Source organism: Paenibacillus sp. P5_B5, from assembly GCF_056400365.1.
Genome location: NZ_JBFULK010000021.1, coordinates 1 through 57,671, shown reverse-complemented (window position 1 = coordinate 57,671; position 57,671 = coordinate 1). Strand labels below are relative to the sequence as shown.

At 41.4% G+C, this 57,671-nt stretch carries 53 protein-coding genes, 12 tRNA genes, 1 rRNA gene, 2 pseudogenes and 1 other annotated feature; of the genes and pseudogenes, 17 read left to right on the top strand and 51 right to left on the bottom strand.

What is annotated here, in order from left to right; translation table 11 throughout:
* Positions 1-32: 32 nt before the first annotated feature.
* The 11 genes from AC1DOK_RS21685 to AC1DOK_RS21635 all read right to left on the bottom strand — a co-directional run bounded on the left by AC1DOK_RS21685 (position 33) and on the right by AC1DOK_RS21635 (position 13,960).
* The gene (locus AC1DOK_RS21685) at positions 33-5,069 is read right to left on the bottom strand and encodes a DUF5724 domain-containing protein (protein WP_477556385.1); all 5,037 of its coding nucleotides are present in this window, start codon (positions 5,067-5,069) and stop codon (positions 33-35) included.
* 15 nt (positions 5,070-5,084) lie between these two features.
* Entirely contained in the window at positions 5,085-5,507 is a 423-nt protein-coding gene (locus tag AC1DOK_RS21680; protein ID WP_477556384.1) for a hypothetical protein, read from the bottom strand.
* Positions 5,508-5,769: 262 nt separating this feature from the next.
* Positions 5,770-6,612 (bottom strand): DUF2785 domain-containing protein, encoded by an 843-nt coding sequence (locus AC1DOK_RS21675; RefSeq protein ID WP_477556383.1) that lies wholly within the window; start codon positions 6,610-6,612, stop codon positions 5,770-5,772.
* Positions 6,609-7,403 carry an alpha/beta fold hydrolase gene (locus AC1DOK_RS21670; protein WP_477556382.1) on the bottom strand — a complete coding sequence of 265 codons (795 nt, stop codon included), beginning with the start codon at positions 7,401-7,403 and terminating at the stop codon, positions 6,609-6,611. Before AC1DOK_RS21670 ends, AC1DOK_RS21675 begins: the two co-directional genes overlap by 4 nt.
* 114 nt (positions 7,404-7,517) lie before the next feature.
* On the bottom strand, positions 7,518-8,273 hold the full coding sequence (locus AC1DOK_RS21665; protein ID WP_477556381.1) for an alpha/beta fold hydrolase: 756 nt from the start codon (positions 8,271-8,273) through the stop codon (positions 7,518-7,520).
* An 84-nt stretch (positions 8,274-8,357) separates the two neighbouring features.
* Positions 8,358-9,356, bottom strand: a complete 999-nt coding sequence (locus AC1DOK_RS21660) for a tryptophan--tRNA ligase (protein ID WP_477556380.1) — start codon at positions 9,354-9,356, stop codon at positions 8,358-8,360.
* Between the two features lie 45 nt (positions 9,357-9,401).
* Positions 9,402-9,647, bottom strand: a binding site (T-box leader).
* A 498-nt stretch (positions 9,648-10,145) separates the two neighbouring features.
* Entirely contained in the window at positions 10,146-10,736 is a 591-nt protein-coding gene (locus tag AC1DOK_RS21655) for an SGNH/GDSL hydrolase family protein (RefSeq protein WP_477556379.1), read from the bottom strand.
* 48 nt (positions 10,737-10,784) lie between these two features.
* Positions 10,785-11,567, bottom strand: a complete 783-nt coding sequence (locus AC1DOK_RS21650; protein ID WP_477556378.1) for a YheC/YheD family protein — start codon at positions 11,565-11,567, stop codon at positions 10,785-10,787.
* A 77-nt stretch (positions 11,568-11,644) separates the two neighbouring features.
* The gene (locus tag AC1DOK_RS21645) at positions 11,645-12,346 is read right to left on the bottom strand and encodes an AIM24 family protein (protein WP_477556377.1); all 702 of its coding nucleotides are present in this window, start codon (positions 12,344-12,346) and stop codon (positions 11,645-11,647) included.
* Positions 12,347-12,353: 7 nt separating this feature from the next.
* Complete coding sequence (locus AC1DOK_RS21640) at positions 12,354-12,794, bottom strand: hypothetical protein (RefSeq protein ID WP_477556376.1); 441 nt, start codon at positions 12,792-12,794, stop codon at positions 12,354-12,356.
* 320 nt (positions 12,795-13,114) lie between these two features.
* Positions 13,115-13,960, bottom strand: coding sequence for a hypothetical protein (locus AC1DOK_RS21635; RefSeq protein ID WP_477556375.1), 846 nt, complete (start codon positions 13,958-13,960; stop codon positions 13,115-13,117).
* A gap of 164 nt (positions 13,961-14,124) precedes the next feature.
* Between AC1DOK_RS21635 and AC1DOK_RS21630 the strand changes: the two genes are divergently transcribed.
* Positions 14,125-14,715, top strand: coding sequence for a TetR/AcrR family transcriptional regulator (locus AC1DOK_RS21630; RefSeq protein ID WP_477556374.1), 591 nt, complete (start codon positions 14,125-14,127; stop codon positions 14,713-14,715).
* Between the two features lie 158 nt (positions 14,716-14,873).
* Here the strand turns inward: AC1DOK_RS21630 and AC1DOK_RS21625 are convergent, their stop codons facing one another.
* The 4 genes from AC1DOK_RS21625 to AC1DOK_RS21610 form a co-directional block, all read right to left on the bottom strand.
* Complete coding sequence (locus AC1DOK_RS21625; protein ID WP_477556373.1) at positions 14,874-15,356, bottom strand: DinB family protein; 483 nt, start codon at positions 15,354-15,356, stop codon at positions 14,874-14,876.
* Between the two features lie 89 nt (positions 15,357-15,445).
* Positions 15,446-16,192 (bottom strand): class I SAM-dependent methyltransferase, encoded by a 747-nt coding sequence (locus tag AC1DOK_RS21620; protein ID WP_477556372.1) that lies wholly within the window; start codon positions 16,190-16,192, stop codon positions 15,446-15,448.
* A 361-nt stretch (positions 16,193-16,553) separates the two neighbouring features.
* Positions 16,554-17,015: an N-acetyltransferase family protein gene (locus AC1DOK_RS21615; RefSeq protein WP_477556371.1), complete on the bottom strand. Its 462-nt coding sequence runs from the start codon at positions 17,013-17,015 to the stop codon at positions 16,554-16,556.
* Positions 17,012-18,364: an aminotransferase-like domain-containing protein gene (locus tag AC1DOK_RS21610; protein WP_477556370.1), complete on the bottom strand. Its 1,353-nt coding sequence runs from the start codon at positions 18,362-18,364 to the stop codon at positions 17,012-17,014. Before AC1DOK_RS21610 ends, AC1DOK_RS21615 begins: the two co-directional genes overlap by 4 nt.
* 116 nt (positions 18,365-18,480) lie before the next feature.
* Between AC1DOK_RS21610 and AC1DOK_RS21605 the strand changes: the two genes are divergently transcribed.
* Positions 18,481-19,386, top strand: a complete 906-nt coding sequence (locus tag AC1DOK_RS21605) for a DMT family transporter (protein ID WP_477556369.1) — start codon at positions 18,481-18,483, stop codon at positions 19,384-19,386.
* A gap of 54 nt (positions 19,387-19,440) precedes the next feature.
* Here the strand turns inward: AC1DOK_RS21605 and AC1DOK_RS21600 are convergent, their stop codons facing one another.
* The 4 genes from AC1DOK_RS21600 to AC1DOK_RS21585 all read right to left on the bottom strand — a co-directional run bounded on the left by AC1DOK_RS21600 (position 19,441) and on the right by AC1DOK_RS21585 (position 22,298).
* Entirely contained in the window at positions 19,441-19,773 is a 333-nt protein-coding gene (locus AC1DOK_RS21600) for an ArsR/SmtB family transcription factor (RefSeq protein ID WP_477556368.1), read from the bottom strand.
* A 22-nt stretch (positions 19,774-19,795) separates the two neighbouring features.
* Entirely contained in the window at positions 19,796-21,562 is a 1,767-nt protein-coding gene (locus tag AC1DOK_RS21595; protein ID WP_477556367.1) for a SulP family inorganic anion transporter, read from the bottom strand.
* Between the two features lie 143 nt (positions 21,563-21,705).
* Positions 21,706-21,999 carry a hypothetical protein gene (locus AC1DOK_RS21590; RefSeq protein ID WP_477556366.1) on the bottom strand — a complete coding sequence of 98 codons (294 nt, stop codon included), beginning with the start codon at positions 21,997-21,999 and terminating at the stop codon, positions 21,706-21,708.
* The gene (locus AC1DOK_RS21585; RefSeq protein ID WP_477556365.1) at positions 21,999-22,298 is read right to left on the bottom strand and encodes a DUF2089 family protein; all 300 of its coding nucleotides are present in this window, start codon (positions 22,296-22,298) and stop codon (positions 21,999-22,001) included. The genes AC1DOK_RS21590 and AC1DOK_RS21585 overlap by 1 nt, the downstream gene beginning before the upstream one ends.
* A gap of 150 nt (positions 22,299-22,448) precedes the next feature.
* On the opposite strand from AC1DOK_RS21585, the gene AC1DOK_RS21580 reads away from it, so the two are divergent.
* Positions 22,449-22,814, top strand: a complete 366-nt coding sequence (locus tag AC1DOK_RS21580; protein WP_477556364.1) for a group I truncated hemoglobin — start codon at positions 22,449-22,451, stop codon at positions 22,812-22,814.
* Positions 22,815-23,095: 281 nt separating this feature from the next.
* Here AC1DOK_RS21580 and AC1DOK_RS21575 read toward each other — a convergent pair whose 3' ends face one another.
* From AC1DOK_RS21575 to AC1DOK_RS21565, 3 genes are all read right to left on the bottom strand, one after another.
* Positions 23,096-23,440, bottom strand: a complete 345-nt coding sequence (locus AC1DOK_RS21575; RefSeq protein WP_477556363.1) for a hypothetical protein — start codon at positions 23,438-23,440, stop codon at positions 23,096-23,098.
* A 333-nt stretch (positions 23,441-23,773) separates the two neighbouring features.
* Entirely contained in the window at positions 23,774-25,081 is a 1,308-nt protein-coding gene (locus AC1DOK_RS21570; RefSeq protein WP_477556362.1) for a polysaccharide deacetylase family protein, read from the bottom strand.
* Positions 25,082-25,116: 35 nt separating this feature from the next.
* Positions 25,117-25,752, bottom strand: coding sequence for a hypothetical protein (locus tag AC1DOK_RS21565; RefSeq protein ID WP_477556361.1), 636 nt, complete (start codon positions 25,750-25,752; stop codon positions 25,117-25,119).
* A gap of 528 nt (positions 25,753-26,280) precedes the next feature.
* Between AC1DOK_RS21565 and AC1DOK_RS21560 the strand changes: the two genes are divergently transcribed.
* From AC1DOK_RS21560 to AC1DOK_RS21540, 5 genes and pseudogenes are all read left to right on the top strand, one after another.
* Complete coding sequence (locus tag AC1DOK_RS21560) at positions 26,281-26,763, top strand: DUF2975 domain-containing protein (protein ID WP_477556360.1); 483 nt, start codon at positions 26,281-26,283, stop codon at positions 26,761-26,763.
* A 10-nt stretch (positions 26,764-26,773) separates the two neighbouring features.
* Complete coding sequence (locus AC1DOK_RS21555; RefSeq protein ID WP_477556359.1) at positions 26,774-26,995, top strand: helix-turn-helix domain-containing protein; 222 nt, start codon at positions 26,774-26,776, stop codon at positions 26,993-26,995.
* 71 nt (positions 26,996-27,066) lie between these two features.
* The gene (locus AC1DOK_RS21550; RefSeq protein WP_477556358.1) at positions 27,067-28,311 is read left to right on the top strand and encodes a DUF4153 domain-containing protein; all 1,245 of its coding nucleotides are present in this window, start codon (positions 27,067-27,069) and stop codon (positions 28,309-28,311) included.
* 205 nt (positions 28,312-28,516) lie between these two features.
* Complete coding sequence (locus AC1DOK_RS21545) at positions 28,517-29,599, top strand: leucine-rich repeat domain-containing protein (protein WP_477556357.1); 1,083 nt, start codon at positions 28,517-28,519, stop codon at positions 29,597-29,599.
* 117 nt (positions 29,600-29,716) lie between these two features.
* Positions 29,717-29,824 (top strand): annotated as a pseudogene (locus AC1DOK_RS21540) (transposase); the annotation flags it as partial.
* Positions 29,825-29,853: 29 nt separating this feature from the next.
* Here AC1DOK_RS21540 and AC1DOK_RS21535 read toward each other — a convergent pair.
* The 3 genes from AC1DOK_RS21535 to AC1DOK_RS21525 all read right to left on the bottom strand — a co-directional run bounded on the left by AC1DOK_RS21535 (position 29,854) and on the right by AC1DOK_RS21525 (position 31,471).
* On the bottom strand, positions 29,854-30,318 hold the full coding sequence (locus AC1DOK_RS21535) for a DUF4259 domain-containing protein (RefSeq protein ID WP_477556356.1): 465 nt from the start codon (positions 30,316-30,318) through the stop codon (positions 29,854-29,856).
* A gap of 33 nt (positions 30,319-30,351) precedes the next feature.
* Positions 30,352-30,465: a DUF6630 family protein gene (locus tag AC1DOK_RS21530; protein WP_477556416.1), complete on the bottom strand. Its 114-nt coding sequence runs from the start codon at positions 30,463-30,465 to the stop codon at positions 30,352-30,354.
* Between the two features lie 262 nt (positions 30,466-30,727).
* The gene (locus tag AC1DOK_RS21525; protein ID WP_477556355.1) at positions 30,728-31,471 is read right to left on the bottom strand and encodes a DUF5713 family protein; all 744 of its coding nucleotides are present in this window, start codon (positions 31,469-31,471) and stop codon (positions 30,728-30,730) included.
* 464 nt (positions 31,472-31,935) lie between these two features.
* Here AC1DOK_RS21525 and AC1DOK_RS21520 point away from each other — a divergent pair, with 464 nt between their 5' ends.
* The 3 genes from AC1DOK_RS21520 (at position 31,936) to AC1DOK_RS21510 (ending at position 33,983) form a co-directional block, all read left to right on the top strand.
* Complete coding sequence (locus AC1DOK_RS21520; RefSeq protein WP_477556354.1) at positions 31,936-32,502, top strand: MarR family winged helix-turn-helix transcriptional regulator; 567 nt, start codon at positions 31,936-31,938, stop codon at positions 32,500-32,502.
* A 108-nt stretch (positions 32,503-32,610) separates the two neighbouring features.
* On the top strand, positions 32,611-33,120 hold the full coding sequence (locus AC1DOK_RS21515) for a hypothetical protein (protein WP_477556353.1): 510 nt from the start codon (positions 32,611-32,613) through the stop codon (positions 33,118-33,120).
* On the top strand, positions 33,117-33,983 hold the full coding sequence (locus tag AC1DOK_RS21510) for an SDR family oxidoreductase (RefSeq protein WP_477556352.1): 867 nt from the start codon (positions 33,117-33,119) through the stop codon (positions 33,981-33,983). Before AC1DOK_RS21515 ends, AC1DOK_RS21510 begins: the two co-directional genes overlap by 4 nt.
* 93 nt (positions 33,984-34,076) lie before the next feature.
* Here AC1DOK_RS21510 and AC1DOK_RS21505 read toward each other — a convergent pair whose 3' ends face one another.
* The 3 genes from AC1DOK_RS21505 to AC1DOK_RS21495 all read right to left on the bottom strand — a co-directional run bounded on the left by AC1DOK_RS21505 (position 34,077) and on the right by AC1DOK_RS21495 (position 36,502).
* Complete coding sequence (locus AC1DOK_RS21505) at positions 34,077-34,955, bottom strand: hypothetical protein (protein ID WP_477556351.1); 879 nt, start codon at positions 34,953-34,955, stop codon at positions 34,077-34,079.
* 246 nt (positions 34,956-35,201) lie between these two features.
* Positions 35,202-36,182 carry a BadF/BadG/BcrA/BcrD ATPase family protein gene (locus AC1DOK_RS21500; RefSeq protein ID WP_477556350.1) on the bottom strand — a complete coding sequence of 327 codons (981 nt, stop codon included), beginning with the start codon at positions 36,180-36,182 and terminating at the stop codon, positions 35,202-35,204.
* Positions 36,183-36,277: 95 nt separating this feature from the next.
* On the bottom strand, positions 36,278-36,502 hold the full coding sequence (locus AC1DOK_RS21495) for a helix-turn-helix domain-containing protein (RefSeq protein WP_477556349.1): 225 nt from the start codon (positions 36,500-36,502) through the stop codon (positions 36,278-36,280).
* 304 nt (positions 36,503-36,806) lie between these two features.
* Here AC1DOK_RS21495 and AC1DOK_RS21490 point away from each other — a divergent pair, with 304 nt between their 5' ends.
* Positions 36,807-37,280 (top strand): ASCH domain-containing protein, encoded by a 474-nt coding sequence (locus AC1DOK_RS21490; RefSeq protein ID WP_477556348.1) that lies wholly within the window; start codon positions 36,807-36,809, stop codon positions 37,278-37,280.
* Positions 37,281-37,672: 392 nt separating this feature from the next.
* Here AC1DOK_RS21490 and AC1DOK_RS21485 read toward each other — a convergent pair whose 3' ends face one another.
* The 14 genes from AC1DOK_RS21485 to AC1DOK_RS21420 all read right to left on the bottom strand — a co-directional run bounded on the left by AC1DOK_RS21485 (position 37,673) and on the right by AC1DOK_RS21420 (position 53,607).
* The gene (locus AC1DOK_RS21485; RefSeq protein WP_477556347.1) at positions 37,673-38,926 is read right to left on the bottom strand and encodes an L-lactate MFS transporter; all 1,254 of its coding nucleotides are present in this window, start codon (positions 38,924-38,926) and stop codon (positions 37,673-37,675) included.
* 164 nt (positions 38,927-39,090) lie between these two features.
* On the bottom strand, positions 39,091-39,837 hold the full coding sequence (locus AC1DOK_RS21480) for a LytR/AlgR family response regulator transcription factor (protein WP_477556346.1): 747 nt from the start codon (positions 39,835-39,837) through the stop codon (positions 39,091-39,093).
* Positions 39,834-41,495, bottom strand: a complete 1,662-nt coding sequence (locus AC1DOK_RS21475; RefSeq protein ID WP_477556345.1) for a LytS/YhcK type 5TM receptor domain-containing protein — start codon at positions 41,493-41,495, stop codon at positions 39,834-39,836. Before AC1DOK_RS21475 ends, AC1DOK_RS21480 begins: the two co-directional genes overlap by 4 nt.
* Before the next feature lie 342 nt (positions 41,496-41,837).
* On the bottom strand, positions 41,838-43,667 hold the full coding sequence (glmS, locus tag AC1DOK_RS21470) for a glutamine--fructose-6-phosphate transaminase (isomerizing) (protein WP_477556344.1): 1,830 nt from the start codon (positions 43,665-43,667) through the stop codon (positions 41,838-41,840).
* A gap of 1,249 nt (positions 43,668-44,916) precedes the next feature.
* Positions 44,917-46,263 (bottom strand): phosphoglucosamine mutase, encoded by a 1,347-nt coding sequence (gene glmM / locus AC1DOK_RS21465; RefSeq protein WP_477556343.1) that lies wholly within the window; start codon positions 46,261-46,263, stop codon positions 44,917-44,919.
* 23 nt (positions 46,264-46,286) lie between these two features.
* Entirely contained in the window at positions 46,287-47,720 is a 1,434-nt protein-coding gene (locus AC1DOK_RS21460; protein ID WP_477556342.1) for a CdaR family protein, read from the bottom strand.
* On the bottom strand, positions 47,713-48,564 hold the full coding sequence (gene cdaA / locus AC1DOK_RS21455; protein ID WP_477556415.1) for a diadenylate cyclase CdaA: 852 nt from the start codon (positions 48,562-48,564) through the stop codon (positions 47,713-47,715). The genes AC1DOK_RS21460 and cdaA overlap by 8 nt, the downstream gene beginning before the upstream one ends.
* 226 nt (positions 48,565-48,790) lie before the next feature.
* A complete protein-coding gene (locus AC1DOK_RS21450; protein ID WP_477556341.1) occupies positions 48,791-49,402 on the bottom strand; it encodes a zf-HC2 domain-containing protein in 612 nt (203 codons plus the stop codon).
* An 83-nt stretch (positions 49,403-49,485) separates the two neighbouring features.
* Positions 49,486-50,067, bottom strand: a complete 582-nt coding sequence (sigW, locus tag AC1DOK_RS21445) for an RNA polymerase sigma factor SigW (protein ID WP_477556340.1) — start codon at positions 50,065-50,067, stop codon at positions 49,486-49,488.
* A gap of 184 nt (positions 50,068-50,251) precedes the next feature.
* Positions 50,252-53,050, bottom strand: coding sequence for a phosphoenolpyruvate carboxylase (gene ppc / locus AC1DOK_RS21440; RefSeq protein ID WP_477556339.1), 2,799 nt, complete (start codon positions 53,048-53,050; stop codon positions 50,252-50,254).
* A gap of 203 nt (positions 53,051-53,253) precedes the next feature.
* Positions 53,254-53,327, bottom strand: a tRNA-Gly gene (locus tag AC1DOK_RS21435).
* Between the two features lie 21 nt (positions 53,328-53,348).
* A tRNA-Pro gene (locus tag AC1DOK_RS21430) sits at positions 53,349-53,425 on the bottom strand.
* Positions 53,426-53,444: 19 nt separating this feature from the next.
* Positions 53,445-53,521: transfer RNA gene (locus AC1DOK_RS21425), tRNA-Arg, on the bottom strand.
* Positions 53,522-53,532: 11 nt separating this feature from the next.
* Positions 53,533-53,607 (bottom strand) — tRNA-Gly (locus tag AC1DOK_RS21420).
* A 197-nt stretch (positions 53,608-53,804) separates the two neighbouring features.
* Between AC1DOK_RS21420 and AC1DOK_RS21415 the strand changes: the two genes are divergently transcribed.
* The 3 genes from AC1DOK_RS21415 to AC1DOK_RS21405 all read left to right on the top strand — a co-directional run bounded on the left by AC1DOK_RS21415 (position 53,805) and on the right by AC1DOK_RS21405 (position 55,207).
* The gene (locus tag AC1DOK_RS21415) at positions 53,805-54,041 is read left to right on the top strand and encodes a hypothetical protein (protein ID WP_477556338.1); all 237 of its coding nucleotides are present in this window, start codon (positions 53,805-53,807) and stop codon (positions 54,039-54,041) included.
* Positions 54,042-54,086: 45 nt separating this feature from the next.
* Entirely contained in the window at positions 54,087-54,926 is an 840-nt protein-coding gene (locus AC1DOK_RS21410) for a YihY/virulence factor BrkB family protein (RefSeq protein WP_477556337.1), read from the top strand.
* A gap of 62 nt (positions 54,927-54,988) precedes the next feature.
* Positions 54,989-55,207: a hypothetical protein gene (locus AC1DOK_RS21405; protein WP_477556336.1), complete on the top strand. Its 219-nt coding sequence runs from the start codon at positions 54,989-54,991 to the stop codon at positions 55,205-55,207.
* 345 nt (positions 55,208-55,552) lie between these two features.
* On the opposite strand, the gene AC1DOK_RS21400 is transcribed toward AC1DOK_RS21405, so the two are convergent.
* A tRNA-Leu gene (locus tag AC1DOK_RS21400) sits at positions 55,553-55,632 on the bottom strand.
* 415 nt (positions 55,633-56,047) lie between these two features.
* Here AC1DOK_RS21400 and AC1DOK_RS21395 point away from each other — a divergent pair.
* A pseudogene (locus tag AC1DOK_RS21395) lies at positions 56,048-56,152 on the top strand (lacto-N-biose phosphorylase central domain-containing protein); the annotation flags it as partial.
* Complete coding sequence (locus AC1DOK_RS21390; RefSeq protein ID WP_477556414.1) at positions 56,138-56,455, top strand: 1,3-beta-galactosyl-N-acetylhexosamine phosphorylase C-terminal domain-containing protein; 318 nt, start codon at positions 56,138-56,140, stop codon at positions 56,453-56,455. The pseudogene AC1DOK_RS21395 and the gene AC1DOK_RS21390, both read left to right, overlap by 15 nt.
* 421 nt (positions 56,456-56,876) lie before the next feature.
* Here the strand turns inward: AC1DOK_RS21390 and AC1DOK_RS21385 are convergent.
* The 8 genes from AC1DOK_RS21385 to rrf form a co-directional block, all read right to left on the bottom strand.
* Positions 56,877-56,956: transfer RNA gene (locus AC1DOK_RS21385), tRNA-Leu, on the bottom strand.
* 15 nt (positions 56,957-56,971) lie between these two features.
* A tRNA-Lys gene (locus AC1DOK_RS21380) sits at positions 56,972-57,047 on the bottom strand.
* Positions 57,048-57,087: 40 nt separating this feature from the next.
* A tRNA-Gln gene (locus tag AC1DOK_RS21375) sits at positions 57,088-57,162 on the bottom strand.
* A 15-nt stretch (positions 57,163-57,177) separates the two neighbouring features.
* Positions 57,178-57,269: transfer RNA gene (locus AC1DOK_RS21370), tRNA-Val, on the bottom strand.
* 19 nt (positions 57,270-57,288) lie between these two features.
* Positions 57,289-57,363, bottom strand: a tRNA-Glu gene (locus AC1DOK_RS21365).
* A 4-nt stretch (positions 57,364-57,367) separates the two neighbouring features.
* Positions 57,368-57,443, bottom strand: a tRNA-Thr gene (locus AC1DOK_RS21360).
* Positions 57,444-57,519 (bottom strand) — tRNA-Asn (locus tag AC1DOK_RS21355). It lies immediately after the preceding tRNA gene.
* Positions 57,520-57,524: 5 nt separating this feature from the next.
* Positions 57,525-57,641, bottom strand: a 5S ribosomal RNA gene (gene rrf / locus AC1DOK_RS21350).
* Positions 57,642-57,671 lie beyond the last annotated feature (30 nt).

Here is a 57,671-nt window from a genome sequence, read left to right as displayed (position 1 = left end):
GTTTCTTGCTTCTTACTTATTACTCCTTGCTTCTACATTCGTCCCAGAATACTAGGATCTTTAATTTTATGATCATCAGCAAGCAGCACTAACTTGGACATAATCTCTGCTGTGCGTGGATCGCTGTCTGCAAAAGGCAGGAATAGTCTACCACGGCTTTGCGAATGAACAGGTAATATATGCAGTGCTCCCGTTCCTTTTTTGTGAACGATTCCACTGCCCATATGAACCGAATATTCGCCTAATTGTCCTACAATATGAGCATGCGCTCCCTCAATACGCACATTATCCACCTTCAGCAAGCTAAGCAGTTCTCTTGCGATGGCCGACCGCATCTCGATAGTCGAGTGACTCGCTTCGGGATCGACTCCTCCCGCATGTGCTACACTGACGACCAGATCCACATCTCGCATAACTTCAGAGAAGATAATTGCCGGAACCTGTTCGAGATGGACAGGCTTCATCGTCTCCCGATCGAAGAATTGTACCGTCTCGAGTGTTGGAGGCTCAATATCTGCTGGAGAGAACCAGTCTGCCATCGCATACATACGAGCAATCAGATTTTCTTTGTAATAAACTTTCTGCAATCCTTCTTCATAATCCACCGTCCATAGTCTGCCGCGAAGCAAAGCAACCGTACGCTGCGGCTGCACCTGATGACCTGCATAGCGATGAGACATTATACCTGCTGCCTTCTCATCTGGATCAAGCCTGTAATACTCGCGGAATACTTGCTTGAATGGCTGCTTGAGCTGACGTTCAAACAGATCGCGCTGGAACGCGCTCCATTCACCTGATTCATACAAATGAACAGGATGCGCCAAACTTAGTTTGGCATCAGCAATTAGCGTTTGTAAGGTGCCATCAGTCATACGTAATGAGAATGAACCGTCCGACTCATGAAGATAGCCGACCGCCTGATTGTCTGCACAGAACCAAACAAGGTGATGAACGAGCGGCGCAATTACCCGGTTCCGCGTAATAAGCCCGAGCTCCTTCGCTGTGAATATCGTCCCATTCTCCATCGACTGCTCGAAGCTTTGCCGCGCCCGTGTATGCTGATCCTTAAGCGACTTCTGAATTTCCTTAAGAAGAATAACCTGCTCATGCTTCTTCATTGCAGCCGGCACGCTTTTGAGCGCTTTGCCTGCTTTCTCCACCTTCAGCTCAATCGTTCCTTCATCATCGATATCCAGCCATAGATGAACGCCATTCACTTCTTGTGGGCTAAAATAAAGCTCCAGCTCAGCAAGCTTCTCCGCTTCAAGATCCCACATCATCCGGTTCACATCATCATAGCCAGAGCTGCGTGCCAAGTTCTCCAGTGCAATCGCACAGATCTTGCCTTCACTTTCACGTCGCTGTGCACCGAACTGTTTGCTTTCCTTCAAGAACTGCTGTACAAACTCATAGCGCTCCAGTGCCTCTTGTTTATCTCCCGGCTCAATCGGAAGCAGCGTATAGCTAAGCAGTTTATCCTTATTACGCGCTGTCCGAATCTCTTCTATCAGAACGGGTTTCACAAGCTTGCCTAGCGTCGCATCGGCAAATAATTGAGCCCGGCGATGTGAATTACCGCCATCTGTAATATATTTCGCACAGCTGTATAGCATCTCAAAGCGTTTTTCACCAAGCTGCTTATAAGCGTTTTTGAACCACTCACCATCAAAGGCACCATCGTTAAAGCTTTGCGGACTAATCGGCGAGAAGATCGCAACTTCTGTTTCCTTCTGAGCAGAAAAGCTTGCATTCACATGAGCATGGAAATACCAAGCTGCACTCTTGAGCCCTGGCCAGCCCAAATATTGCTGCACAATGTCAACCCACTGCGGAGCATACATGGCGGCTTCAAGCAAACGTTGCTCCTTGATATCTGAATCCGTAAGCAGTTCAGCTAGCAGCTCCGCATTCTCTCCTTCAGCCGGATAACAGCTTTGCAGTAAGGAGCTTAGCACTTCCTTCTTCGTTAAATTGCTACCATAGCTGTAGCCACGCTGAAATGTTTCCTTACCAAGTCCAGTCAATATGTCTGTAAAATGACGCATACCCTCGAATCGCTGAATATTCTTAGCCATCTCAGATACTTCTGTTGGCATATCTCCGCGGCGCGATTCCATTTCGACAATACGTGCTGCCGCTTTGCCCACAACGTCCACAATCCAAGGATAGCTCTTGATTATCGAACTGCCCCACTTGGCATGAGTCAGTGTACGGATCAGATAACTAGATAAATTTCCAGCAAGTATTTCTCTTAGCAAATGACTTTCTGTCATTAGCCCCAGCTCAGTAGCACGAGCAAAGTGTTGCCCCTGCAACAATGCGCTGTCCTTATACTCCATCAGCCTATAGCTGGCAAATGCAACGTAATACCACTCCTGGAACAGTGGTTCATCCTCACCAGAATCTCCGGCATGACGAAGCCAAAATTCAAGAAGCTCCGAAGCCAGCGCAGGATCAAACGATTCGTATCGATATCCACCCGAATTCTCCTGCAAACGATTCTGTGCACATTGCTCTACACTCATTCTTGAACGCAGGGAAACATAGATATCCATACAAAGACGGAATAGCGATTCATTGCCTGCTTCTTCAAGCAGCAGCTCGATGAGTTGCTTCGTCAGCCGAGTATACTTTATGTTCTTCAAAGCTTTCTCCAATTGCTCCGCTTTTTCCTTAACCAATAAATCCGAGTAGAGCTGGATAAACCATTCCTGATCATTGTCGTATGCCTTGCAAAGTTCCATGTCGGCAAATAAAATTTGCAGCATAAAAGATGGCGTAAGCCCCAGTTCCTTTGCCGCTTGCCTCCATATTTCCGCCAGTGGCAATTGATCCAGCACTTCCTTCGCATCATCGCGAGATTGCTCTCTGTATAAAGGCTGAATACGATACGTCTGATTGCCTAACAGCACTTTCTCTTTGTGTCCGCTATAATACTCTGCTTCATATTCGTAATCCTGATGCTTCTCAATTAGAGCCGCGAAGTACGTATAAACCGCAATAATACGCTCCGGTTCGCAGGATATTGCTTCCTTAGCCGCAGGATTACCTTGAATCTTGTCTTCAACTTTAATCCCACTAATTGCTGGATGATCAAATGCTGGTGGAATGCTTACCTGATCAGTCGGATCATACAATCCAAATCCATTAGCCAAGCTGTACTGCGCCTCACTCTTGTTCAACAGCTTATCAATCAGAACCTGCTCCTGTGACGTCGCACGGCCAGATCCATGATGCTGTTCCACTAGACTTAGCGTCGTCTCGAATAGCGCCAGACGCGCACCATCCTGCTGTAGAAGATTGACAATCTCTAAACCAGCTAGCCTTTGCTGTTCATTCGATGCGGATATCAATGTACTTATAGCCGTCTGCAACCTGCTATCAGCCTGTTTGAGAAGCAATTGTACAGCTACTTGCCGAATAGTTCCTGTTTTGAGCTTCAACAATGCCGTTGCCTTCTCTAGCTCATCATCCGCTAGCTCCAGCTTATGCATAATTTTAAGTGCTGCTTCACGAATAGCCGTGCTTTTGTCACTCAGCGCTGTCATCAGAAATTGACGCGGCTTGCCTGTTTGCGCATAACCAATCACATTCACCAGAAATGAAAAACGAAGGTCAGAGCCCATTCGATCATAGTAATCAATCAAGATATCCGTCATTTCTTCATTTCGGTCATAAACATTCAATGTCATCATGCGCTTAATGATATCATCAGCCGATAAGGAGACTGTTACCCAAGGAAATACACTTTCCTCATATGCTTGAGAGGCTCCTTTCAATTGCTGAAGAACATGCTGCAAAGCCATAAACTGCTCACGCCGTATTGCCCTATCTTCAGTAATAGGTGAATGAGTCAAATGAAACTCATGCGGCGATTTTTCCCAATTATATCCATATCCAATGTAAGAATCATAATAATAACAATCGACCATCCAGGCTAGCTGCTCAAGATCACCTGTAGCACCAGTTAGATGATTCGCTACTGCATGATGCTTAATATGCTGCTGATCAAGTTGCGACAAGAAATAGAGTGCCGTCATCTTCTTGTATCGTGGACCTTCATTCAACACTCGCTCGATCATTACTATTGCATCATCAACGTCTATATTAGCCGCTGCCCACAATGCAAAATAATAGACGAGAGAATCATTGCTATTCTCTGCTTCACGCAGGTAAGATTCATCTGTTAATGAGCGCAAAGCTTGCTCTAGACATTTGCGAATAACCGTCGGTTTCTGGTCAGAGAATCCAAGCCCAGTCCATGTATCGAGCGCACGAATAACGGAACTAAACCGCTCGAGGTTCTCGCTTAGAATAACTTTCATGATATACACAGTCGCCTCAAGTGTACCTTCATCCAAGCTCTCGACAATATGCTGACGAAGTCCTTCCTGCAGCTTCGCAGCTAGCAGCAACTGTATTAGCATGTCATAGCATGCTATATTATGGCTCATGACGATGCCCCGAATCATTTGCCTCGTCAAAAGTACCGTCTGATTATCGCCGAACATAATATCCCGCAGCGCTTCAATGACAGCCTCATTGCCAGTATCAATCTCACGAGCAATTAGATAACTCATCACGGTGTCATGGTACAGCACTTTATCGCGAAGTGTTAAATAATCCATCACGCTGAAATTATATGCGATATTTTGATAATATAAACTGATCAATTGAAGCAAGGCTTCCTTATAGTAAAAAATATGACGCGAACGATAACCTTTGCGATAATACGATGCACTAGAATAGCTATACTTCAGGCGACGCTGCAGCAGATCCAGCAATTCAGCTCCCCGCTCCGCACCAAACAGCAGCTTAAGCGCAGGTTGAAGCGGACCATCCCATAGTGTGTCTGCATCTGACATCGCTTGGAGCGAACAGCCGTATGTACTCTCTAAGCAGCCCAGGAATTCCTCCTCATTCTTTTCCCTGCTCTCATAGGTAGACGTCAGGTAAGTAAGCAAACTTTCCGCTAATGGAAAGTGCTCATGATCCTTCTCTTGCATCAGTTGTTCTTGAATAGCACCCAGACGTTCCTGTTCCATAACTACACTTATTCGTTCTGTCATTCGTAGCCCCTCTCCCTATCTGTACATCGTACCGGACAACAATGTTAATCGAATAAATGTAAACACTGCTCCTGGTCGTATTTCGATAGATTCATGTAAACTTTCCACAACAGAATCATCTATCAACACCTTATAAATTCCATCCTCAAAAGCTTGTATCGCTGTTTCAATCGCCTTAGTTACATTCGCTTTTTGATCATCATAGGCTGCCTGAAATCCAACCTTACCAGCTTGCGCCTGCTCCTCAAGCCGCTCTGGACTCAAATATGGAAAGATCGCCTGATCAATGCTTCGCTCGTTGAAACGACTCACCTGATCACTAACGATTGCGCGAATCGCATCCTCAAGACAGACTATGCCATCAGGTAAGGATGATTCAATCAGCTCAAGCACCGGCTTTCGCTTGCCAACCACCTTCACCCTAAAGTAAATCTGCATCCTATCCCCTCCTTTTATTAACGAAAGTGTACCACATCGGTTGCAAGTTATTTCTGATACAAAGTACCCATTTTTCTCTCGACAATGTCTAACTTCACTGCCTCTTGTATAAAAATAAAAAGAGGCTTCTCGTCCTATAAAAGGACGGAAATCCCCGTGGCACCACCTAAATTAGCCCGCTTCTGACGGACTTACTTTAACGTATCTAAACTTGTAATCTATGAATATTAGGCTGTCCGTCAAAAACAGATTACACTCTATCTTATTGTGTAAATTTATTTAACCTTACCTCTGTTTTAAGTATGGCCTCCATAATATCCATCCCGCGATTAAAGTGCTTTAACCTGAAATAAAGAGAACGCAGGCAATTTTTCGTATTCACCCTGGCTATAACCTGACTCCGACTCCTCGGCCAGCTGCAGCATTGTTCCAGATTACCGATCCAATCGGCTATCGACTGCTGAGGAAGCAATTCATTAGCTATCATCGTATCCACAATGCTAGCGATCCGTTCATCCTCTTCTTCATTGAAAATGTGCAGCTCATTGTATAACATTCCCTGAACAGCCACCAATACCTCCTGCTGCACGGCAGCGTCGCTCTCTCTGCATAACACCATTTCCACCAGCGCATCTGCTCCGTGCGCTGCGGAGTGAGCCCAACCTCCTTCGGCCAGATATCCCCGCAAATCTTTCTCTTCCGAGTAGTACCGGATTAGCGAATGCTTGAGGTGTAGAAAGCCGGAGTTGTCTAAATAAGGCTGCAGTCTGTGCCGCTGCACTAACAAAGCAACCACAAGTACAGAGAATGTCCTTGTAAATACGGTCTGGTCGTCCTGGCTTCCGATATGATAGAACAGATGCTGCTCGTCAATCACAACGGACAGGATGTCTCGAAGCTCCGTTTCGTTAAATAACTGTTCTTTAATGATCCACTCATAAAAGGTAGGGTAGATAAGCTCGTCCCGCAATTCGGGCTGAGGGTCCCCGATATATTGCAGCATTAGAGTTACGAAATCCCACAATTTCTCACCCTCATTAAGCTGGTATTGATTTTCTTCAATTCTTTGCAGATCAATCAGTAATTGTCCCCTTGTATCACTCACACATCCCACTCCTTCAACATTAGCATAATCTCTTCTATTACGATCTCAGGTTCATCATGATGGATATAATGTCCGCTTCGCCCGGCGATCCTGTGCTTGCTTGCCGTTGACAGTCGCTGGAAATCAGCTTGCAGCCTTTGCTCAATTTTCAGTATTTCTTGATGAGGCCATTCCTCATCATCGTTATCCGGCAACCCTCTTGTAATGATTGATAGAGGAATATCACTTTGCCATGAATGTTCAACAATTTGCTTATAGCTCTCTATCTTATCGATCTTCTCGCTATTCAACATAGGATTCTCGAAATAGGCTCTGTTTCCTGCGATCAGCTTCTCAGGCAGAATCTTTTCATAGGCGAGTTCTTTATACTCCGGTACGGCATCAACCAAGAGGATACCGGAAACCAGCAGCGGGTTAATGCTAGCAAATAATCTAGCAACCAGTCCTCCAAAAGAATGACCCACCAGAATGTAAGGGGGCTCTATAGGTATCCCGGATAACAGTTCGGAAAGCTCCTGAGCAAGATCCTGGCATGTCCGTGGAACGGATGCATCTTGACTCCTCCCAATGCCCGCTCTGTCATAAGAAAGAGTGGATGCAATTTGTGATATCCGTTCCTGCACCCCATTCCATGACTCACAGCTATCTCCCAATCCAGCTATAAAGATCACGCTAGGCTTACCTTTCAACGAGTATTTGCTAAACAGTTTGCGACCTTGGCTGGTATGGAGGACTTCATAATAACCATTGCTGCATTTTGAACGGTACATGCTATTCCTATGCTCTTGCATCAATAATTCCCTCCTTATATTCAAAGAACCTACAATATACATTCTTTTTACAAGAAAGTCTTTAGCATAAAAACTGTTTTTTTGTCGAATATGCGCTTTTTATCCGATAACTCCTTATTGAATAGAATTATTTTTCAAAAACTGAAGGATAGCATCGTTTACTAAGATTGGACTCTCTCTTAGCATATGCGGTCTGTGACTGCCTCCCGGTACAACAAGATACTGCGAGTCTTTAACTAGAGATGTCAATCGTTTCAATAGCCCTTCATTAGCGAAACCATCATGTTCCCCAGCGATAAACAACGCAGGACATCTGATACTACTGATCTGTTCTACTGTAAGCTGTGGATACAGCTGCCAATCAATGGCACTTTGCCGCATAAATTCTTGCCAATTTCCTTGATGTGCATCCTCATGTCTTTCTATCATTTGATCGATGATATCTTGTTTCCCATGCTCAATAAGCCATTCAGGTTCAAATTCCTCCGCACCTGTCGGATCACTAAAGCCACTATGACCTATCGTAGTGATCGTCGCTACTCGCTCTGGGATATTCACAGCAGCATATAGCGCAACACTCGCACCCAAACTATATCCAACAAAATGTGCTTGTGGGATGTTCATAAGATTCATAAACTCCAAAATATCTTCAGCCAGCTGTGGGGTATTCCACTCCAGATTCTCACATCTTGTTCTACCATGACCTCTAAAGTCTGGATAATAACAAGTATACACTTTCTGAAAATCAAATAATTGACTGGCAAAAGCCAATATCCCTCTCGAATAACCGCTATGTAGAAAAATAACAGGATCACCGGTACCCATTTTCTCAAAAAACAATTCCAAGTCCTTAACTTGTACGTATGGCATGATATCCGCCTCCTAACAAGAACGAATGTTCCTTTTTATTCATTATAACCCACAATCAGGATATGTCACTTAGCAAAATACCAATTAACATCGGCCTATTTGTTGTTTGACTCTTGCCAATAAAGGAGCAGCTAACGCTCTTGCCTTCTGTGCTCCTTGGGCGAGAATAGCATCAATTTGTTCAGGATTAGATAGCAATTCGTTATATTTATTACGAGGCAGTTCTAAGAATGAATCCATTACCTGAAATAATTCATTCTTGGCTTCTCCCCAGCTAATTCCACTTTGGAATCTGTCTCTCATTTGTGCAACTTGCACTTTGCTTGCGAACTCCGAATATAAAGTAAATATACTTGAGGTATCTGGATTCTTTGGCTCGCCCAGAGGAGTGGAATCCGTTTTAATTTTTTTGATCAGTTTCAACAGTGAGTCTGATGATTCGAATAAGGGGATTGTGTTATTGTAGCTTTTACTCATCTTCCTTCCATCAAGTCCTGGGATCACAGCTGTGTGCTCATCAACAAGATAATCAGGCAGCTTAAATGTCTCTCCAAACGTACCATTAAAGCTTTCAGCAATATCGCGCGCGATTTCAACATGTTGAATTTGATCCTTACCTACTGGAACTAGATCAGATTGAAATAGGAGAATGTCTGCTGCCATCAGTATTGGATACGTGAATAAGCCCATATTTACCCCTGTATCCAGATCAACTCCAGCTTGCTCGTTCGTATCTCTGATTGCCTTATAGGCGTGAGCGCGATTCATTAATCCTTTGGAGGTTACACACGCTAGAATCCAGCTCAATTCAAAAATTTCTGGCACATCTGATTGTCTATAGAAGATAACTTTCTCCGGATCTAATCCCAAAGCTAACCAAGTAGCAGCAATTCCATAGGATAACTCTTTAAATTCATTTCGGTCCTGAATAAAGGTTAATCCGTGATAATCCGCAATAAAATACAAGGATGTGTAATTAACATCATTAACAAGCTGTAGTGCTGGCTTAATTGCTCCAATGTAATTACCGATGTGAACTTTTCCCGTTGGTTTAATACCCGTTAACACAATCTTTTCTGACATCCCTAACACTCCTCTTGTATAAAATAAAAAAGAGGCTTCGCGTCCTATAAGGACGGGAAACCCCGTGGTACCACCTTGATTAGCCCGCTTTTGACGGACTCACTTTAACGTATCTAAACTTGTGTTTTAATACGCGTCTCTTGTAACGATGAGACTTTCGCCAGAGCCTACTTCAACCGTTTCGGTCCGGATGCTCAGAAGCCCAATTCAACATAATTTCTACACTGATTCGCACCAACCATCAGCTCTCTGGGTATGCCTTATGTTTACTCTCTTCATCATCGCAGTCATGATATTTGTAATAGATTATTATATTAGCAAAAGTTTGTCAATCATTTCCATCATAAATGTCGAGGTGAGTATGAATAGATGATGAAAATCGTACTTGGAGTAGCTGGAGGCATTATTCTAGCTGTCATTATATTATCCCTATGCTAGCGTTAATTCGAACTAACATCAGATACACGATTAAAGATATTTCAATATTCTTATTTTTTATGCTGTTATATGGATTAAATGAATTCATTTTTAAAAATAACTTCACCTATTACAGATGGTTTTTCTCAGGTTATTATAACGACCTTCTTGCTTCAGCACTTCTGCTCTCTTATTCGAACATCTTATTAATGATCTTCTTAAAGAAAATTTGCTTGAATTTTATCGGGCTCAGTATTTTTATTATCGTGGTCGGTTTATTCTGGGAATATGTTACACCGTTTTATAAAGCTTCAACCTCTGATCCTTATGACATACTCATGTATTACATAAGTTTTGTTGCTTATTGGATGATTAGAAAGCTTGTCCTGCATAGACACGATCAAAGATAAGTTTGCCAATTTCCTTGTATCCCCTTGAATTCGGGTGGACTAAATCCTGAGACCAAAAACTACTATCCTGAGAAAGCGACTGATCCCAAAAATCAATGAAATAACACTTGTACTTGTCACTAAGTGAACGTATGATTTCATTCGTTTCTACTAATTGTGCCTTTACTGCTTCTTTTTTACCCTCAGGCAAAGGCAATCTAACTGTGAAATCAGGAAGATTCCCAATGATAATTGAAGCACCCGACTTACTTAGCGCATCTATCATAAACGCCATGTCTTTCTCGTATTCATCGCGATTAAAGCGGCCTTTTAATATATCGTTTGCACCTGCAATAAGACTGACTAAGTCAGGCTGTAATGCTAAAGCTTCTTCTAGTTGTTGCTCACGGATCTCCTTGGATATCAATCCTCGTTTGGCCAAATTAGTGTATTTGAGTTCGGTCTCATGCAGCTCAGCGAAGGAAACTACCCAGCTTTGTAATGCTACTCCATCAACCTCATCACCTATTCCCTCTGTAAAGCTATCGCCCATTGCAACAAAATGCTTCCACATAGCAAACACCCCTTTTTTCGATTATTCACAATTATACTATTGGAACTATCAAAAGGGAAAAGTACCATTTCGCTTCGAGTATTTCATTATTTTCTGGTACATAGCCTTATCCTTTAAGTGCTTAAAAACAATCGTACCTGGACGTGTATTCACCTCAATGATCCAAGGTTTAAGATCTGAACTCAGACCAATATCGACTCCATACGAATGGAAGGTAGGGTAGCCACTACTCATATACACTGCCACTTGTTGACCGAGATCCTCTAGACTCTTGATGAAGAGATCTCTATCTTCTTGATCTAAGTACGATGACAATAATTGATCTAATGGATAGATCTTTCCGCCATTCATGAAATTTGTAATGACTTTGCTAGGCTTCGCCAGCCTACCTAATATCCCCGTGGTCTCCCATTCTTTATATTTGTTCTTTTGGACCATGATTCTGATGTCAAAGGGACGTTTTTGATATTGCAGCAGGTCGATTCCTTTTTGTGCTACATAGATCTTATCGCCACTAACATCCGTCATATAGGTATACATATCATCAAAGGTATCCAATATAGATCTAGTCCCATCGCTATGGATCGTACGATACCGAGAATCATTCAGCTTCTTAATTTGAACTACACCAAACCCTCCAAATCCATTATTGGGCTTAGCAAAAACAGTTCTATTCTCATTCAATAATAGCTTCATATTGTCGGCAGTCATTAAGCATGTATAAGGTAGATGCATTGTAAATTCTTTGTTTTTCTTGAGAAAATCATACTTCCCTAGCTTCGTATTCGGATATTTCATGATAACCAGTCCCTTCATCTCTAGCTTATGCAACTAGAAAACGGCCTGAATAGGTATCTATCCGATTAAGAGCATCCTTTCACATAAATTGGTGCTCTTCATAATGTTATTTATTTTATTAGGATACCGCCAAACGGGATGACTTCTCTTAGAATCCGCCGTATAAATCCGTCGCCTTCGATGTCCTGCTCAAGCTGGCTGTCAGATTTACCCGTCTGAACTAACGCATAGCCACGACCGACGATCTCCCAATGATAGTTCATATGTTGACTAGCTAATGTATTCCCATACACCCGTGGTGTTAATGTTGCATTCTCTGGATAAGCTACGAGACAGCCTACATCTATGTATGTCGGTAAATCAGGATCAAGTTCAATCCGATGAAGAGGCCCATGTGACAAGATACCAAGCTGTCCATCGTGGCTGGAAAACTTCATTTTCACCAATTCACGCGTAATAATGGCATTCTTAAAGGTCTGCACCTTGCGTTCGACTCGCATTCCTTCCGTATAGAACAAAATATGTTTCCATTCGAATAACAAATCACTGTCATCCTGAATCGGGATTGTCTGCATTGAATATCCAGCAGGCAATCCAATCATAAATTGAGAAGGTCCACTAATATGAGATTGAATCAACTTTCGTTTACGGTACATTCCTGTAATATCCATCAAACGATCTTCTCGCTGATTTGAATTACCCTGAAAAGATATAATCTGTCTCGGATGTAGAACGTGTATAGATTCCCCCTCTTCCAACCGAAGGGATACTGATTGTGACAGAATCGAGGTAGCCTCACTCCAAATCTCCATGAATAATCTAACTCCTTTCTCTAGGACTTCGCCGCCAGACCATTACCCTAAGAACACGAGTCGCTACAAAAGAAAATAAGAACAGACCAATAACAGTTAATGTACCTTTTATGAACCAGCTTACATGCTTCTGCTGCTGCTCATTTTCTTTCTCCAAAAGAAGAAGCCGCTCACTTAACTGATCATTTTTCAAACGAAGCTGCCCATTCTCAAGATTTAATTGCTGCATTATTTTCTCAGACTGTTCCTGACTAGCTTTAAAACTTTGTTCGATTTGATCATACTTGGACTGCAGATCATTAATATTAGAAGGAAGCTCGCTTATATCATTCACCCAATCCCATAATCCTGCATTCGCCCGAGGAAGAGGTCCAGACAAGGATATGGTAAACAAAACAATTAGTATGAATAAGAATATAAAAATTCCTTTTCTCTGATAATTCAACAAAGCTGTATCTCTCCTAGATTTATTTTAGTAATCAAATTATATACGAAATTTTGTCGAATTCCTATCAAAACCAATCACTAAGGGTCTTGATTCCCCAGTAATAGTAGCATCTAGAATATTTGTTGAGCCATCAAAGGATAATCTCAAATGATCATCGCTCTAGTTGTAAGTACATATGTTCTCTACTTTTATAATTACCAGCGGTTTCAGGCTAATTTCAAACAGCGCGCACCGATTGAGTATCGGCACGCGCTGTCTGCATAGTTTTTATATTCTGTCTACTTGACGGGGGTATGACCAGAGATTTTCTTTTTGATCAATTAATTGCCGCTTGCTGCCTCTGTACGTCCGCGTCGGAAGCTGACATCTGATTTGCCTGTATGAAGCTGCCACATATGCCAGAATACATAAGGAACAATAAGGATAAAGTTAATGATTCCCCAATACTTCATCACATCAGGGTTGAACCATGCAGTCGCATCCATTAGAGTAGGGAACAGGTTAGGGAAGATAGCACGAATCAGCAGATGTGTGGCTAAAGTATATACCCGGGCGATAATATATAGCTCAGGGCGACGTTTAATGATCGGATATAGTTCCGCTGCAATAAGAATACATAAGGAGCTAGCAAAGTACTGTGGAGTTTCTGCATAAACAAAGCCAGCATTCCAGGTTGTATAAAGGAAATTCCATGCTACGGTTGTATAGGCAATCAGATCACCATGTTTCTGACTAGAAATCTTCCAAAACTTCGGTGCGTACGGAATCGTTACACAGAGCAGGAATCCGCATAGCGCGTTAAACGTATTGCCCATCGTGGCATCTTTGATCGTAGCTTCCATAATATTGAGGAATAGTACGCCGTAGACTACCCATAGTACCCAGTCTTTTTGCAGCGCTTCCCAGAATTTTCCTTGTCGTTTCTCATAAGCTGCAATTCGTATAAAGCCAACAAAAATGGTAGGAAGTATAACACTTAGAATCTTAGCCCAGCGGAACCAGCCTTCAACTCCACCCATAAGCCAAAGCGGGAAGGTTAATAAAGATAAAATCCAAAACCAATTAGCAAATTTGTAGTGTTTACGCATAACACTAACGATGACCAAAAGCAAGGCGATGTAACCGCCCATTGCAACAACATACTGCCATACAGGAATATTACTCATTGTTGTTCCTCCTTAATTGGGATGTCTTAGTTGCTATGACACAGACACAAAAATAAAACATAACAACCGTTCGGTTTTTATGCCATCATTTTAGCAGTATAATATAAAGTGTGTCAATGACTATATGTATATTAAATTCTGAATTATTCTGAGGAGGAAAAATAGTGCCGACAAAGAGAAAATTAAGGATCATCGAAGCAGCTTATCGTGTTATTAATCAGGTAGGAATCAGCGGCACCACCATGCGTGGAATTGCCGAAGAAGCAGGGCTTAGTACAGGAGCACTCTATCATCATTACCGCAGCAAAGAGGAAATTCTGTATGCAGTGATGGATCATAGTTTATCGGTATCTACACGTATCGCTGAGGATGCCAAACAAGGTGGACATAGCCGTGATGAAATAATTGAGGAGATTAGCGCTAACATCTGCACAAGATTTAGTAAAATTGATGAAAATAAAATGCAATTTTATCTCGCTCAGGAAGCTATTCTGGGAAACGCAGAAATAATGGAGAAGTTCAAACAGAAGTATCACGAGTGGATTGGGCATACACAAGTGTTGATGGAACATCTCTATAACAAACAACCAAGCAAGTACAACAATGCACTTGCCTCACTGCTGATTGGAGCTATTGATGGCGTGGTTCTGCAGGTCCTGCTTGGTGCTAATACAGCTGAGATTAGTGATATATGCGAGGTTTATCATCATTTGTTAAAGGAAGGAATTCCTAGCCTCTTGGATCGTAATTCATAGATCCCAAAATACCAGGAACCATATGATTCGCGTATTAAGGGAACGATGTTAAACTTGTGCTGGATACGGTCGTCAGTGGACACGAAAAAGAGACGTTTCAGAAGCAGTGCTCCATTCGGATCAAGGCTTCCAATATACGTCTCAAGCGTTAAACGTATCTACTTTTTAGCTTGGTCTTCTTTGGTTGGTCCCATTACACCAGGAACGTGTAAGCCTGCCTGACGAAGGAGAACAGTCATTTGACCACGATGATGTGTTTGATGATCGATCAATGTTCTAAGCAATGCACCTCGAGGGATTGGGCCAAAAACGCTCTCCACATTCTCAACTATTTTTTCATCTGTTAAGTTTTGTTCCACTTCGGTTTTTAAGCTTTCTGCGATTTTTTGATAACCGTCAACGATTTCACTGGCATGCTTAGGTACAGTTCTCACATCGCCAACCGGCACAATATTTAAACCCACCTGACCACCGAAGAACAATGGACTTGTTGCTAAATGCCAGCCTAACCAACCAAGTGTGCTATGCCCTTCTACGATAGCTTGATCTAATTTATCATCAGATAGTGCTTCTAGAGCCTGTAAGGTCCCTTTTGTTGCAGTTGACCAATCTACTAAAAAATCATTTACTGTTCTATACATCCATATCTACTCCTCTCTTTTGGTACATCTATTGATTCATACCTTACATATTAATTATATCCCGATTATTTTAAATTACAAACTCACTTTTATTTAGCAGCAATTATCATAAATCGTTTTGAATTTGTCTTAATTCCCTTTTCCGTTCTATTGTCATCTATAAATTTTGAGAGTATCTCAAAATCATTATTATGTTTCCCGAAGTTCGGAATAATCGGCGTGTGTTTCAGTAGGAATACTAAATCTTCATAGGTCTCATAATATTCTGTTGCATCATATTCAAAGGACTGGATATCTGAAAAGCCAGCTTCACTCAATTCTTCCATATATCTATTTTTTAATGTTCCATCTACATTGGTATTCTGACCTCTTCCAAACGCTTGTGAAAGATTAAGCTTATCATTCTCGCTTACTTGTTGAGTGAGGAATACCCCGTCTTTCACTAAGACTTTTCCTACTTCTTGAGCATTGAATGGTGAGTGCCTACAAGATACCACATTATAATAGTTCTGAGGAAAATCAAGATTGTCAGCATCCATTTGCAAAAATTGTACATTTGTTTTATTAGAGTTCTCTAAATTATAATTTGCAGTTCGGATCATTCCTGATGAGAGATCTATTCCCACTAATAGTGAACAAGTATGGGCTATGGATAATAACGTTTCCCCTCCACCTGTACCAATATCGAGCAATCTATCCCGCTCTTTACATCTTTGGGTTACTTCCTTATAAAATTGCCACTTAACTCCTTCGGTTGTAGCTTTTATTTTACTAAAATCCCAACCGTTTAATCGTCCAACTTCATCGTAGAATTTCTTATAATCAAATTTGTTCATATCTAATATCCACCTTCCAAATAGTTACAATGAGAAAATAAAAGCCAGGATCCCTAGAGACAATACGTCCCTGTGTCCTGGCTTACAAAGAAAAATGTGCCCCGACACTTTATCCAAAGTAACAGTTCTCATAGGTCAAAAGGGCAAACTCCCCCCTTAACAGCTGGTACGCGTTTTACCCAGCCCGTGAACTAGTTACTTCGAACAAAGTGGAGATACATCCCATTTCACCTCAATTGAAAGTTTCATTTACTATAATCGACAACTAGGCAAGAACACAAGAAAAATTTTAAGAAAAAAAGCCAAACAAATAGCAGGAAATAATCCTGAATATGCTCAGCTTCGATATAATTAGTTGTAGTTATTCAACTGTTCTGGAATTCCCCTCCACTTTCATAGACATGTAAACATCAATGAGATCTTCACTGTCAACTTTAAAACCAAACCGCTCATAAAGACGCCTAGCAGAGCTTCCCTGTAAGACATTTAATGATACACGTTTTCCTATTACTACATTTCGTTCAAGTAATTGTTTTAATACATAACTGCCGATCCCTCTACCTTGGTAATTGGGATGAATATAGAAATGTTCCAATAAATATCCGTCATGCGTCGGTTTAAAGGCTATGCAGCCAGCGAAAGAAGAATCCACCTCAATGATCCAAGTATGAAAGGAGTCGAATGCATCACGGAAGCGCTGACGAACCTTCTCTTCATCAAACCTTCCTAACCTAGTTAAATCATTACGTAGTACAGTTGCACGTAAATTAGCAATTGTCTCAACATCGAAATTTTGGGATTGGCAAAGAGTAATCTGCTTCATCTAGTGAAATTCTCCTTATTATTTACCTCATTCATTACTAGTTTGATGCCTTCATCTATCTTCATTTTATCTACATTAGAAACATTTATTTTGAGTATCTTGTCACTTGCAGCATTGTTTATGTAATTTCGGTCAGTCGACTCGATCAACACATTTTTCTGACTTAACTTCTGAATTACTAGGTTAACATTCACATGCCGAGGCAACGTAATATGAGTATGCATAGATATCAAATTTGATTGCGATACCCCGTAATTATTTGGAATATATTTATTGATGGCAGAGAATAACTGACTAGAACGTTCCAAATACGAGTGCTGTATTTTATTTTTATGCTTTTCAAACATGCCACTTTTCAAATAAATTTCTAGAGCTGCTTGCGAAATCATTGAACTGTCAATATCCGAAACTTTTTTAAATTCTTGAAAAGAATTAACTAATAGTTTTGGAAGCACAACGCCTCCTACACGAAGCCCTGGAAACATAATTTTTGAAAAGCTCTTTAGGTATATGACACGATCATCTATATCATAGTAAAAAACAGGATTCGCTTTCTTGTCTTGTTCAAAATCTACTAAATAATCATCTTCTACAATATATACATCATATTTTTGCGCTAATTTAACGATTGCCTCTTTTTCTTGTCTTGAATAGGATGTACCCAAAGGATTGTGAAACCTCGGCATCGTATAGAAAAACTTAATATCCTCACAGGAAAATAGTTTTTCTAGTTCTTCTAAATCAATTCCTCTCGCAGTACGCTGAATCCCCATGACTGGCGTTTTGTAAATGTCTAACAGCTCAAGGTACAAATGATAAGTTGGCTGTTCAACTAATATTACTTTCTTGTGATTAGGAAAAGGCATTGCTGTTAAAATAAATAATGCTTGTTGAATTCCAGACGTGATTAATATATTTTCTAGATTGGTGAACACTTGATAGTTTTGTAACTGTTTTTGTATCTCAAGAACTAAAGAAGGCAACCCTTTTGGCGTACCATAGATAAATAAATCTTTTTGATAAGTATCGATAGCCCTATTAATACAGTGTTGAAAGTCATTGTAAGGGAAATTGAACCAATTGGGTGCAGAAGTCGCAAAATCAATTGTATTTTCTTCGTCGATTATTTTTCCCTTCCAATCTTTGCGCACAACATAATATCCACTTTTAGGCACACCATAGATAAGATGATGTTGCTGAAGTAGCTTTAATGCTTGAATAACAGTGCTCTTATTGTAGTTGTATTGCTCAGCTAAAGCGCGAATCGAAGGGATTTTCTCACCTTCTACTAAACTTCCATTTTGAATCAGTTTCTCTATTTTATAAAATAATTCTTGATATTTAAGCAATGACATCATCTCCTTCTGTACCGGTACACCTATCATTAATCTGCATTGTACATTGATATAATTCTTAATACAATACAGATGCACAGAGATTGTAGGCGAACAGGAGATGATTCACGATGTTAGAACAAAGAAAAGGATATTTTGCAGCGCTTTTATATGCTGTAATTATCGGCTTCTCATTTTTATTTGTAAAAATAGCTTTAAATTTTGCAAGCCCATTAGATGTACTAGCCCATCGTTTTACGATTGCTTTTTTAGTAGCAACCATACCCATTTTACTTAAGAAAGTAAAATTAGATATTGTAATGAAAGATGTATTAAAAATACTACCTTTAGCATTGCTCTATCCAGCGTTGTTTTTCTTATTCCAAGCTTTCGGCTTGGTGTATACTTCATCATCTGAAGCAGGCATTATCAATGCAACAGTTCCGATCTTCACGATGATATTGGCATCGTTACTGCTAAAAGAACATTCTAGTAGCTTGCAAAAAGTATTTATTTTCTTATCCGTTTCTGGTGTGATTTATATTTCTATGATGAATGGCCAAACGATGAATGGATTTAATATCAAAGGAATACTATTCATTCTTTTTTCAGCGCTATCAGCCTCACTATACAACATTTTCGCCCGTTCATTAACACGTAAATACAGTCTATTTATGCTCACGTATATGATGACTCTGCTAGGTTTTATAGCCTTCAATACGACTGCTATTAGCGTCCATATGATGAACAACTCTTTATCAGATTTCTTCTTACCATTTCTGAATTTAAAATTCTTAATGCCTATTCTTTATTTAGGGATTTTGTCTTCGTTACTCACTGCTTACCTATCGAATTATGCACTTTCAAAAATAGAAGCGACAAAGATGAGTATATTCAGTAATTTAGCTACCCTCATTACGATTATGGCGGGTGTTATTTTCTTAAATGAAAAGATGCAAACCTATCATTTGGTAGGGGCAATACTAATTTTAGTTGGGGTAATAGGAACTACCTTTTCGATGAATAGCAAGCACTGATTATGATTTAGGGCCAAAAAAAAAGGAAACTTTATTTAAAAAGTTTCCTGGCTGCTAATCTTCGTCTGGCTTGAATTTATCCAGCATGGATATGGTATCAATGAGATGGTTATTGAAAATTTGTCTGGCGATAATCAGCAGGTCAATAATCATAGGGTCACGCAGCGAGTACAAAACTGTGTTGCCATCCTTAGTGCCGTACACGATATTCTTAGAACGCAAAATACTCAGTTGTTGGGAAACTGCTGATCCTTCCGTACCTATAAGCGTTTGCAGCTCATTAACCTTCTTATCACCTTCAGCAAGCAATTCCAAAATCCTGATCCTTAAAGGATGAGCTAGAGCTTTAAAAAAATCAGCTTTAAACTTTTGTAATTCTAAATTCATCCGCTGCCTCCTTTGTTACGATTCATGAACTTGCCCTTGTATTTGTTGCTTGCTTAACGTGCACAGATTCTCCCTTGGGATTGGACAGCCGTGTACATTCCTGGAATGCGAAATGTTTGCATCCAATACATTTGTTTGTTTCCAAATTCGCTAGTGCATAATCAATTGCCTTACCTGTATGCTCAAAGAAATGTGGCTCTCCAATCATCTCATAAAGTCCTGTCTTCTTCAAAATCTCTTGAGGCTGATTCTGAATGCCGGATATGAGAATGATGCCTCCCTTATGCTGAAAATACCGGGCAACTTTTGTGAAATTCAATTCTCCGGTTGTATCCATATATGGCACTTTGGCCATTCGCAAAATCAATACATTAGGCATGCGATTGATCTTTTCTATAATAGACATTTCAAACATTTGTGCCGTTCCAAAAAATAAAGACCCCTCCACCGTATAGATGCTGATCTGCGGACAATCGCGTCCATCACTTACGATATGTGATTTGACTTTATGCTTATCATCTGATGGATCAGGCAGAACCTTATCAACTTTAAGTGTATCGCTCATTCGTTTAATAAACAGAATAGCAGCCAAAACCAGTCCAACCTCAACAGCAATTGTAAGGTTCGTAAATACAGTCAGCAGGAACGTAATAATCAAAACAACTGTATCGCTCGTTCTTATCTTGAGAACATGGGCGAATGCCTTGCGCTCACTCATATTCCACGCTACTACCATTAGTATAGGAGCCATACTTGCAAGAGGGATATGAGAAGCGTACGGAGCTAAGAGCAATAATACCACAAGTACAACCAGACTATGAATAATTCCAGACATGGGCGAAACTGCACCATTTTTAATGTTCGTCGCTGTTCTTGCAATCGCTCCTGTAGCTGGTATTCCACCAAATAAAGGCGTTACTATATTGGCTATACCTTGCCCAATCAGCTCTCGATTACTGTTATGCCTGGTTCCCGTCATTCCATCAGCAACAACAGCGGAAAGCAACGACTCAATCCCGCCAAGCATGGCGATGACGAAGGCAGGTTGAAGCAACTGCACGATTTTCTCCCAAGTTATTTCAGGAATTCGAAACGCAGGCAATCCACTGGCTAGTTCGCCATATGTTGAACCAATTGTAGCCACTTCACCTGGAAACAGCAAATAAGCAGCGAAACTTGTAACAACTAATCCTACTAAAGGCCCGGGAACTTTAGGGAACCATTTGGGTGTAAGCAAGATCAGAGCAAGTGAAACTATAGCTGTGATTACACTATACCAACTCAAGGTATCCAAATGGATAAAAATCTCTTTCATGTTGGATATAAAATCCTCATGCCGTGCAATTCCACTAAGACCTAGAAAGTTAGCAAGCTGTCCTGTAAAAATATTAATTGCAATCCCTGTTGTAAATCCAATGGTAACAGGCCGTGGAATAAATTTAATTAATGAGCCCAGTTTGAAGACTCCCATTAGAAGCAGCATAACACCAGCCATAAATCCGGCAATCAACAAATTCTCATAACCATATGTCAAGACGATGCCGAGAAGGATAGGAATAAAAGCACCTGTAGGCCCTCCGATTTGAAACTTCGAACCACCCAAGAGTGAAATTAATATCCCTGCAATAATTGTCGAATAGATGCCATATTCAGGCTTCACGCCTGACGAAATAGCAAAAGCCATACCGAGTGGAATGGCTATAATACCGACAATGACACCTGAAAGAAGATCCTTTCGTAAATGTTGAACAGAGTAGCCTTTAAATCTTCCTGAAAATAATACACTCACAACTAATCCCTTCTCCTCATAAACATTTGTATATTTGTATATTTGAATATTTGAATATAGATAATGTATATCACCAATAGCATATTCTGTCAAAGGGAATTAATGACTGTTCTATGATAAAACGGTTGTGAGTTTTTCAGGGATTACATATTCTGAACTTCTAGTTTTTCCATTTCTTTCTGTCTTTTCATTGAAACTACTTTACGACCATCCGTCCAAATTAACAGCAAGATTACCGTTCCCAATATACCTATATAAATTAGTCCCTTATCACCTTCACCAACAGGTTTAAATAAACTTGTCATTTCTCCGTATACCAAAAATGCAATATACAAGATTGGTAATATAGCCCCCCAATAGGGTTGTTCTCTTCTCGAAAGAAAATGCTGGGCCACTAAAATTGCGATTACTAGAATAATTTGAGTAAAAGTGCTCATTATGCGTCATCTCTTTCTTTTCTATATTTATCTATTATGACTTTGGCTACTTCTAAACTTAGACGCTCATCAATGACTAAATTCTTAACCATATTAACAAACTCAACATCTTCTTCTTTACTATTTAGTTCAATTTTTTTGATTAAAGTGTCCAGCTTGGTTCGTACTGTTGGATAAGATACACCATAATCTTTAGCCATATCTTTCAATGAACCGGAATTCAAAATAAATTTTCTAATAAATTCTACGTTATTTTTATCTAATGCCAAAAGCCAAGATGGAATCTCGTCTCTTTCCATATCGCACCTCCTTTTTAATAATATTAATATATTTTTTAATTTTATTCAAGTTTTTTTTAATATATTTTATTTTAGGTGCGGAGCAGCATAATCCATCCACTTCTGGAAATAATATCTCAGTCTACTCTCATAACAAAAATGGAGGATTACATGACTACAACTACAAATCTTTACGACAAACTTGGCGGTGAAGAAGTCATTGGCAAGGTTGTTGATTATTTTTACGGCCTCGTATTAGCCGATGATACCGTCAACCACTTTTTTGCCAACACAGACATGGACAAACAACGCCTTCACCAAACCAAATTCATTAGCTTTGCTCTGGGCGGTCCAAATCAATATACAGGGCAATCCATGGCGAAAGTACACACAGGCATGAACCTGCAACCTGTACACTTTGATGCGATTGTAAAGCATTTGCATGCTGCATTAGAACATTTCGGAGTACAAGAGGCCGATATCAATCAAGCACTCAGCACAGTCGCAACGTTGAGGGATGATGTGATTTACAAGTAAAAGCTTCAGGACAAATCGGAATTTGGTTCAATCGAGTTAAAGCCTGATATAACAAAGGATTCGAGGCCTTAAGGTGAGGGGTGGCTGGGATAAAGAGCGAGCGAGAAAAAAGCCGACCGAAAATCAGAACAAATGCCTGAAGAACGGTCGGCTCTGTGATAAACTTTATTTGCTCAGCGGTAGACTATGTAGGACATATGAAAGGAAGAAAAGGATTAAGAAGTTGATTTTTCAGTATTCTTTTTTTCCTTGAACTATCATATCCGATAGCCTAATGAGTTCTATGCTTGTTTAATAAAAGACTCAACGAGGGATTTAATTTGAATCTTTTCAATTAAACCAGTTTTTCTATCTGCGTCAATTGCATCAAAAAGCTCTTTTATACTGTCTCTCGTAATTTGGAGATCTCTACTTGCTGGAGCATGTCGGATTCCTTCTATCAATATTTCAACCTGTCCATTTCCCCAACTCTCTCGTATTGTGATGCCGGTTTTGTTTGGGTTCAAAATTTGAATTCCCGTGTCTGGACTTGGTTTTACCGTAAACCCATTAAATATGGTAGCTTGTTCAATGTGATTCTTAGCTTTATTATAAAAATCGAAAATTTTTACTGCCTCAATAGTCAAATTGTTAACCTCCTTTTTTTATCCACATTAGGCCATCACCTTATTGTAGTACACAAATTTAGGACTTAAACAACTTTATTATAAAATTAATCGACTTTTTTCGCAATTAAAAGACTTAATTATCTGGAAACAGTGTTACCCCTTAACACCCGATTTACGATCTTTTAACGATTCTGAATTTCTTGTTCAAGACTTAAGCAAGCTCTCTTAGCATCCCTACTATCTCCGAGTCTAACAGGGAATTAATAAGAATAAGGGCACCCTATTTAGGATGCCCTTTCATCATTCCTACACGTCAGTCGATGCCAGACACTGAAGCGTACTAGCACAATATTACTCTAACGTGACAAATTTCAGGTTGGTCTTTTTCAATAACTCGATAATAGCCGGCAATGCCTCTACCGTATTCTTATGTTCATGAAGCACAAACACACCGCCGGACGATTTTACTTTTTCGAAATACTCGATGATGTCCTCCGGCTTTTTCGCGCGCCAATCCTCAGGATCACGATTCCACAATAAAACCTTCAATTGTTGTTCCTTCGCGCTGGAAATGAGATCACCATTAACAGCACCGTATGGAGGACGGAATAAGGTAACAGGATTATGGGTAATCGACTCAATAAGGCTGGAGGTCTTCGCTAGATTCTTGACCTGCTCCTCAGCGTCTGCCTTTGTAAGCACACTATGATCCCAGGAATGATTCCCGATCGACATACCGTGCTCACTGGCATAGATGACCGCATCTGAGTTGCGTTCCACATTTTTTCCAACAAAAAGAAAGGTAGCCGCCACTTTATGTTCCATCAAAATATCCACGATCTTCTTCGTATATACCGACGGGCCATCATCGAACGATAAAGCGACGTATTCTTCTGGCAGCGCAAAGAAGCTTCGATCCTCACTAATCTCCATGACCTCGTAGTTCTTTTGAATAACTGCAGAATTATGGGGCAAGTCACCTATTAGGGGAGCCGTATCCTTCTTATCGTAATTAGCAAGCTTAACGACGGTGGCTTCTTGATCCTCTACCTTAATAGTAGGCTCGTTCGAATGAGCCAAATCCTTTTTCTGTGAATCGGTTGATGTCGTTGCCATCATAGTACCAAAATGTCTTTTTGTTGTGTTGGTATCATTCGTGATCCAATCGCTGTTGAACCAGATGCATAGATAGGCAAACAAAGCACCGGTTACCAGCAGCAGTCCCCTCCGCAGCATGCCTGGATTGGAGACACGCCTTGCATGGCGCTGTTCGCTTCCCTCGATCCCGGCCTCCCTCTTCTGACCGTCATCGTCATTTGGGACGGAAATAACCTTCCGTAGCTGGATCTCTTGCATCTGTGCCTTAAATTTTTCACTGCATGAAAAATAAAGCGTTTCCCTAAAGGTACCTGTCGTTCTGACTAAAGCGCTATAATACGTGTTACGATAAGGGTCCCACTTAGGGTAAGGAGAAAGTCGAACTCTCCCCCCGTTCAACGGCTGCAAGGCATTCAATTGTATATACGTAAATTCATCTATTTCAATCACGAATGAAGCTTGTTTGTCTAGATGGGAGATCCCGAGATTCATGTGGTAACAGCCATTCGGTAATTCCCCAAGCGACAATAGCTCCATCACCTGTGTGTTATACGTCTCCATTTCACTCATCGTCCTTCTAGCCGATTAGCATAACCTCAATCCGATGAAACCTCACCATTTTCGCTTGATTTCGCTGCAAAAGGAGATGTCATGCGGGAAGCAAAGTCGTTGACAATGTTAACAAGATGCGTCTTCTCCTGACGAAGCGTCTCGAACTTCTGCTTCATATGCGCATGCTCAATCTCGAGTTTACCAATCTTCTCCTCAAGCTCGTTGATTTTCCTGTTTTTCTCAGCAAGGGTATCGGTATTCTTTTGCTGCAAGGACGCATATTTTTGGCGTTCAACCTCATTTATACTTTTTAGTTCCTCAATCTCGTTGGACAAGGTAGATTGGAGCTCCCGGTAATCGTCCAACATCTGGTCCACTCTTAGGTTTTTCTCGGCCAGCCTCTGCTCCAAGTCCCTAATGCTTTTCTCGCGATCCTCAATGACTTTATTCATATTTTTCAGGTCTTTGTTTAACCGGTCAATTTGCCCGTTCGCATAGTTTAACCGATCTTGCATCTCGTAGTTGCTTGTCTCAACACGCTGCTTGGCCTGTATCATCTGTTCGACAGCAAATACCAAATCGAGAGATTTCTTATCCAAATGCGACTTTTTTTCTAAAATAGAGTTTGACTCTTCCTCGGCCTCTGACGTACTGAAATTTGCCAACGGGTCCTGTTGCAAATCCTCAGAAACCGTATGTTCAATAATGCTCCCCTCGGATTGCCGTTCAGAGGACTTCCTTTTTTTGAGGAAAGAAGAAATCATCGTTTTACCTCACCTTTTCTATAAATGTCGTTAATTGTCGGTTCAATCCTATCTATTATAATTTAATAACCCTTAAATGAGGCGGGACTAAAGTACCGTTTTTTGTAAATTAATAACTTTCATAGGTATACCTAGTACGGGAGAATCAGTAATCCTGGCTGAACTGGCTCGTCGAGGGCATCTAGTTATTTTCCATATCACAATTAAACTCTCCTCCCTCTATGAGGAATAACATTACTCATAGAGGGAGGTTAGTTCAATAACTTATACATTGAATATTTAAAGTTATAGAGCATTTCTTTGTAATGAGGAATGCTTTTTTTGGTTGAAAAAGGGTGTCTCTATAACAATAACAATATAATTAATAACAGTAATTTTTTATTGCATAACGATAAATTTCATGCTAAAGTCATATTAAATTTAATCATAAGTGAGGGACTTTTAATGAAACGAGGAACAACACTCTTTTTAAAGGCAGCTGTTATTTTTATTGGCATCCCAGTTCTTGCTATGTGCATATTTTTGGTGCCTGAGATAGCGAATTTTGCAGCACAATTGTATCCAGATATGACTTCTATCAAATATCTGGTTTTAATCGATTTGTATGCATCGGCGATCCCTTTTTACATTGCTCTGTATCAAGCTTTTAAACTTTTAAGCTATATTGACAAGAACAAAGCTTTCTCGGAATTATCAGTACGAGCTCTAAAGAATATTAAATACTGTGCAATCACTATCAGTAGCTTCTATTTGGTAGGCATGCCACTCTTCTATCTCATAGCGGACATGGACGATGCCCCAGGTATCATAGTAATCGGATTGGTCATGATTTTTGCCTCCATAGTGATTGCCGTTTTTGCTGCTGTTCTCCAAAAGCTTTTAAAAGAGGCTATTGATATAAAATCTGAAAATGATTTGACGGTCTGAGGTGAATAACATGGCGATTATTATCAATATTGATGTGATGTTGGCTAAAAGAAAAATGAGCGTAACAGAACTTTCGGAGAGGGTTGGAATAACAATGGCTAACCTATCTATATTGAAGAATGGAAAGGCAAAAGCGATTCGATTATCAACTTTAGAGGCGATTTGTAAGGCTTTAGAATGTCAGCCTGGAGATGTTTTAGAATACAGAAGTGACCAAGATAATCAAGGATAATATAGTTTGGTTAATAGACAGTGTGGAGAAAATCAGGACATCATATGACAATTATAAGGGAAGGTAGAACCATGGACATTAACAATCGGATTATTGACAATATGGATAACCCCCATGAGCTGGAGAGAATGTATAGAAAAGAACCCGAAGCTTTCAGAAAGTCATTCTCATATGCCTGGGAACAAAACCCTGATTCGCAGGTTCTAGCCATTTGGTTTGAAAGATTGCATTTCAAGGAGACTGTAAATGCAGAAAAAGCTTCCTTGCTTCAGAAAGATTTCTTAGTCATGGGCATTTTAGCAATTCTAGCTGGGATTAGTACCAGGATCATTTTTCCTTTTGTCGAACAGGGGGCCATAGCGCCAATTAACCTTGTGTTTGGTATATTTCCCTTTATCGCTGCCTATTTTGTATACATGAATAAACCTAACAAAAAAGTTCTTGTCACTCTTGGATCCGTATTCGTAATCTCAGGAATTTTTCTGAATCTGCTGCCGCTAGAGCTAACCGACAGTATTATCCTGGCTTATATACACCTTCCCATCATGTTATGGGTATTAATCGGGCTTGCATTTACAGGAAATGAACATCGCATTGGCAGCAAAAGATTAGCTTATCTAAAATTTTATGGTGAATTCGGCATACTCTACGGCATCATGGCAATTAGCGGAATGCTGTTATTTGGAATAACTAATCAGTTATTTACATTTGTCGGCATGAATATAGAAGAATTTTATTTTAGAAATGTCGTTGTATTCGGTGCTGCCGGTCTCTCTATTGTGGCTACATACCTGGTATCAAGGAACCTTAAACTTGCTAAAAGTATTGTACCCTATATAGCCAAAATTTTTAGTCCTCTTGTACTGCTCACTTTGTTGGTCTATCTGATAACGGTTATTGGGGTCGGAAAAAATCCATTCATGGACCGCGATTTCCTCCTATCCTTTAACGGAGTACTCCTGATTGTATTGGCCGTCACCATATTCTCCATTACCGAAAGCGGTACAGACGAGAAAAAGAGCATTTCTGATTATATCAATATTGCTCTAATTGTTCTTGCTCTTATCATTGACAGTGTGGCGTTATCAGCCATAGTGTTCAGGCTTTCTTCTTATGGGATTACGCCCAACAGACTTGCTGTTTTAGGCGTAAACATTCTTATCTGGGCCAATCTAATTTGGATTATGCTTTCCTATATGCGGTTTCTACTTAACAAAACCGGACCTTGGGCCATCCAAGATGCCGTTACTAAGTATTTGCCGGTCTACGGACTCTGGGCAGCTTTCGTTACATTTATTTTTCCTTTAATCTTCTAATAGAAAGGCTCTGTTAATGCGTCTTATTCTTTGTAAGATGACAATAATAGACAACAAATTTCTTTAATAAACGCAGAACGATTGTTGAGGAGCTTGCCTTGGGCAACTCCTTTTTAGTTAAACCGAAGTGGACCATTCCCGAAAAGATGAAACAAGCGACATAATCACACTCAGTCAGTTGATAACAGAAAAGGAGGTATTAACCATGTTGCGTATTTCAGGATCGAACGCCAATATCGAACGTCGTACTTTTGGCGAAATCAAGCCGCTATCCGCTCCCAGGCTTCTGGAGATTGCAGCCGATGATCAGTTTTGTACAGTCCAGCTCTTCTCCCCTCTCACTGATGAGGAAGCCCAATTACTGAATGCCTGTATCTTTGCAACAAGACCCGATATCAAGCTGAACATTCGATTCTGGGATGCTGAAGGAATCTGTGACTTGTCCCTCATGCGACATTTAAAGCATGTACGAAAAGTGCATATCGTCGATGCAGTCAGCGCCATCCATCTGGATGCACTAGCTCACCTGGAACAATTGGAACTGCTGGTGCTGGATATTCCGAAGTGCAGAGACTACAGTTTTCTTAACGAACTGAGTCCACATATTCATACACTAGGTTTGGAACTATCCGAAAGTAAAATAAATTTCACCTACGGACAGTTGTTGCGCTTCCCTGCGTTGTCCATGCTGCTTATCAAAGGACGCAAGAAGGACATTCATGAGGTCGCTAGCTTGCCCGGTATTCGCTCGCTAATTCTACGTGGAATCACTGTGGAGGATTACCGCTTTATTCAAGAAATGCCCGACTTGCACGGACTGTCTATCCAGATGGGAGCCAGCAAGGATTTCTCCGCCCTGCACGATCATAACAACCTGCGGATACTAGAGCTTTGGCAAATCAGCCACTTGAGCGACATCGGCTTTGCAGCCAAGCTGCCCCAGTTGGAATGGCTCTATCTGCATCAGCTTAAGCATGTGCAAGCCATGCCGAACTTCTCACAATCCACTCATTTGCACACCATTATGCTGAACGATTTAAAAAACTTGGTCGACTATGCTGCACTGAAATCTGCTCCATCCCTCGCCTATTTCCGAGGCTTCAGCACAAAAACCATCCCAGCGGATCGTTTTATTCCCGTGCTGCAAAATCCGTCCTTGCAAGGATTTTATTTTGGCATGGCGAACGACAAAGAAACCGCAAAGCTGGACAGCTATATCCGGCAATACATGCAAACGACGAACCAACCGCCTGCCTGGAAGAAGTTTGCCGTTTCTATTCATGGCTAAAAGGCCTATTACGTATCGCGTTTAAAGCTAAATACAAGAGTGGATTATGGAGGAACTCCAGCTAGGAGAAACAAGGGAAATATCTAATGTGTATATTGGAATATATCAGGTACACATTTGCACGAACTATATTCGTTACGTTGGCAGGTGGAGATCTTGTTTAAGACGTGGAAATCATTCTTTCAAATTCAGCAGTGCAAGAAAATGAAACTGGAACGCTTAAAGACGAGCCCAAATCACACGGCGTGGCCTCCTCACGCGATTAAGTGTTCTTCTATTTTCATAATCAGCTGCTCCAGATGCACCCTCCGTGCCTCCAAGCTCGGAGAATCGCACCACAGCACCACGATTTCTCTTTCACCATCCTCATCCGGCACTTCATCCCGAATATCCGTCAGATAATGCAAGATCAAGCGCAAGGACTCTTCATCGGCTGTGAATGAACGGATAGTTAGAAGGGATTTTTTTTCATCTTCATGACCGTAATCCAGCTTCCCCGTTTCCTGAAACATCAGATACAGTTCCGCAAGTGCCAGCGCTGTGTTGTCGTAGTAAAATTCAATATCTTCAACTGACTTCCCAAGAAAACCAGCTTCCTTCATGACTGTAATTAGGTCGGATAGATCCAAACACAAATTGTCCGGTATGCGGTCCTGCAGAAAATCGACTACATCCAAACCTTCATCACTTTCCAGTGCTTTAATGCCCCATGCTCCCATCTCTAGTTCCTCCCTGTTTGTATGGATTCCAGCCTATCGGAAGCTGCCATGAAATTCGTACCCGCTTCTTTCGGCCAACTGCTCTATTTCTTCACATTCTTCCTCATGGACGACAATAAGTACATAGCTGTCACTGTTGATGTCCAAATATCCCAAAACGATGCCATGAGGCCGCAGCCATTCAGCAGCTCTCCCAAGTGTTCATAGGTATCACTATCCGGTCTGATTGCGTGCGCCACGGTATACAAATGCTCTACCAACCTTCCTGTATAGCTACGCTGCCAAGCCTCGCAGCGCTTCGGATACAATACGGAGCAACTCTCGATAATGCTCCAGACTATCTATCAACCCGCAAGTCGTAGATTCGCACCTCGAATGTACCCCCTATACCTCCATTCTAGCTAGAAAATTACCAATCTCTCTCCCTGATGGCCGTCTCGATATCGATATCCACCTTAAACGCATGCAGGATCGCTTCTACGGTCGTCCCGATGGAATCCCGTGCCACAGTTTCGATTTCGCTGTCATGCTCATCGAATTCTTCCTGCAAATTGTTGATGGCGATCGTCATCTTATCCAGCTCGTCCTGTATCGCTTCATTTGAATACGACCCGCTTTCCAAAAACCGTACCACTTCCAGGATCTGCTCTTTCACCTTATCCACTAAAAAAGTTGGATAGTAGCTGTCCTTATACATGTCTTGCAAATAGTTAAAATTGGCATCCAATTCTCCTGCAGCTGTCAATGCCTGTGTAGCTTCCGCTTTGCTGAATGTGCACTGGGATTCAGCCTTTTGTTGTTTTTGCCATTTGCTATGGCTCCAATCTAGAAATCTGACTGAATCCTGATCGCCAGGATCCAGCTCCAGCGCGGTGCTTAGCACACCTGCCGCTTCCTCATACCGCTCCATATAATAATAGGAATAGCCTACGCGAAAATACCACAACGGATCATTTTTTCCCTGCTCAGCAATGAAAGCAAACTGTTCCAGTGCTTTTTCATACAAACTCAGATTGTTATAAGCCCGACCCATGCTGCTGATCATATCGTAATCCCTGTCCGCTGGAGGAATCTTCATCAGAGTGTCTACGATCTGCTGGTGTTCGTCATCCTCGTGCCACTGCATTATCTGTGCGCTTAGCTCTTGTTCCATCGTTGCCGTCTGCCTCCCAAGTGAAAATATGATTTTCTCTATTTTACTATAGAGAAGACTGTGAATGGAAATGTTTACCTTGATTACGCAGTCTGCCTCGGTCTGCCCCATCGTCCATTCTCGGTTTCCTTGCACAATGTTAAACCACCAAAAAGTCGTCTTAACCTTGAATTCTGACCGCTTATTATAAAAGCGTATCTAAATCATTAACCATCGCTTAGATTAATGTATGAAAAGTACAGGAAGCGAAAGGTTGTCAAATACAACTATATAACTCCATTATATTTGGTATAATCTTCGGTTGATGAGGATCAAACAGCTCTAACTAGATTTGGAATAAAAGAGAGATCGAGCCTTTTGCAGTGGCCGAGGAGGAATACAGTTCCAGATATGAAGAAAGGCGGGGTGTTGATGTGTTATAAAAATGTGTTGACACAAAAGTAATTAGGAACCATACTATATATATGAACAACAATAATAAAATAATAAATGACATTGACGCTATTCCCTCGCTTGTACAATCCAAGCGTCAGATTGATCGCTATAACCTAGACATAGATGCACAGGCTATACTCGTCGCGTCTAGGCTAATGGCAGCGGGGGCCAAGCTTGGACATGCCTCGGAGATTCATTTCTCTAGATTCGGTTTATCAACAGGTCGATATCGTTTATTGGCAGATCTTGAAGATAACGAAGGAGAAGAGTTGCCTTCGCAATTAGCGGAGCATCTAGGCGTTACACGTGCTACAGTGACAGGTCTTATCGACATTCTTGAACGAGATGGGCTAGTATCTCGGCGATCAAGCTCAGACGATGGACGTCAGAGATCAGTCATTTTGACGGAAGAAGGAGCGAAGAAGCTCCGTGAAATGGCTCCTGAGCATTTCGCTCGGCTGGAAGCAATGGTGGGCTTACTCAATATCGAGGAGCGCAGCGTATTTCTCGACCTGCTAGGCCGAGTTACACAAGGCATCTCAGCACTTACGGGCGAACTAGGCTCGAAACCAAAGAAAAACATCAGTAATGAGTAGAATGGGCTAGTGAAGCTAGCCTATTTTCACTCTTATATAGTTAGGTTCCTAATTATATCTATCTGAAAGCAAACGCTGAACAATTTAAAAGAAGAAGGAAGCAACTAAATGAACAAGATGAAATACCCGAATCAGACAGATGATGTTTACGGCATCAAGGCTGCTGGTTCCAAGAAAAAGACTTTTGTACTATGGCGTGAAGTTGTAATGGCCTATGCTGCTCCTGCCATCATGGCAGGTATCGGGGGATTAGTTACTGCCGATAGGGGTCTTCAAATAGGGGCATTGACCACAATCGGCGGTGCATCGGCCTTGATGGCCTTGATGATTGGCCTTTTGTTGCGCAGCCGAGTGGGCCATATACGATGGGTCATCGGTGCACCTCACTTGGTTGTGGTAGGGGTGTTCGCATTGGCCGGGTCCTCGTTTGGGCTATACGCCGCATGGGTGACATCTGGTTTACTAGAAATTATGATTCCGAGCAATCTCTTGGCCTGGGTCGGTCGTGTCTGGATCGATTTCCCGTTGTCTGGATTCATAGCAAGCACGATAGTGACATGGCGGTGGCGTCTTGCCGTCACAACTAATTTTTCATCCAAAAGGAGAAGAAAAAAATGATAGTTATTATGGGAGCAACAGGTACGATAGGCAGTGCGCTTTTGAAACGTTTGGTTGATCTTGGCGTACCCGTCAGGGCGCTGAGCAGAGAGCCAGAGAAGTTGCGTGATCAGATTGGAGAAAAAGGCCGATCGACTATCGAGGTCGCATCGGCGGATGCTTCCGACCCCGAATCGCTGCGCCGGGTGTTTACAGGTGCTAGCCAGCTCTTCCTTGCCATGTCCAACAGTCCAAGACAAATCGAATTGGAAACTTCAATTATTCGGATTGCCGCCGAATCTGGAATCAAACACATTGTAAAAATATCCAGCCCTGCCTTTGAGCAGAGCTCTCCAGTGGCAGTGGCGGGCTGGCATCAAGAAATCGAGAAAACGCTGAGGGAATCGGGTCTCACCCACACCGTGTTGCGCCCTTATGCGTTCATGCAAAACTTAATGCACCTTGCACCAACGATCACAACCCAAAATGTTTTCTTCGGCTCCATGGGCGATTCACCGTGTAACTTCATTGACTGTCGCGATATCGCAGATGTTGCCGCAGAAGTTCTGACCAACCGCGAGGTATCAGGCCAAATATATACGCTTACTGGTTCGGAGATTTTCAGTTATCCCCAGATCGCGAGTCAACTATCCGCCCTGCTTAATCGGCCGATAAGCTACATTAACATGGAACCCCAAGTACTACTCCGCAATCTTATCGAGCACGGGCATATGCCTCCTTGGCTCGCGAACCACGTTGTGGAAATTCAAACCATGTCTACGGTAGTGCCAGAAAGTCCAAATGACACTGTGAAGCGCTTGCTCGGCAGAGAGCCACGCACGCTAGACGCCTTTCTGCATGAGTGTGTAGAAAATTTCCAGTAGAGGCGGAGTCATGTAAAAAGGGGATATCCCTTAGTCATTTTCATGACTTTTGGGACATCCTCGTTTATTTTTTCATATGAACACATTCATTTTTTATATTATGAGTTTCTTATAAAAACGATAATTGTAATATATTGCAACTGATGCCAGTATTACAAAGATCCCTGCTTTTGTAATCAATGCAGGTAGAGGGACATCAATACCAGCAGCTATCTGAAACAATGACTGCACAGTGACCATGATACCAACAATTGAGCAGAGCAATAAGAGAATAGCTAACAAGGAATGGCCAAATGGATTCTTCCCTTTTAGCTGATACAAGCAGATGAAAATGACTGGACTAATCAGTCCCATGTCCAAAACATATGTAATCTCTGTTGTGTATACCTCAATTAAGGAAAGGGATTTACCGCTCCAAAGTGTAGGCATAATGTCTGGAAGCCATGCTACAAATAGCGAAATTCCAGATACAATCAAGAATATGGATATACCCTTAGTAGGTAAAGACCACGTTTGTTTCTGATATACATCCTTATAATCAATACTTAATAGAAGTAGAATAAACGCAAAGAACGAACAAGCAAATAAGGCGAGGTAGGCCAAAAAGAGAATGTTATATGTAACGCCTAATGCTATGCTTGCACTGTAATAAAGCACCACCGACATAATCGATACGAGAAACAACCTTGTCTTGTTATTTCGCTTTTTTCTCTCCTGGATTAAAGCAAATATTATTAATGGAATCGTTATGAGAAGCATCGTACAATCTGTCCCAATGAATATCGGCGCCCTAAAATAGGAATCATGGCTATAAACTCCACTTCCCCACATTTTGACTGTATCCCCATACTGATTAATGACCTCATAGCTATTGGATAAATTAAAAGCGCATAATCCTGTAACACTGATAATAATAAGTAAAACGATAGTGATAATTACCAGTCTATCAATAACGATTATTTTCTTCTGCATACGCTTCCCTCTCACTGAAAGAATATAAATATCCATATAGACTCATACCTCTAAATATAAAGCACCAATATATGCAAATCTATGACATAACTAACGCCATTTTTTAAAGAAAGTTTAATATCTCAGGAATAGAAAAGGGTACCAATGTGGCACCCCTTAAATGAGCTCTACAATACATATACGACTTTTGATTAGAAAGACAGTCGGGTTTTGAATAATAAGTTTTAGACTGAACTACTTATTTGATCAACTAACTTTTGACTGGGAGTGTTGTAATAAACCCGCTAATAGTTCTCTGTCCATTTTAATTCCACATTCCCTTAGGGATATCGCTACAGCACCTGCCACAGGGGATAGAGATGGCTCAACCACTCGATAGTCTTTATTGGAATTACCTTGTAGGACTTCCGTTAATTGATTGCGAATATATGTACTCCGGATCACGCTGCCAACATAACAAACCTTAACGCATTGCTCACGAAAGGAACCTCCAACCAATCGGATGCCGGTCTCTAGCGATCGGACCGCCTTGTCACAAACATTTCTCGCTAAAGGTACACCCTCAAGGGCAGCTTCGGTCAAAATCGGAGCCATCAATCCAAATCGGCGGTCTCGCTCCATTCGATCCATAATAAACTGCTGAGAAGCGCGTTCCCGAAATTCGTCATCAAGTTGAATACCCAAAAATTGCATAATCTTTTGTACAAGCGGTTGGTCTTCAGGCTTCACCTGTCCTGCCAATATTTTATAGACAGCGTCGTAAGATAAAAAGCGAGCTGCAGTGCGAGCATAGTGTCCAAAAGAGCCGTTAAACATGACCCGCCCTTCATCCGTAAACCCCATTATTGTCGATCCTGTTCCAGATATAGCCATTATTCCAGGCTCGAACAAGAAGGCACCGGCATGTCCGACCTCAGAATCATTAACTATCAATCTAGGACAGGATAGTCCTTCAATACCAATTAACAGATTTGCCCATTCCAGATCTTTCTTTTGTTCAAAACCAGGAAGTCCTGCAGTAAAATATAGAGCTTGATCTAGTTCTACTCTTGCAACTTTTAAAGCTCCCAAAACTGCTTCTTCAATATGTTTCTTGGCATGTGGGTCCTTATTGGGGTGTGAACTGCCTGATTCTTGATAAGCCATCACATTTCCCTTCAAGTCAGCAACCATTACGCGAGTTGTAGTACCGCCGCCTTCTAATCCAATTACATAAGATTGTCCCATCTGAGTTACCTCTTTCAATAAGACTTATTTATTTTTGTCTGCATTTACTCTTCAAAAAGGTATCTTATAAATGGTAGATTAAATGCCCTATTCAACTATTCGACATTGCGATTCTCATTTGTATCATCTAATAGCCAGTTCAAATCAATACTAAACTTATTCCACATTTCTTTCAATGTCTTAGCTGATGTCTTTGTTTTATATTGTTCAATCTCATTCAATCTCCCTTGTAAAATTCCAATTGCTTCTGAAAATGCTACCTGATTTAATAATTTATGTTGTGTTCGAATCGCTTTAACTTTAGTTCCTATAGTGTTCATCTTTTACACCTATTAAAATGAATTTGGGCCGCCCTAATATCTACATTAGGACGGCCCATGATGTCGTTATATTCTTTTAGCGGTTCCAGACTTTTTATCACCTTACAAGCATGTATAAAGATAATAAAGTTGTTTAATTTTCGGATAGCGAATAGTTAATTATTGCCCACAATATAACTTAAAATCTTGTATCTATATATGATTATGTTGATGTAGTTGTATTACATGTTCTTCTAAAATATTGACAGATAATAGGTTGCATGTTAAGTTCACGGTATTTATCTACTAAGGGGGTAAGTGAATAATGTCAGTTAATAAGATAGAAGAATATTGGCATATGTACGCTAGAGAAAATGAGTTAAACATGAGTGTTCCAGATGCATGGATGTTTGGAGATGGTTCCAAAGAAATGGGAGATGAATTAGGAAGTTTAGTTGTTAAAGGAATCAAAACAGGAACATGCGCTGCACATTGTGTATACGAGCTTGAAGGAGAAGAAATTCAAAAAGTTGGTCAATACGATATTGTATTGGATGGAGACAATAATCCATTAGCAATTATAAAATATACAAAGATCGATTTTTTAAAAATGAATGAAGTAACAAGTGATTTTGCAAGGTCTGAGGGTGAAGGGGATTTAAGCTATGATTATTGGTATAGTGAGCATGTTAAATTTTTCACTTGGGAATTAAGTCAGTATGGGCTTACTTTTACTCCAGACCTATTGCTAGTTTGTCAAACGTTTAAGGTAATGGATGTTTATAAAGATAAAGTATAAATTGAAGAAAAATTATGTACCTAATTTAACATTATATTACACAAAAAATATGGTATAAAAATCCGATTTTATACCATATTTTAAACAACTATTTTATTTTTTAAAGGACTTTATTATTTTTTAACAACTTTATTATTCGTGAACAAAGCATGTTCAGTGACATTATAGTTGGTGTCTCAGAGAAGTGCATTCGACACACAATGACATTAAAGTTAGTACAAGAATAAACAATTGTTGGTTTGAGATTATCGTCGTGAACACTCGTTTCAATAGATTGCCTTATTTAACGAAAAACAGGCGTCCTTTACACAGCTTATATGTGCGAAAGACGCCTGTTGATTTTCTGACACTCTTTCAGTGACCTTTCTTATCGATAGGAGGTTCCCCTACGATTATCCCACATTGGGATGCGGTTCTAGTACAACTTCTTTGTTCCTGTTCGACTTATCACGTAGGACAGGTACTGAGATAAAGGTCGCTATCAAGAAAGAGATCACACACAAGACCGCGATGACTATAAAGGTAATGTGGAAACCACCGAGCAAAGCACTGAGGAACGAACCAGCCAAGGCACCTAGGCCAAATCCTTGATAAATGATTCCGTAGTTCTTACTTTGATTCTTCAAGCCGAAATAGTCCGCCACAATCGCTGGAAAGACCGTAATATTACCGCCAAAACAGAATGCGATCACCGCGACACATGTGAAGAAGATGCCCGGGGTCAAAGGTATGAAGCTTAAAGTCATGACGGACAATGCCGTTGCGAGAAGCGCGCCAGCTACAACTTTCATACGTCCTACTTTATCGGACAATGTACCGAGAACGATCCTGCCGGTTGTATTGAAAATCGCCACCATAGCTACTGCATTCGCTGCTGTGCTGATATCAAGACCTGCAAGCTGCACACCGATGTCTTTGACAATACCAATCATATACAATCCACTCATACAAGCTGTGAATAGAATAACGAAGAGCATATACGCTTCTTTCGTACGCAGCATTTCTTTGACTGTATAGTTCCGTTGACTGTGCGATTGAGTATTTGCGTTCGCAGGTGCTTCCGTAATTACGGCTTCTTTGATTAAGAACGCACCAGTAATCACCATCACCATCACGATTAATCCCCAGACCAGAAAAGCTTGAGATACCCCCATGGTATTGATGAAATGCGCATTGATATATTTAAAAACCAAGCTGCCTGCCCCAAAAGCTCCCACCGAGATCCCCGATACTAATCCTTTACGTTCAGGAAACCATTTAATTAAATTCGAAAGCGATGTGATATATGCTGTACCATCTGCAAAACCAACAACCACACCAGCAAGTAAATATAACATCCACAACGATGAAACCTGCGAGCTAGCGATTAGCCCTACACCAAGAACAGCACCTGCGATCATCGTCAAGCGCCGAATTCCGATACGATCCTGAATTTTACCGGCGAATAGTGTCGCAAAAGCCAGTGCAAAACTGGTGATGGAGAACGTAATCGATACGGAGCTAAGCTCCCATCCAAATTTGTCAGCTAACGGCTGATTAAATAAACTCCACGTATATATGGTTCCTAATCCCATTTGTACAATGATCGTTCCAAGTATGATTAACCACCGATTTACCTGCGGCTGTTTTGCTTGATGCATTCTCATGATGAATCCCCTCTTTCTATTCTGCTATGATCAAGATGTGTGATTTATCTATAGGGAAGTGAAAGCCTCTTACGCCTTGCTTTTCACATCCTTATCTTACAAGATAAAACGCTTTCTTAATCCAAAAACGACATGAAATGACGGGATTACAGAATGAACTGCATTTATATATGCATCAACTGCCTAAATTCTTTGACTTTACTTCGACTGACGGGCACTTCGGCATCCATATCCCGTAGACGTAGCAGGTAGGTATTGTTGAACCATGGAACGATTTCATGGATTTGGGATAAATTGACGATATAGGAACGATGACAACGATAGAATCGATCTTGAGGCACCATGGCATGAAAGTCCGAAATATTCATCGGCATTGTATAGGTACCGCTCTTCGTGAATACGCTCGTCACCTTCTCTTGTGCTTCTGCATAGTAGATGTCATCGCTATCCGTCACGATATACTTGTCATTTTTCAGCAGATTAATACGTTTCTCCTCAGATCTTTGCCTGCTGTCCACAGGATTTGGACCTTCTCCTTGCTGCTGATCCCGTTCGAAGGCGGTCTCTAGCTTTCGTAACATCGCGCGAATCCGGTTCTTGTCATAGGGCTTCAAGATGTAATCGAAAGCTTCCAGTTCAAAAGCTTGGGCAGCATGTTCCTTATAAGCTGTTGTAAAAATAACATACGGTTTTCGCACGAACTTACTGATATTAGTCGCTAGCAGCATACCGTCCAGAGATGGAATGTTAATATCGAGAAAAATCGCATCGACTTCCTTCTCTTGCAGAAATTTAAGCACATCAAGACCATCCTCGAATCGTTCTACGATTTCAATGCGGCTATGTTCTGTAATCAGATACTCCAGCTCTTCACGGGCTAATACTTCATCTTCAACAATTATCGCTCTCATAGTGTCTCCTTCTGTATGTCAAAAAAGATATTCGTTCCTTGATCTAGTCGCTCCATCGTAACACCGTGCCCAAAAATGAGCTTCACACGCTTATGCACATTGAAAAGACCTATATGATTCGGTGGAACACGCTCCTCCAACACCTGTTCAATCATATCTTCACGGATGCCCACGCCTGTATCCTGCACGCCAATCCGAATGTAATATTCTGTATCTTTGACATAGATAGTGACCGTTCCAGGTCCTTTCTTCTTCAATATACCGTGGACAATCGCATTCTCCACTAACGGTTGAATGATGAGACTGGGAATCTTCACGGCGACTTCATCCACATCATAAACAACATTTAATCGATTTCCAAAGCGTGCTTTTTCAATTTCTACGTAATTCCAAACCTGCTCCAGCTCCTTATGGATATCGATCAATTCATCCGTAAGCTCCAAATTATAACGTAGATATCCCGATAAATTGACAATCAGCTCCCTCGCTTGATCCGGTCTTGTTCGGATCGAGGACCCAATCGCGTTCAACGCATTGAACAAAAAGTGAGGCTGAATCGTTGTCTGTAACGCCTTGAGCTCGGCTTTATTCGCCATCTCCTTAATCTCTTCCACACGGGAAACTTCCATTAATGTCGAAATGATTTGGGATAAACCGACCGCCATGGTCTGCAGCGGATAGGTAATTTCATGCGCTTTCCGATAATAAATCTTCAAGGTCCCGGTAACTTCTTCTCGCTCTTTCAGTGGAATAATTAATAAAGATTGAATGCCGGGCAGCGCATCGTCCAACGCATGGTTGCTTATCATGAACTCCCCGCTCCGTATTGTCTCTTTGGTCATATCACTTATGATCTCATGCCGGAATTGATAGCGGTCTTCCCCAAAACCGACGTAAGCGAGCACATTCATGGAATCCGTAATCGCCACAGCATCAGCTTGAATATCTTCTTTAATAATGGAACAGATCTTGTGTAATGATTCGGTATTGATGGAGCGAAAATAGGGTAATGTCTTATTCGCAATGTCCAAAGCTAACTTCGCTTGCTGCGCAGCGACTACTTCCCGCTCACTTTCCACATTCTGAATTAACAAAATGATCAAGCCCACATTAAATTGGCCTAGAATCATCGGTGTGGCAATTTTAGATACAATATCGATTCCCAGTGTTGTAGGCTCCGCCATGAATATGATCAATAGCATCGTTAATGCCTCAATGGCCATCCCGGCAAGGATCCCGATAAACCAACGTTTCGCTTTAGGTGTTCGAAGATGAATATAGCCGGATACCAGCCCCGCAATAATACTCGTGATCAGACATGGAATCGAGGTCACCCCACCGATATCGATCAAATAACGATGGATTCCGGACACCACTCCCACGACAAGACCTACCCATGGTCCGAATAAGATACCTCCTGCCATAATCACGATGGTCCGTACATTGACGAGCGAGCCTTCCACATCGATGCCTGCGTAGGTACCGAATAACGCAAAGGAACAGAACAGGATCGTAACGACGGCAAACTCCTTCGGTGTCTGTAATTTTTTTTGCAAAATCTGCTTGAAGCTCGAAATACGAGTTAAGAAAAACAAAATAATTAGCAATAATGCTGCCCGCTCGAAGAGCTGGAACAGCATCGTGAAATTTTCGTTCATGGGAACTACCTCACTTTATCACAATATGTTGTTATTTATTTTACCAAGGTTTGCTCTGTTATTTATTTTCCAAATCCATACAAATGTTCAATATACACTTCGTATGGAATCTATGAAAGAGACGAGACATATACCTGTTCCCACTCATTAAAGTCTGCAGCTGAACGAAAGGCAGATCATATCTGAAAAAAGAACGAAAAAAGCCGAACGAAAATCAGGAAAAACACCTGAATTTCGCTCGACTTCACGTTAAACTTTATTTACTTAGTGAGATACTTTGTGTGACATGGGTAGACTTATTTTGTTTTCTACAACACCTGCAATAAAAATCTTTAAACAACCCTACTCTACTGTCACACTCTTCGCCAAATTCCTTGGCTTATCAACATCATTTCCCCGTGCAAGTGACGCATAATAGGAAATCAACTGTAACGGAATGACAGATAAGGCTGGCATAAGCAGATCCAGTGTACGAGGAATGATCATCGTATGATCGAATTCCGACTGTAAATGCTCGTAACCTTCACATGTGATTCCAAGAACAGAACCACCACGAGCTGTTACTTCTTTGATGTTACTGACTGTTTTCTCCATTAAAGCTGGCTGTGTGACGAGTGCGATAACAGGGACATTTTCCTCAATCAGGGCTAATGTGCCGTGCTTCAATTCACCTGCCGCATAGGCTTCGGAATGAATGTAAGATATTTCCTTCAATTTAAGTGAACCCTCTTGTGCAACCAGGTAATCAAGTCCACGACCAATGAAGAACAGATCATTACGCTCAGCAATTCCCTCTGCATATTCACGGATGGAATCAGACTGTTCAAGAATGGATTCCACTTGCTCTGGCAAGCTTTGCATAGCGGCAATCGTCTGAACAATCTCCTCTTGTTTGATAGAACCACGAGTTTGAGCCATATACAATCCGAGCAAGTAGAACGCAATTAACTGGGAAGTATATGCTTTAGTTGAAGCGACAGCAATTTCAGGACCTGCCCAAGTTACTAATACATCATCAGCCTCACGAGCTACTGTAGAACCTACAACATTGGTAATTGCGAGTACGTGCGCGCCCTTACTCTTTGCTTCACGCATTGCTGCAAGTGTATCTGCCGTTTCACCCGATTGACTTACTACGATCATAAGTGTGCGTGGTGTTACAAGCGGATCGCGATAACGATACTCAGAAGCTACGTCTGTCTCAACTGGAATCCGAATCATACGCTCAATGACTGTTTTACCAACAAGCCCTGCATGATACGCTGTTCCACAAGCAACGATCTGGATGTTGCGGATACTACGAATATCTTCTTCAGACATACCGATTTCAGGCAAAAGTACACGATCCCGCTCCGGTGATAAACGACTATTCATTGTATCCCGATAAGCTTTTGGCTGTTCATGGATTTCTTTCAGCATAAAGTGTGGATATCCTGCTTTTTCAGCAGTAACGAGATCCCAATCGACATGATATATTTCTCGGGAAATAAAATTCCCCTCAATCGTTAATAAATCGACACCATCTCTTGTCAAAACAGCCATTTCTCGATCACCCAGAATGTATACATTTCGAGTATATTCTAGAATTGCTGGTATATCAGACCCAATAAAATTCTCACCTTCACCAACTCCGATGACAAGTGGACTTGCATACCGAACAGCAACGAGCTTATCTGGCTCATACTCTGTCAAAACTCCAAGAGCATATGCACCTCTCATCCTTTTCACAGCCGATTGAACTGCCTTCACAATGTCACCTGTATACAAATCAGCGATTAAATGTGCAATGACTTCTGTATCCGTGTCAGAGCTGAATTTATGACCACTCTCTATTAATTCCTGCTTCAAAGCAGCATAGTTCTCAATAATTCCGTTATGCACAACTGTAAACTTATGCGATTCATCCGAATGTGGATGGGAGTTTGCATCAGATGGTCTGCCATGTGTTGCCCAGCGCGTATGACCAATTCCTACCGATCCAACAAGCGGTGTTTCACCTAGTTGTGATTCAAGAACCGCTAGACGGCCTTTTGATTTATGAATACGTAATCCTTCTTGTGTATATATAGCCACACCAGCGGAATCATAGCCACGATACTCTAGCTTTTTCAATCCCTCTAGCAAGATTTCTTGAGAATTCCGATAACCAATATATCCAACGATACCACACATATATAATTCCTCCCAGAATGGTTACGCGAACCGCAAAGAAGGATGTAATCCCCATTCGCGTCCGTAACTTAGTAAGCCTATAGACTTTGTCCATACGCGGTTTGGTGATAAATAGTAATAAGCCCACAAATCTATTGAATTCGAACTACTCATCTCCACGGGCCAAAACAAAATAAATTCAGTACACATATAAAAGGACTTAGCTTCGCCGTCCATTAATTAAACTTTTACAATATCCCAAAAAATAACATGAAAAATTAAAGACTCACTGGCTGAAAACTTCAAAGTTCTTACTTCGAGTTTTTTACTACCAGTATCTCGCTTCTAATTTCTAAATTGAGATTATGAAACCAGACCGTAACCGTTAAAAAGAACGGACAGTAAATAGAGTTTTTTTATAATCTAAAAAAACATTTTCGAGCTTTTTGGTCACAATCATTTATCTAACCGAAACCTGAACTTTTGTAGCCATTAGGCAATAGTAAATAAACTTACAGCTATCATTATCCGCTCCATAGCTGCTTCACACACATTTCTTACATCCGTCCATATCCTGTTCAGTATTATGTTAGTGGCTTGTCGGTCCAGTCACCCAGACGTTTTCTCCAACTAACTTAACGGCATTAATCGAATGCCGGAAGGTCCCCGCCGAAATTTCGAACACCTTCACCTCGTCAACTTGCGAAGCCCGATCCAATCAATCTGATCGACTTCCTCAAGTTCTGGCGCTATTGTGGTACAACTTCTATCCACCTTTCTCTATTTGAGTGTTAAACTTATACTATCTTATTCATTTTGAAGTCTAAATGCAAATAAATTTGATTTTTAATTTATGGAACAGGTAAAAATTGGATCTCATACAATCCTATTATTACTCCAAACTAACTCTCGAGCGGCACATTTGGGCGTTATTACGACATGTCCTTCCGTTCTAGCGTCGTTTGCTTCCGCTTGGATCTCACACATACCTATTATTACTCCAAAACAACTCTCATGTGGCACATTTGGGCGTTATTGCGGCATGTCCTTCCGTTCTAGCGTCGTTTGCTTCCGCTTGGATCTCACACTTACCTATTTTTACTCCAAAACAACCCTTATGCGGCACACTTTGGCGTTATTGCGGCATGTCCTTCCGTTCTAGCGTCGTTTGCTTCCATTCTAGTTGCACTCCTTTGTCAGCTTACTCATCAAAAAAAGGAGCCATCACGGCTCCTTCTATACACGTATATCATTTAGATTAAAAATTCAATTACCGTAACTGCTCTTCAACGACCTTAACGATGCTGCTTACATAAGCTTCTACCTGCTGTTTATCTGGCCCTTCAGCCATTACACGGATAAGAGACTCTGTTCCAGAGGGACGCACAAGGACGCGGCCGTTATCGCCTAGCTGCTCCTCAACCTCGTGGATCGCCCGCTCCACTTCTACGTTACCATCGAGTTTAGATTTATCAGCAACGCGCACGTTTACGAGAACTTGTGGGAATTTACGCATGATCTGTTTCAATTCACTTAGCTTGCGACCAGACTGAACAAGTGTTTGTAGAAGATGAACCCCCGTAAGGATACCATCCCCCGTTGTCCCATAATCTAGGAAAATCACATGACCTGATTGCTCACCGCCGAGATTGAAACCGCCACGGCGCATTTCTTCCATAACATAGCGGTCACCGACTGCAGTCTTAGCTGCTTGGAGACCTACTGATTTAATTCCTTTAAAAAAGCCAATGTTCGCCATAACCGTTGTAACAATCGTACTATGTGCGAGCTTACCTGCGCGATTCATTGCATCGCCGCAGATGCTCAGGATATAGTCGCCGTCTACCTCGGCACCTGCCTCGTCCACCGCGATGAGCCTATCGGCATCGCCGTCGAATGCGAGGCCGATGTGGGCGCCATGCGCCACCACAGCGGCCTGCAACCCCTCTGGATGCGTAGATCCGCATCCAGCATTAATGTTGCGCCCGTCAGGCTGGGCGCCCATGAGCACCACTTCCGCGCCTAGCTCGCGGAAGATTCTTGGCGCCAGCTCGTACGCGGCGCCGTTGGCACAATCGAGCACCACGCGCATTCCTGCTAACGTGGTGCCTGCATCTACCGTCGACTTCACGAAGTCGACGTAACGTTCGCTCGCAGCAGTATCATTCTCGATGCTGCCAAGCTCGCCACCAGTTGGCCGAGGTAACGTATCCACCTCGGCATCAAGTAGACGCTCGATCTCAAGCTCTGTCTCGTCAAGCAGCTTAAAACCATCGCGTCCAAAGAACTTAATTCCGTTATCCTCTACTGGGTTATGGGATGCAGAAATCATAACACCTGCATCACAGCCTGATGTACGTGTTAAATAAGCAACAGCTGGCGTACTTACAACGCCAAGTCTAATCACATCTGCACCGATTGAAGTTAATCCAGCTGCTAATGCAGCCTCTAACATCGTTCCAGACACTCGAGTGTCCATTCCGATTAATACCTTTGGTTTATGTGCTTCACGTGTTAAGACGTATCCGCCACATCTTCCAATTTTGAATGCTAACTCAGGTGTTAACTCTGTATTAGCTACGCCACGTACACCATCAGTACCAAAATATTTACCCATCTATATTCCCCTATCTATACTTGTTAGTTTTTTGGTTTAGTATCTGTCCTCTTATCATCCTGCCCACCAGCAGCACCTTTCGTGCCTTTGTCTTTCTCAGGATTATTAGTTCCAGAACTAGTACCACTACCATTACCTACATCACCCGGCGAGCCATTAACCGCTCCCTCACCGGAACTCGTTCCTCCATCTGGATTAACACTTCCATTTACTTCTGTGGAACCACCAGCCGATTGTTTGGAGGTAATCTCAACGGTAACCTTAATTTCTTGTTGCTGCATATTCTTAATAAAAGGAGGTAAATTGAATGATACCTTCAGTTCATGAACACCTGCAGCAAGGTTAGTTACATCAACTATCGCCTGCACATCATCACTCTTCAGCTTAGCTATTCGATCCGGCGATCCCTCCAGAGGAAGACTTATCTTCCCTCCTGGGGGAAGTATGATTCTCGTAGTGAATGCTTCATTCTGACCAATCGCCTTTACATTCGTCAGATCGAGCACTCTCGATACCGATGGAACAATTTCAACCTTCACGGTAACTTTGGCCGGATCAACAAGTGACACTTTATTCTTAAGCGGTAATTCCAAAGTATATTCCTTCGTTTCAGTAAGTCCTTGAATGTTCACCTGTGGACCTTCATAGAATTCCAATTCATCGAGTACACTCTGCTCACCGAACACTCTCACTTTATCGACACTTTGCGTAACCTTGGATATGGCGAAGCCTGCAGGAGGTTCCCCACTCAGCTTGATCTGCAAGGGTATCAGTTTAAATGGCGTTGTTATAGGGACTTCCACATCAACAATATTTGGCGATATAGCAAAATCTAATTCCTTATTATACTTATCAACCACTTGCAGCTTAACCTGGCTTTTGACAGCTTCCTTCGCTCCCGCGACGGTAACCTTACCTTTAACCTTAATCCCATCATCAAGTAAACTTGTAGGTAGCGTTACATGTACCCGGTTCGGCTTAACAACTACTTCGCCAACCTTCAGCCCTTCTGCTGGGTTGCCAACTGTTTCAATTTCAACCGGCATTTCTACTTTCTGCAAATCATCAATAACAACCTTCACCTGTGCTGGGAGAATTTCAATTACATCAACTGTCGAAGGAAATCCTACATCAGTCAGTGGTAAGACATATTCACCTTTACCTACCTTCGACAAGTCTACCTCAATATGTGCTTTTTCTGTATTTACTTTGTTTAATGCTGATTCCTTGCCCCTGACCACAACATCAACGGTTTCATTTGAAATCGATGCTATATGTATTTGATTCCCATCTAGCTTAGTAACAACTTGGACATTCTTAATACGCTGTGTCCTCTCTACTGTAGAAGAATAATCATTAATCGTCTTCTGTTCGAGGTTTACAACAAGCCATAACAATATCCCAATGAGCAGCGCTACGATACGAACTACATTTTTATTACTTAACAGCTTATCCACGTGAGCGTCGCCCCCATTTCCAGAATGAACTCGACTCTCTCTTTTTGGTTTTGGGCTTCAATTCATCGAATAACTTCGAAATCAGGGACTCATCTTTAATATCCCGGACGATATGTCCGTTCATAGCTAATGAGATTTGCCCAGTTTCTTCTGAAACTGTGATACAAATAGCATCTGATACTTCACTCATACCAATTGCCGCTCTATGGCGTGTACCCAGTTCTTTGGATATGAAAGGATTCTCTGACAAAGGTAAATAGCAAGCCGCAGCAACGAGTACATTCTGACGAATAATGACCGCACCATCATGTAGCGGCGTATTCGGAGTAAAAATATTGATAAGCAGCTCAGCTGACACCTTAGATTCAAGCATTGTTCCAGATTCAATATAATCAGAGAGTCCGGTTTCCTTCTCGAATACGATCAACGCACCGATCTTTCTTTTAGCTAAATGGTTAGCAGCACGAATAACTTCGCTAATTAACTGATTGGTACTCTGATCCTCACCTATAATCGCAGAACGAGTGAATAATTTGCCCCTACCGATCTGTTCAAGCGCACGACGAAGCTCGGGCTGAAAAATAATAATAATCGCGATCAACCCTGTATCAATCATCTGCTTCATCATCCATTGTAGCGTTGTGAGCTGGAACCAATACGATAATCCCCAGGCAATGACAACAACGAGAATTCCCTTCATAAACTGTACCGCTCTAGTGCCGCGTAGCAGAAGGATAAGCTTATATATAACATAACTGACGATCGCAATATCAATAACATCTCTAAAGGAAAAATTGCCAATTATTTCCACTCTCTTGACCCCCAGACCAACACGGTAAATCATTCTATTTTTATTCTTTATATTCCTTTTAAATAATACCATAATTCACGATAATCATCTATTATTCCAAAGTCCTACAACCGTTATTACTGTAAAAAACAAGAAGATTCAGTTCAACGACCTTATAGAAAAGTAATTTTCGTAAGAAAACTGCTAAAATAATGTGTTTTTAATCGATTCTGTAAACATAAAAAAACTGCTAGACGAATGAATTCGTCTAGCAGTAATCCTACTCATAGTTCACGGACTTAAAAATATCCGTTATCTTATACCATAACCAACCAAACATTTCATCAACCTTCGTGATCTGCCCGGCAATACGCGCTGTAGATGCCATATGCAATGAACCATCAATAATGGTAATATTGCCTTTGATGTTGACATTTTCCCCTACCTGCAACTCTCCGCCTTGTACAACAAGATTACCATCTAGTGTGTGCCCAGGTGGAATGATAACGGTATTGCCTTTAATGACGATTTCTTCTAAATCAACGCCTTTGACGATTAGTTCTTTATCGCCATCCCACATGGAGAACAGACTTCCCATCATAAGCATCATAAACACAGCAGCTACAGAAATCGCTGGATGACGTTTCATCCAATTAAACCACGTATTACTCTTCTTTATTGGCAAATTACCCATAATCCGGTCTGTCATCCCGCCGGGCGCTGTAATCCCCGACATTGAACGCACTAATGCCTCGGATGTTTCCAGTCCATTGTAGCGCTCTCTGCAGTTCTCACAAGCAGCCATATGCCTACGCAATTCCCATGCGTCAGAAGCAGTGGCATCACCATCAAGCACCTCGTGCATTAAAGGAAGGGCCTCTCTGCAATTCATACTTAAGCCACACCTTTCAACATACCTCAACCATCGTGTAATACATTACGTTTAAGATTCAACTATGTTTCACTTTTAATAAATTAAAAAATACCATGTGAGCCTGAAGTTTCTAATTTCTTGCGTAGATACTCCCTGCCACGGTGGAGCCTTGTTTTAATCGTAGTAATGGGCAGGTCAAGCACATCACTAATCTCCTGCAAGGATAAATCATGCAAATAACGTAGCACGATAATTGATTTGTATTTATCTGGCATGTTATCGATGATCTTACGAATATGTCGCTGCGTTTCTGAGACAATAACTTGTTTCTCCGGCGTGTCCTCATCGCTTGGCATCATCGCATAGTAATCATTACCTTCGCCATCTGTTACTTCCGCATCAAGTGAGTAGGTAAGCTTACGTTTACGTAATTGATCAATACACAAGTTAGTTCCGATCCGAAAAATCCAAGTTGAGAATTTTTGAGTCTCATCATAGCGGTGCAAGTTGGAATATAGTCGCATGAAGGTTTCTTGCACTATATCCTCTGCTTCCTGTTTATTCCCAAGCATCCGATAAGCAAGGTGAAAGATTTTATCTTTATAGAGTTCGACGAGTTCAGCAAATGCACGCCGATCCCCGTTCCGGGCTAGTTTAGCTAGCCTTGTTTCAACATAATTCAATTCTTACTCCTCCAAACTAGAGAGCAAAAAGAAACTGTTCTGCATTCTTTATATAAAAGTAGCTGCGTTTCTTATAGTATTACTTAGAATTTATGAGCTGTGCAATATAAATTCCTTAATCATAAGAAAAGTCGAGCTCCTGAAATACAGAGGCTCGACTTTCTTTGTAGAATGCTAGCGTCGATCAGCCCGTATTGCGAAGTCCTGCAGCAATACCATTAATTGTTAACAATACTTCGCGTAGAAGAGTCTGATCATCCTGATTGTCCTCACGCAGAGCTCGCAATTCGCGAAGCAGCTCAACTTGCATGTAGGAGAGAGGATCGACATATGGATTACGAAGGCGTATCGATTCCTGGATGACAGGAACATTATCTAATATTTCTTTTTGTCCAGTGATCTTCAAGATCAGCGCGGATGTTAGTTTATATTCTTCAAGGATCAAGTTATATATGCGTTCTGCAATATTCCCATTCTTCATCATCGAAACATATTCTTTGGCAATTATCATATCCGCTTTGGCAATAGCGAGTTGTAAATTGTCAATCATCGACTGGAAGAACGGCCATTCTTCATACATACGTTGCAGAACCTTCATATTCTCTTCTTTATCCTGATAATAGCTTTGAAGTCCTGTACCAGCGGCATACCAAGCTGGCATCAAGTAACGACTCTGTGTCCATGAGAATACCCATGGAATAGCCCTTAAGTCATCGAAGCTATCGCTATTTTTGCGCTTCGATGGTCTAGAACCAATATTAAGCTCGCCAATTTCAGGAAGTGGCGTCGATTCTTTAAAGAACTCCATAAAGTCCTTATCACGGAAAATCAAATCCTGATATTTATTCATCGCTTGCAAAGAAATATCGCTCATGATGCCTTCCCATGATTCATCTGTAGGATCAGACTTAGGATCTCTTGATAGCTTGGAAGCAGCAATAAGTGCATGTGTCGCTTGATCAAGTGAACGATACGCGATACCTTTCATGGAGTAACGTGAAGATAATACTTCACCCTGCTCAGTAATCTTAACACCTGCGCCTAATGCAGCAACTGGCTGTGCTAGAATACTACGATTCAGAGGCATACCCCCACGACCTAATGCACCGCCACGACCATGGAAGAACTTCAGCTTAACGCTATACTTTTTGCCAACTGCCATAAGATCTCTTAATGCTGTCCGAAGCTCCCAGTTAGCTGTAATCACACCGCCATCTTTATTGCTATCGGAGTAACCAAGCATAATCTCAGTCATCTCTGTATAAGGGTCAATTGAGGCACGGTAAGCAGAAATCTCAAACAATGTGCTCATAATAGCAGGTGCTTCATGTAAATCATCGATAGTTTCAAATAAAGGTACCGATTGGATCGTACAGTTTACCTTGCCATTAGACTCTCTGCTATAAAGCCCCGCTTCCTTCGCAAACACAAGAACCTCGAGCATATCGCTCGCTCCTCTTGTCATTGAAATCAGATAGGAAGAGATACAACGTGTTCCGAATTCCTTCTGTGCACGATAGATCGTTCTGTAGACTTCAATTGTTTCATGCGTACTCTCCGAATAATGATGGTAAGGCGAAGTAATTGGGCGCAAATCCAATAAGATGGATGTGAGTAGCTCGATTTTCTTCTCCTCAGATAAATCACCATAGTTGGAGACAATACCCATTTTATCAAGAACTTCTGTCATGGCAAATTCATGCTCTTGACTGTGTTGTCTAATGTCTAGTGTCGCTAGGTGGAAACCGAATAATTCAACTTGCCGAATCAACTTCGTAATATAATTATCAGCCACATAGTCTGCAAAATGACTGCGCAAGCTACGTGCGATTACATGTAAATCTTCAAGAAACTCATCCGGTGATTTATACCGATGATTCTCAGCAACGTTTGGATTACCAGTATTATGGATTTTCTCTAACATATAAGCGAGCTTAATCCGATATGGTTCCTTCTCATTACGCCAAGGCTTATAATGCCACGCACCATTACCTGTCATGGATTCACGATCTTGTTCAATAGATGCTAATAATTCATCCGTTACGTTAATCATATTTAAGGAGAAACTTGTATTGTGATACAGATCACGGATAATGCGATCATATTTCTTAAGTGCCATTTGGCGATGAAGAGTGAGTGTCTCCCAAGTTACTTTAGATGTAACTGACGGGTTACCATCACGGTCTCCTCCAATCCATGATCCAAAACGAAGGAACGAAGGTACATGCCAAGCTTCATTAGGGTAGTATTTATTAAGACAACGCTCTAACTCTATATAAACATCAGGAAGAACGTCAAATAACGTTTCGTCAAAATAGAATAAACCATTCTTCACTTCATCAAGAACGGTAGGCTTACGGTCCCTTAACTCATCCGTTTGCCATAATGTAAGAACCTCGCCTAGTAACTTCTCACGAAGCTGTTCACGTTCACGATAAGTAAGCGTAGGGTTATCAAGCTCCATAACATCATCAGCGATCCGTTTATGAATGTTAAGAACTGCACGACGCATTGCCTCAGTTGGATGGGCTGTAATAACAAGCTCTAAAGAAATATTCGATAAAATCTCTTTCACTTCATAAATAGGCGTATGATTATTTTTGAGTTCCTGAATGATGTATTCGATAGAACCAGGTTGAACTAAATCACCAGAAGTTCGCTCATAATCCCGCTTACGACGAATTCGATGATTTTGCTCTGCAATATTAACAAGCTGAAAATAAATAGCAAATGCGCGAATAACCTGATGACGCACTTCTGGAGAGAGTTCACTTACGATCCCCTTAAATTCACGAAACATTTCTAATGTGTAGTTAGCACGCATCGATTTACTCATTTCGCGAATTTTCTCAACGATGAATAGAAGCTCGCTTCCGCCTTGATGTACAAGCACTTCGCCAAGAATATTACCCAAAAAACGTACATCTCTACGCAATAAATTATTGTTGGTTGTTCTTTGATTAGTAATACTGCCTTCTGTCATTTCTCCACCCCATCGCTTTCCATTTGTTACCGTAATTTCTTTTCCGAATATTTTACCACAATTCAAAAAAAGTCTGTAGTTATTTCTTCATGTATATAGTAAGAAGAAACGTCTTTGCGATCCAAATAAGGAGCAGCTACGTTTCTTGCTAATTGTTTTATTTACAAAAAAAGACCCATTACAGGGGTCTTAGTAATTATGTATGGAGCGGGTGATGGGAATCGAACCCACGCTATCAGCTTGGAAGGCTGAAGTTCTACCATTGAACTACACCCGCATATTCACTTCATAAATATAATGGTCGGGATGACACGATTTGAACATGCGACCCCCTGGTCCCAAACCAGGTGCTCTACCAAGCTGAGCTACATCCCGATAATATTTAAAGTGAAAATGGCGCGCCCTGAGAGATTCGAACTCCCGGCCTTTTGATTCGTAGTCAAACGCTCTATCCAGCTGAGCTAAGGGCGCAAAAATGTTTATGGAGCGGAAGACGGGAATCGAACCCGCGACCCTCGCCTTGGCAAGGCGATGCTCTACCGCTGAGCCACTTCCGCATGCTATTTGTCATTACCGCTTAACGTTTACCTCAGCGGCGACAAGAAATAATATAACAAATATCGAAACAAAATGCAACTGCTTTTGAACGTTTTAGTTGTTGGTAAATTATTCTTATTCAATTAGCTTTAATTTAGATATGAAAATAATTAGGACTATTATATGGTTTATTTATTTTTAGTTATACATACTAGTTATGATTCCAGGTTTAATGAAAGCGAACAGATTGCAGCGGCAAGGACGTACCGAAGAACTTAATGCCTACACATCAAGACATGTCGGACGTTGGGCAAGATCTTTACTGCGAGCTGCAGGAGCTAATGTTACCGTGCAAACTGGTGCACCTATTGTTCCGATACATATTCAAGGATCTTATAATGGAAAGCAGAGATCACAGCACTACCTGATCAAGGGATATGATTGCGAATGTTAAATCGGTCTGATCGGGAAGGGAAAAAATTATAAGGAGTAAATGCAGATGAAAATAAAGTTTTTCCCACTTATGAAGCAGCTTTTTCGTCGCTTTTCTAATGATGAAGTCAGTGCTTTAGGAGCGCAGATGACATACTATTTAATTCTAGCCTTCTTTCCCTTTTTAATTTTCATTATGACGGTTATCAGTTATACATCAGTAACAAGTGGTGACATCCTCAGCAGTTTAAAACCTATACTCGCCCACGATACCTATCAATTGATCGAAGACTTCATTAATGGCTTCTTAGCTGCAGATAACATTACCTTTCTCTCCATAGGAATGATAGGTACGATATGGGCTTCCTCTTCCGGTGTAAAGGCAATTATCAGAGGGCTGAATAAAGCTTATAATATTACTGAAGATCGACCCTTTTGGAAAGTTCGAGGCATTTCTATTTTATTCACCATAGCGCTTGGTATTATAATCTTGATATCCTTTGCGACACTAATTTTCGGTAAAATGATTGGTGAACAACTGTTCAAACTGCTCCATTTTCCAGACAACTTCGATGCGGTTTGGAATGTGGTTCAGTACATTATCCCTCTTACCGTTATGTTTATCGTATTCGAAGTCGTTTATTGCCAAATCCCGAATCGATACTTAACTTATCGCGAAGTAATCCCGGGCTCATTAGTAGCAACATTTGGTTGGGTTATCATTTCCATTATATTCGCATTCTACGTGAATAATTGGGGCAACTATACGAAAGTATATGGTAGCATCGGAGGTATTATCATCCTATTAATTTGGTTATATATAAGCAGTATCATCATTTTACTAGGTGGGGAAATTAACGCCACATTATCTTATTTACGTAACAATAATAAGAACAGTAAAATCTAAGGCATAACAAAAGGCTCATCTATAAGGATGGGTCTTCTGCTGTTCTGTTCTTGTACCTGCGTATGAACTTAATGAAGGAAAAACGTCTTCAGGCTATAAATGAAATTCGTACAACAGGTATTGAACCATATGTAAGAAGTAGTCTCATACCTAATCTATTTACTGCTTCACATCTCATTGATCTGCAAGATGATGTGGAACAAATGATCCAGATTGGATTACATACGAATCCTAAAGGTTCTATTCACACGCTGGAAGGTATGTTAGAACGCCCTGACTGAAGTCTCGTCGTCGCTAACACCATTGTTCCCATACTGCTTGTAACAGGTGTTGAGGCTAAGATCGTACCGCCACAACGTACCTTACTGTAACAAGTCCGAATATCTTCGAAACTACATTTGGATATACACATACTACTGAGACTACCTTTGAAGGGGTTGCACATATGCTTGTTTCACTTTCATCCATAAAGGTTAAATAAGACTAAGAGGAGCCTAACAGAGTAGATCAATTACTTTGTAAGGTTCCTTCATCTATTTCTATAATGTTCACAATGACTATGGTGAGTAGGATGATATTTACAAAGAAAAAGAAGCCTCCTGATGAACAAGAGACTCCTTTTTATATGCGCGTAGAGGGACTTGAACCCCCACGGTTTCCCGCTAGATCCTAAGTCTAGTGCGTCTGCCAATTCCGCCATACGCGCGCATCTGGATCAAATGAGCAAGTAGCTCATGAGTTATATCTTACGACATTTTGAACCAAAAGTAAACTACTTGTAGAAAATAACAAAATAACAAGATGGAATGAGTAACATCTTTGATTTAAACCCTCTTAGTCCCCTCGCTCCGACCGTCATTGATCTCGCGTTTGGTCTGAAGTCGGTAATCACTAGGAGTCAGGCTGCAGCACAACATATTCCAGAGGATCAATACTAATAGACACTTCGGTATGCTCCACATTCGGGTTCACGATAAGACCGTGGCCGTACTTAATTGCTGGGGCAAAATGCGAGCATGGGGACGCCAATGCGAATAAGCAATCAACTTCGGTGAAGGCAAGAAAAATATGTTTGCACTAGAAGGCACTACGATCCTTCGTCAGATCGACAAAGAGGTTCGCTAGAAATTAATAAGTTTGACAGTGGGCGAGGAGTCTATATCAGTGGCTTACCATATAGCTTTGAAAACAGCCGCTTACTATACCGTGCGATTCTCTGGAGCGCTCATAGCGAACAGGAGCTGAACCACTGGCTTAGTGAAAACTACAATGTCGAGGTTCATGCCTATGCCAAGGACGGCAAATACTGCGTCGTCAACAACACCTATGAGCCGCAGGAAGCCATTATTTTTCGTGGCGATGGCTCAAGCTTTCCCGCTAACGCTGGAAGCGAACGAGATCAAGTGGTACGAGATCTAATTAAGAAGGCTCTTCCTTTAAGCAAATATCTAAAGAGAAGAGTCATTTCCATAACATTCTTATTCCCTATATGTGCTGTAAGCAGACTCCATAGGTCAAATATAGCATAGATAATTCACTTGGTTCCTGCCGTAACCAAACTTGAAAGTCTGGATTAAATTGTGAAAAGAAGCTGAACAAGCACTTTTGACCGATGCCCTATCCCTCACGTTTGAATGCATTTTTTACAGGCATAACGAAGATTAGGTGCTCCTGAATATGTTTGACTGTATTTCATGCAGTCAAAATACTATAAAAGTAGAAAAATCGGGAATGTGCTTGATTTTGATTGCACGTTTTGCAGCCAAATGCTTATTCTAGGTAAATCTCATCCATTTGAATGTACAAAATGCAGGCAAATATATCACTAATCGTTTCTTCCATCACAACTTCTAGAAAGAAAAAGAACACACTGAATCGATGTGTTCTTTAGGACCTAAAATATATGAAAATACCCCTCGTTTTCGAAAAAACGAAGGGTATTTTGTATGATGCGCGTAGAGGGACTTGAACCCCCACGGTTTCCCGCTAGATCCTAAGTCTAGTGCGTCTGCCAATTCCGCCATACGCGCATATCGGGAAATTACTGGTGAGCCATGAAGGACTCGAACCTTCGACACCCTGATTAAAAGTCAGGTGCTCTACCAACTGAGCTAATGGCTCATAAGTTATAACTTACAACGTTATCGTTGAAAGTAACTAATGGCTGGGGATATAGGATTTGAACCTATGCATGACGGAGTCAAAGTCCGTTGCCTTACCGCTTGGCTAATCCCCAATAGGTAAAGAGTGCCGTCGAGAGGACTTGAACCCCCAACCTACTGATTACACGGGATCGAACCGCTGACCCTCTGCTTGTAAGGCAGATGCTCTCCCAGCTGAGCTAAGCCTCCGGAATAAATAGTGGTGACCCGTAGGGGACTCGAACCCCTGTTACCTCCGTGAAAGGGAGGTGTCTTAACCACTTGACCAACGGGCCGTCCTGGAGCTTCCAACCGGGATCGAACCGGTGACCTCATCCTTACCATGGATGCACTCTACCTACTGAGCTATGGAAGCTGGCTCCCCGAACAGGACTCGAACCTGTGACAACTCGATTAACAGTCGAGTGCTCTACCAACTGAGCTATCAGGGAATATTGCTTGGCAACGTCCTACTCTCCCAGGACCCTTCGGTCCAAGTACCATCGGCGCTGGAAGGCTTAACGGTCGTGTTCGGGATGGGTACGCGTGGTTCCCTTCCGCCATCGTCACCAAACAGTGCATTTAGAATAAATGCGTTGTAACA

What these genes read in the sequence shown, in the direction of transcription:
- AC1DOK_RS21685 (WP_477556385.1), bottom strand. Translation starts at nt 5,069, where the DNA reads ATGACAGAACGAATAAGTGTAGTTATGGAACAGGAACGTCTGGGTGCT.
- AC1DOK_RS21680 (WP_477556384.1), bottom strand. Translation starts at nt 5,507, where the DNA reads ATGCAGATTTACTTTAGGGTGAAGGTGGTTGGCAAGCGAAAGCCGGTG.
- AC1DOK_RS21670 (WP_477556382.1), bottom strand. Translation starts at nt 7,403, where the DNA reads ATGCAAGAGCATAGGAATAGCATGTACCGTTCAAAATGCAGCAATGGT.
- AC1DOK_RS21665 (WP_477556381.1), bottom strand. Translation starts at nt 8,273, where the DNA reads ATGCCATACGTACAAGTTAAGGACTTGGAATTGTTTTTTGAGAAAATG.
- AC1DOK_RS21660 (WP_477556380.1), bottom strand. Translation starts at nt 9,356, where the DNA reads ATGTCAGAAAAGATTGTGTTAACGGGTATTAAACCAACGGGAAAAGTT.
- AC1DOK_RS21655 (WP_477556379.1), bottom strand. Translation starts at nt 10,736, where the DNA reads ATGTGGAAGCATTTTGTTGCAATGGGCGATAGCTTTACAGAGGGAATA.
- AC1DOK_RS21645 (WP_477556377.1), bottom strand. Translation starts at nt 12,346, where the DNA reads ATGGAGATTTGGAGTGAGGCTACCTCGATTCTGTCACAATCAGTATCC.
- AC1DOK_RS21635 (WP_477556375.1), bottom strand. Translation starts at nt 13,960, where the DNA reads ATGAGTAATATTCCTGTATGGCAGTATGTTGTTGCAATGGGCGGTTAC.
- AC1DOK_RS21625 (WP_477556373.1), bottom strand. Translation starts at nt 15,356, where the DNA reads ATGTATAGAACAGTAAATGATTTTTTAGTAGATTGGTCAACTGCAACA.
- AC1DOK_RS21620 (WP_477556372.1), bottom strand. Translation starts at nt 16,192, where the DNA reads ATGAACAAATTTGATTATAAGAAATTCTACGATGAAGTTGGACGATTA.
- AC1DOK_RS21615 (WP_477556371.1), bottom strand. Translation starts at nt 17,015, where the DNA reads ATGAAGCAGATTACTCTTTGCCAATCCCAAAATTTCGATGTTGAGACA.
- AC1DOK_RS21605 (WP_477556369.1), top strand. Translation starts at nt 18,481, where the DNA reads ATGTTAGAACAAAGAAAAGGATATTTTGCAGCGCTTTTATATGCTGTA.
- AC1DOK_RS21600 (WP_477556368.1), bottom strand. Translation starts at nt 19,773, where the DNA reads ATGAATTTAGAATTACAAAAGTTTAAAGCTGATTTTTTTAAAGCTCTA.
- AC1DOK_RS21590 (WP_477556366.1), bottom strand. Translation starts at nt 21,999, where the DNA reads ATGAGCACTTTTACTCAAATTATTCTAGTAATCGCAATTTTAGTGGCC.
- AC1DOK_RS21585 (WP_477556365.1), bottom strand. Translation starts at nt 22,298, where the DNA reads ATGGAAAGAGACGAGATTCCATCTTGGCTTTTGGCATTAGATAAAAAT.
- AC1DOK_RS21580 (WP_477556364.1), top strand. Translation starts at nt 22,449, where the DNA reads ATGACTACAACTACAAATCTTTACGACAAACTTGGCGGTGAAGAAGTC.
- AC1DOK_RS21570 (WP_477556362.1), bottom strand. Translation starts at nt 25,081, where the DNA reads ATGGAGACGTATAACACACAGGTGATGGAGCTATTGTCGCTTGGGGAA.
- AC1DOK_RS21560 (WP_477556360.1), top strand. Translation starts at nt 26,281, where the DNA reads ATGAAACGAGGAACAACACTCTTTTTAAAGGCAGCTGTTATTTTTATT.
- AC1DOK_RS21555 (WP_477556359.1), top strand. Translation starts at nt 26,774, where the DNA reads ATGGCGATTATTATCAATATTGATGTGATGTTGGCTAAAAGAAAAATG.
- AC1DOK_RS21550 (WP_477556358.1), top strand. Translation starts at nt 27,067, where the DNA reads ATGGACATTAACAATCGGATTATTGACAATATGGATAACCCCCATGAG.
- AC1DOK_RS21545 (WP_477556357.1), top strand. Translation starts at nt 28,517, where the DNA reads ATGTTGCGTATTTCAGGATCGAACGCCAATATCGAACGTCGTACTTTT.
- AC1DOK_RS21535 (WP_477556356.1), bottom strand. Translation starts at nt 30,318, where the DNA reads ATGGGAGCATGGGGCATTAAAGCACTGGAAAGTGATGAAGGTTTGGAT.
- AC1DOK_RS21525 (WP_477556355.1), bottom strand. Translation starts at nt 31,471, where the DNA reads ATGGAACAAGAGCTAAGCGCACAGATAATGCAGTGGCACGAGGATGAC.
- AC1DOK_RS21520 (WP_477556354.1), top strand. Translation starts at nt 31,936, where the DNA reads ATGAACAACAATAATAAAATAATAAATGACATTGACGCTATTCCCTCG.
- AC1DOK_RS21515 (WP_477556353.1), top strand. Translation starts at nt 32,611, where the DNA reads ATGAACAAGATGAAATACCCGAATCAGACAGATGATGTTTACGGCATC.
- AC1DOK_RS21510 (WP_477556352.1), top strand. Translation starts at nt 33,117, where the DNA reads ATGATAGTTATTATGGGAGCAACAGGTACGATAGGCAGTGCGCTTTTG.
- AC1DOK_RS21505 (WP_477556351.1), bottom strand. Translation starts at nt 34,955, where the DNA reads ATGCAGAAGAAAATAATCGTTATTGATAGACTGGTAATTATCACTATC.
- AC1DOK_RS21500 (WP_477556350.1), bottom strand. Translation starts at nt 36,182, where the DNA reads ATGGGACAATCTTATGTAATTGGATTAGAAGGCGGCGGTACTACAACT.
- AC1DOK_RS21495 (WP_477556349.1), bottom strand. Translation starts at nt 36,502, where the DNA reads ATGAACACTATAGGAACTAAAGTTAAAGCGATTCGAACACAACATAAA.
- AC1DOK_RS21490 (WP_477556348.1), top strand. Translation starts at nt 36,807, where the DNA reads ATGTCAGTTAATAAGATAGAAGAATATTGGCATATGTACGCTAGAGAA.
- AC1DOK_RS21485 (WP_477556347.1), bottom strand. Translation starts at nt 38,926, where the DNA reads ATGAGAATGCATCAAGCAAAACAGCCGCAGGTAAATCGGTGGTTAATC.
- AC1DOK_RS21480 (WP_477556346.1), bottom strand. Translation starts at nt 39,837, where the DNA reads ATGAGAGCGATAATTGTTGAAGATGAAGTATTAGCCCGTGAAGAGCTG.
- AC1DOK_RS21475 (WP_477556345.1), bottom strand. Translation starts at nt 41,495, where the DNA reads ATGAACGAAAATTTCACGATGCTGTTCCAGCTCTTCGAGCGGGCAGCA.
- glmS (WP_477556344.1), bottom strand. Translation starts at nt 43,667, where the DNA reads ATGTGTGGTATCGTTGGATATATTGGTTATCGGAATTCTCAAGAAATC.
- glmM (WP_477556343.1), bottom strand. Translation starts at nt 46,263, where the DNA reads ATGGGTAAATATTTTGGTACTGATGGTGTACGTGGCGTAGCTAATACA.
- cdaA (WP_477556415.1), bottom strand. Translation starts at nt 48,564, where the DNA reads ATGATTTACCGTGTTGGTCTGGGGGTCAAGAGAGTGGAAATAATTGGC.
- AC1DOK_RS21450 (WP_477556341.1), bottom strand. Translation starts at nt 49,402, where the DNA reads ATGAATTGCAGAGAGGCCCTTCCTTTAATGCACGAGGTGCTTGATGGT.
- ppc (WP_477556339.1), bottom strand. Translation starts at nt 53,050, where the DNA reads ATGACAGAAGGCAGTATTACTAATCAAAGAACAACCAACAATAATTTA.
- AC1DOK_RS21415 (WP_477556338.1), top strand. Translation starts at nt 53,805, where the DNA reads ATGATTCCAGGTTTAATGAAAGCGAACAGATTGCAGCGGCAAGGACGT.
- AC1DOK_RS21410 (WP_477556337.1), top strand. Translation starts at nt 54,087, where the DNA reads ATGAAAATAAAGTTTTTCCCACTTATGAAGCAGCTTTTTCGTCGCTTT.
- AC1DOK_RS21405 (WP_477556336.1), top strand. Translation starts at nt 54,989, where the DNA reads ATGAACTTAATGAAGGAAAAACGTCTTCAGGCTATAAATGAAATTCGT.